The organism is Burkholderia sp. AU45251 (assembly GCF_030482905.1).
GTDB classification, from domain to species: Bacteria; Pseudomonadota; Gammaproteobacteria; order Burkholderiales; family Burkholderiaceae; genus Burkholderia; species Burkholderia aenigmatica.
In genome coordinates this window covers 1-57671 of the sequence record NZ_JAUJQH010000033.1, presented here as the reverse complement: position 1 = coordinate 57671, position 57671 = coordinate 1, and the positions used below count along the sequence as shown (strand labels likewise).

Sequence of the window (57671 nt, the reverse complement as noted above, 5' to 3'; positions counted from 1 at the left end):
AGCTGCGCTACTGGGTCAGTAACACGATCAAGAGCGGCCACTATGCGGATCTCGACGCGCTGATCGTCGCGCGCGCGGAAGCCGACTGGCTGCCCGCGGGGCGCCTCGTCGGCAGCATCATGGCCGACGCCGACCGCGGCGGGCTGTTCGTCAGCGACTCGATCGCCTGGTGGCGCTGCCGCGAGCTCGCGGCAGCCGGCCGACTCGAGCTGCAGGACGACGCGCCCGACGCCCTCTCTTCCACGCAGGTGCGCGCGGCCCGCGCGGCCACCCCGCACCGCTAATCTTCCGTATTCGACCATGGCCCGTACCCGAGCGCCCGACCACGAATCCCAGCGCGAGCAGATCCTCGATCTGGCCGCCGAGAAATTCGCTCAGACGAGCTACCCGAGCACGTCGATGTCCGATCTCGCGACCGCGAGCGGCACGTCGAAGGCACGCCTCTATCACTATTACGAGAGCAAGGAAGCGATCCTGTTCGACCTGCTCGACCGCTACACGAAACGGCTGATGCTGATCATCGCCGAGGTCGAAGGGGCGAGCCAGCGGCGCGGCCTCAGCGAGCGCGATGCGTTCGCGGAGCTCGTGCGCGCGTTCCTCGGCGAGTACGAGACATCGCACAGCCGCCACGTCGCGCTGCTCAACGACGTGAAGTATCTCGAGGACGCGCAGCGCGAAATCGTGCTCGACCGCCAGCGCGACATCGTCGCGGCGTTCACGCGGCAGCTCGCACGTGCGTACCCGGACCGCATCTCGAAGGAAAACCAGACGTCCGTGACGATGATGGTGTTCGGGATGATCAACTGGACGTTCACCTGGCTGAAGCCCGGCGGCCGCCTCGGCTACCGCGACTTCGCCGAGCAGGTGATCGACCTGATCGAACGCGGGCTGTCGACGGCCGCCTGATTGCCGCGCAGCAGCAAACGTTGCGCGACGGGCACACTGCGACCGCCCGCCGCGCATTTCATATGACGAATTTTAAACTCCTTAAAAATCAAATAGATAGCCAATTAACTAAGCAGATTTAGAATTCATCCTCCAGCTTAAACATCGTTAAATACGGGTTTTCCCCAATCCGGGGGCTGACGGTCGGGTAAAATGCTGTTGCATTGCACAACCCGCTGTACGGTCACACATTGAGGAACCCACGATGAACACGCAATTCAACGGCACTGCCGATGTCGTCGGCAACGCCGGTAGTGCGCCGGTTCTCGTCAGGGAACTGGCTTCCAAAGACCGTGAGCAAATGCTCACCCACTTTCTCTCGCTCGACGAAGAGGACCGCCTGCTGCGCTTCGGCCAGATGGTGCCCGACCACGTGATCGAGAACTATGTCCGCACGATCGACTTCGGCCGCGACACCGTGTTCGGCGTGTTCGACCACGACCTCGAACTGATCGGCGTCGGCCACCTGGCCTACCTGCCGGCCGAGGGCGACAAGCGCACGGCCGAATTCGGCGTGTCGGTGCTCGAAAGCGCACGCGGCCGCGGCGTCGGCTCGAAGCTGTTCGAGCGCGCGGCGATCCGCAGCCGCAACACGCACGTGACGATGCTGTACATGCACTGCCTGTCGCGTAACGCGACGATGATGCACATCGCGAAGAAATCCGGGATGCGGATCGAGTATGCGTACGGCGAAGCCGATGCGTACCTGTCGCTGCCGCCGGCCGACCACTCGACGATCATCGCCGAGATGCTGCAGGAGCAGGCCGCGGTGTTCGACTACGCGATGAAGCGCCAGGCGCGCCGCACCACAAAGTTCATCGAATCGCTGATGCCCGCCGCGCTGACGGCGTAACTTCAGCCAGCCGGGCCGCGCCTGCTGCGCGCCCGGCCTCCCCCTTCCCCGCCGCGCACTAGCGCACCGAACGAATCGGCAACGCCGTCGTTTCCTTGAAGCATTCGAGCGAAAAGCTCGTCTTCACGTCGATCACCGACGGGTGATGCAGCAAATGCTCCTGCACGAAGCGGGAGAAATGCGCCATGTCCTCGACCTGCACACGCAGCAGGTAATCCATATCCCCCGTCATCGCGTGGCACGCGACCACTTCCGGCCAGGTCTGCACGGCCGCGCGAAACAGCTCCGCATGGGTCGCGCCCGCGCGCGCCGACGTTTCGTCGGCCCGGACCGGCGCCAGGCCGCCGCGCTTCTCGAGCCGTACGCTCACGTACGCGAGCAGGTCGAGCCCGAGCTTCTGCGGATTCAGCAGCGCGACATAGCCGGTAATCACGCCGATCTCCTCGAGCCGCCGGATCCGCCGCAGACACGGACTCGGCGACAGGTTCACGCGCTCGGCGATCTCCTGATTCGACAGGCGCCCGTTCTCCTGAAGAATCGCGAGAATCCGCCGGTCGATGGCATCCAATTCGGCTTGCGCCATCTTCTGCCCTCCAATGAATGGTTTGAGACTGGAAATTGCGCCATCGTAAGTTCAGGCAATTAAGTTCGCAAGTTTACGCTCGCGGCTGCCCGCTACACTCTGTCGCACGTACCGAGTCGTCGCGCACGCCGCCGCGTGTGCCACGTTCGACATCGAACCACGCCGGGTATGCGCACACCGCCCCGGCCGATCGCCCCCACAGGAGACACGCCATGCAGATCCCGAACTGGGACAACCCCGTCGGCACCGACGGCTTCGAATTCATCGAATACACGGCACCGGACCCGAAAGCGCTCGGACAACTGTTCGAACGGATGGGTTTCACCGCGATCGCGCGCCACCGCCACAAGGACGTGACGGTGTACCGCCAGGGCGACATCAACTTCATCATCAACGCCGAACCCGATTCGTTCGCGCAACGCTTCGCACGCCTGCATGGCCCGTCGATCTGCGCAATCGCGTTCCGCGTGCAGGACGCCGCGAAGGCGTACAAGCACGCGCTGGAACTCGGCGCCTGGGGCTTCGACAACAAGACGGGCCCGATGGAGCTGAATATCCCGGCGATCAAGGGCATCGGCGATTCGCTGATCTACTTCGTCGACCGCTGGCGCGGCAAGAACGGCGCGCAGCCGGGCGCAATCGGCGACATCAGCATCTACGACGTCGATTTCGAGCCGATCGCCGGCGCGACCCCGAACCCGGTCGGCCACGGCCTCACCTATATCGACCACCTGACGCACAACGTGCATCGCGGCCGCATGCAGGAATGGGCCGAGTTCTACGAGCGCCTGTTCAACTTCCGCGAAGTGCGCTACTTCGACATCGAAGGCAAGGTGACGGGCGTGAAGTCGAAGGCGATGACGTCGCCGTGCGGCAAGATCCGCATCCCGATCAACGAGGAAGGCTCGGATACGGCCGGCCAGATCCAGGAATACCTCGACGCGTACCACGGCGAAGGCATCCAGCACATCGCGCTCGGCGCGAGCGACATCTACCAGGCGGTCGACGGCCTGCGCAGCAAGGAAGTGAAGCTGCTCGACACGATCGACACGTATTACGAACTGGTCGATCGCCGCGTACCGGACCACGGCGAATCGCTGGAAGAACTGAAGAAGCGCAAGATCCTGATCGACGGCGCGCGCGACGACCTGCTGCTGCAGATCTTCACCGAGAACCAGATCGGGCCGATCTTCTTCGAGATCATCCAGCGCAAGGGCAACCAGGGCTTCGGTGAAGGCAACTTCAAGGCGCTGTTCGAATCGATCGAACTCGACCAGATCCGTCGCGGCGTCGTGCAGGACAAGGCCTGACGCATCCGGCGGGCGGCTGCCCGGGGCAACCCGGCAGCCCGCACGATCCGGCGGCACAAAGAAAAAGGGCGGGAATCCTTGGATTCCCGCCCTTTTTGCATTCCGGCGCGGCCCGCAGGCCGCGCGACCGGATCAACGCGCGTTCGCCTTCGACGCGACGGCGCGCTCGGCCGACGGCTGCGCGACGGCGTCCTGGGCCGGCACGATCTGCTGCATCTGCGCGCCGGCTGCCGCCAGTGCGCTCGCGCCTCGCGCGTGCGCCGGGCCCGTCATCGAGAAAAACGCGGCGGACACGATCAGGAAACTCTGGATATGACGTGTGTTCATTGCACCTCCTGTAAAACTGCCGGCGCCTCCCCGATTGCGTGGAAACAAGCCAACGCGACCGGGCACCTCCGGCAGGCCGACAAGATTAACGGCATTTGCCCGCAGATGAACCCGGCTTTACATGCTTTTACATGATGTAACGCATGGTTCCGCCCTGTTTTTCTGATGCGCCGCCGCAATTCCCCCGCGTTCCAACCGATGGGCGGCGGGTTTGCCCCAGTGCTACCATCGCTCAAAACCGGCCAATATGCCGGCCACTGCCGACGCGTCCACAAGATGCCCGAAGCAGTCGAGTTTTGGTGATCCCAAACTGGGTGGAGGAGACTGTTAATGAATGCCCCGCTAGACGCAGGCCAACGCGCGTCCCTGGAAGCCGCGCTGAAGTCCGTCACGCTTGATGACAAATACACACTGGAACGCGGTCGCGCGTACATGAGCGGCATCCAGGCCCTCGTGCGCCTGCCGATGCTCCAGCAGGAACGCGACCGTGCCGCCGGTCTCAATACCGCCGGTTTCATCTCCGGCTATCGCGGTTCGCCGCTCGGCGGCCTCGATCTGTCGCTCTGGAAAGCCAAGCAGCACCTGGCAGCCCACCAGATCGTCTTCCAGCCCGGCCTCAACGAAGATCTCGCCGCCACCGCCGTGTGGGGCTCGCAGCAAGTCAACCTGTACCCCGGCGCGAAGCACGACGGCGTGTTCGGCATGTGGTACGGCAAGGGCCCGGGCGTCGACCGCACGGGCGACGTATTCAAGCACGCGAACTCGGCCGGCTCGTCGCAGCACGGCGGCGTGCTGGTGCTCGCCGGTGACGACCACGCGGCGAAATCGTCGACGCTCGCGCACCAGTCCGAGCACATCTTCAAGGCCTGCGGGCTGCCGGTGCTGTTCCCGTCCAACGTGCAGGAATATCTCGATTTTGGCCTGCACGGCTGGGCAATGAGCCGCTACTCGGGCCTGTGGGTCGCGCTCAAGTGCGTGACGGACGTGGTCGAATCGTCGGCATCGGTCGACATCGACCCGCATCGTACCGAGATCGTGCTGCCGACCGACTTCATCCTGCCGGACGGCGGGCTGAACATCCGCTGGCCCGACCCGCCGCTCGTGCAGGAAGCACGGCTGCTCGACTACAAGTGGTACGCGGCGCTCGCCTATGTGCGCGCGAACAAGCTCGACCGCATCGAGATCGATTCGCCGCACGCGCGCTTCGGGATCATGACCGGCGGCAAGGCGTACCTCGACGTGCGCCAGGCGCTGACCGACCTCGGCCTCGACGATGAAACCTGCGCGCGGATCGGCATCCGGCTCTACAAGGTCGGCTGCGTGTGGCCGCTCGAAGCGCAGGGCGCGCAGGCGTTCGCGCGCGGCCTCGACGAAATCCTGGTGGTCGAGGAAAAGCGCCAGATCCTCGAATACGCGATCAAGGAAGAGCTGTACAACTGGCCCGATGGCCAGCGGCCGCGCGTGTTCGGCAAGTTCGACGAAAAGGACGGCGCCGGCGGCGAATGGTCAGTGCCGATGGGCAACTGGCTGCTGCCCGCGCACTACGAGCTGTCGCCCGCGATCATCGCGAAGGCGATCGCGACGCGCCTCGAGAAGTTCGAGCTGCCGTCCGACGTGCGCGCACGCATCGCCGCGCGGCTCGCGGTGATCACCGCGAAGGAAATGGCGCTCGCGAAGCCGCACGTGCAGACCGAGCGCAAGCCGTGGTTCTGCTCGGGCTGCCCGCACAACACGTCGACCAACGTGCCGGAAGGCTCGCGCGCGATCGCCGGCATCGGCTGCCACTACATGACCGTGTGGATGGACCGCAGCACGAGCACCTTCAGCCAGATGGGCGGCGAAGGCGTGCCGTGGATCGGCCAGGCGCCGTTCACGGACGAGAAGCACGTGTTCGCGAACCTCGGCGACGGCACCTATTTCCACTCGGGCCTGCTGGCGGTGCGCGCGGCGATCTCGTCGAAGGCGAACATCACCTACAAGATCCTCTACAACGACGCCGTCGCGATGACGGGCGGCCAGCCGGTCGACGGCGTGCTGACGGTGCCGCAGATCACGCACCAGCTCGCGTCGGAAGGCGCGAAGAAGATCGTGATCGTCACCGACGAGCCGGAGAAGTACGACAGCCAGAAGACGCTGCTCGCGCCGGGCGTGACGATCCATCACCGCGACCAGCTCGACGACGTGCAGCGCGAGCTGCGCGAGATCGAAGGCACGACGATCCTGATCTACGACCAGACCTGCGCGACCGAGAAACGCCGCCGCCGCAAACGCGGCACGTATCCGGACCCGGCGAAGCGCGTCGTGATCAACGAAGCAGTGTGCGAAGGCTGCGGCGACTGCTCGGTGCAGTCGAACTGCCTGTCGGTCGAGCCGCTGGAAACCGAATTCGGCACGAAGCGCCAGATCAACCAGTCGAGCTGCAACAAGGACTTCTCGTGCGTGAAGGGCTTCTGCCCGAGCTTCGTCACGGTCGAGGGCGGTCAGTTGAAGAAGCCGAAGGCCGTGTCGGTCGACGGCAACGCACTGCCACCGATCCCTGAACCGACGCTGCCGGACATCGACCGCGCATACGGCGTGCTCGTCACGGGCGTTGGCGGTACGGGCGTCGTCACGATCGGCGCGCTGCTCGGGATGGCCGCGCACCTCGAGAACAAGGGCGTGACCGTGCTCGACGTCACCGGCCTCGCGCAGAAGGGCGGCGCCGTGATGAGCCACGTGCAGATCTCGCACGCGCCGACCGACATCCACGCAACCCGGATCGCGATGGGCGAAGCCGACCTCGTGATCGGCTGCGACGCGATCGTCACGGCCGGCGACGAGTGCACGTCGCGGATGCGGCACGACACGACGCGCGTGGTCGTCAACAGCGCGCAGACGCCGACCGCCGAGTTCATCAAGAACCCGAACTGGGCGTTCCCGGGCCTGTCCGCCGAAAACGACATCCGCGCAGCAGCCGGCGAAGCCGTCGATTTCATCGACGCGAACCGCTTCGCGGTCGCGCTGCTCGGCGATGCGATCTACACGAACCCGTTCGTGCTCGGCTACGCGTGGCAGAAAGGCTGGCTGCCGCTCACGCTCGCGTCGCTCGTCCGCGCGATCGAGCTGAATGCGGTATCGGTCGAGAAGAACCGTGCGGCCTTCGACTGGGGCCGCCGCGCCGCGCACGACCTGGCGAGCGTGAAGCAGGCCGCGGCCGGCGACGCGCGCCCCGCGCAAGGCGCCACGGTGATCGCGCTGCACACGAAGAAGGCGGTCGATGCCCTGATCGCGAAGCGTGTGGAATTCCTCACCGCGTACCAGAATGCCGCGTACGCATCGCGCTATGCGGCATTCGTCGACAAGGTGCGCGCGGCCGAGCGCGCACTGGCAGACGGCGACACGGTGCAGGAGCAGTTGACCGAAGCGGTCGCGCGCAACCTGTTCAAGCTGATGGCGTACAAGGACGAATACGAGGTCGCACGGCTGCAGTCCGACCCGGCGTTCCTCGCGCGCCTGACCGCGCAGTTCGAAGGCGACTGGAAGCTGAAATTCCACCTCGCGCCGCCGCTGTTCGCAAAGACGGATGCACACGGCCATCTCGTGAAGAAGGCGTACGGCCCGTGGATGATGTCGGCGTTCCGGCTGCTCGCGAAGGCGAAGTTCCTGCGCGGCACCGGGCTCGACCCGTTCGGCCGTACCGAGGAGCGTCGCACCGAGCGCGCGCTGATCGGCGAGTACGAAGCGCTGATCGGCGAGGTGCTCGGAAAGCTGAACGCGGCCAACCGCCCGCTCGCCCTCGAGCTCGCGGCGCTGCCGGACGGCATTCGCGGCTATGGCCACGTGAAGGAGAACAACCTGCGCGCGGTACGCCAGAAGTGGAACACGCTGCTCGCGAAGTGGCGTGCGCCGGCCGGCGGCCAGTCGCACCAGCAGGTCGCGTAACGGCACGCGGCGGGCATTCGCGGTCAGGATGCCCGCCGGCGAGCGGCTACCGGCTCACGTCACAATAAAAAAACGCCACGGAACGCAGGTTCCGTGGCGTTTTTCATTGCGCCGCGCGTGAAGCGCGGCACACGCGGGCGTGGACTTACTTCGTGTTCACGTTCGCGGCGGCAACCGCCGTCATGTTGATGATCCGGCGCACGGTCGCGGCCGGCGTCAGGATGTGAGCCGGCTTCGCTGCGCCGAGCAGGAACGGGCCAACCGTCACGCCTTCGCCGCCGACCATCTTCAGCAGGTTGTACGCGATGTTTGCCGCTTCGACGTTCGGCATGATCAGCAGGTTCGCTTCGCCCGACAGGGTCGTGCCAGGGAAGGCCTGCTTGCGGATCATTTCCGACAGCGCCGCGTCGCCGTGCATTTCGCCGTCGACTTCGAGGTTCGGTGCGCGTTCGACGATCAGCTTGCGGGCCTCGCCCATCCGGCGCGACGACGACGACGGCGCGCTGCCGAAGTTCGAGTTCGACAACAGTGCAGCCTTCGGCGCGATGCCGAAGCGCTCGATCTCGGCCGCGGCCTGGATCGTCATGTCGGCGAGCTGTTCGGCGCTCGGCAGCTCGTTCACGTACGTATCGCACACGAACAGGTTGCGGCCCGGCAGCATCAGCAGGTTCATCGCTGCAAAGTGCTCGGCGCCCTTCGCGCGGCCCAGCACCTGCTCGATGAACTTCAGGTGGCTGTGGAACGTGTCGATCATCCCGCAGATCATCCCGTCCGCGTCGCCCAGGTGCACGAGCATCGCGCCGATCAGCGTGTTGAACTTGCGCATCGCGGCCTTCGCGACTTCCGGCGTCACGCCGTCACGCGCGCCGATCTCCTGATACGCCTGCCAGTAGCGGTGGTAGCGCGCATCGTCTTCCGGATCGACGATTTCGAAATCGGTGCCGGCCTTCAGCTTCGAGCCGATCTTCGCGAGGCGCATGTCGATGACCGACGGACGGCCGACGAGGATCGGCTTCGCGATCTTTTCCTGCAGCACGAACTGCGCGGCGCGCAGCACGCGCTCGTCTTCACCCTCGGCGAACACGATGCGGGCCTGCTTCTGCTTCGCGGTCGCGAACACCGGGCGCATCACCATGCCGGTGCGGTAGACGGTCGCACCGAGCTGCTCGCGGTATGCGTCCATGTCCTGGATCGGACGGGTGGCGACGCCCGAATCCATTGCGGCTTGCGCGACGGCCGGCGCGATCTTGATGATCAGGCGCGGGTCGAACGGCTTCGGAATCAGGTAGTCCGGCCCGAATTCGAGCGAGTGGCCTTCATACGCCTTCGCGACTTCTTCGCTCTGGTCGGTTTCCTGCGCCAGCTCGGCGATCGCGCGCACGCATGCGAGCTTCATTTCTTCCGTGATCGTCGTCGCGCCGACGTCGAGCGCGCCGCGGAAGATGAACGGGAAGCACAGCACGTTGTTGACCTGGTTCGGGTAGTCCGAACGGCCGGTCGCGACGATCGCGTCCGGGCGCACGGCCTTCGCGTCTTCCGGGCGGATTTCCGGCTCCGGGTTCGCGAGCGCCAGGATCAGCGGGCGATCGCCCATCGTCTTGACCATGTCCTGCTTCAGCACGCCCGCGCTCGAGCAGCCGAGGAACACGTCCGCACCGACGATCGCGTCGGCGAGCGTGCGTGCGTCGGTGGTCGCCGCATAGCGCTGCTTCGACGGGTCGAGGTTGCCGCGCCCTTCGTAGATCACGCCCTTCGAATCGGCGACGAGGATGTTCGCCTTGGTCAGGCCGAGGTTCACCAGCAGGTCCAGACACGCGATCGCCGCAGCGCCCGCGCCCGAACACACGAGCTTCACTTCGGACAGCTTCTTGCCGACGACCTTCAGGCCGTTCAGGATCGCAGCCGACGCGATGATCGCGGTGCCGTGCTGGTCATCGTGGAAGACGGGGATCTTCATGCGCTCGCGCAGCTTCTGCTCGATGTAGAAACATTCCGGCGCCTTGATGTCCTCGAGGTTGATGCCGCCGAGCGTCGGCTCGAGCATCGCGATCGCCTCGACGAGCTTGTCGGGGTCGGACTCCGACAGTTCGATGTCGAACACGTCGATGCCCGCGAATTTCTTGAAGAGGCAGCCCTTGCCTTCCATCACCGGCTTCGCGGCGAGCGGGCCGATGTTGCCGAGGCCGAGCACGGCGGTGCCGTTCGTGATGACGCCGACGAGGTTGCCGCGCGACGTGTACTTCTGCGCGTCGAGCGGATCGGCGTGGATCGCTTCGCACGCAGCGGCGACGCCCGGCGAATACGCGAGCGACAGATCCAGCTGGTTCGACAGCGGCTTGGTCGGGGTGACCGAAATCTTGCCGGGTTTCGGGTTCAGGTGATAAGCCAGTGCGGCCTGCTTCAGTTGTTCGTCCATGATTGACCTGCGAGAGACATGCGAAATATTGACGGTTCAGTACGCTGCACCTTCGGCCGCGTCTGCTTGAATCGAGAGGGTGATCGACTGCGAGACGGCACGCGACGCGCCGGGTCGGCACGCCATCGAACCTTGGCGGGTGGCAAGAGAAAAGTACAAAGTACTGAACGATTTCTAAGGGTCGCCTAGTGTACACCCCCTAAATGACGCATGTTGGTGCAGCGCCGCATCCTCCGCATCAGCGCGCGAGCGGTCAGACCCCAGTTGTTTCGCCGGTGGTGAGCCGCGGGGTGAACCCGCGCGAATTCCGCCGAAATCCGGCCTGAATCGGGTAAAATAGCGGGCTACGCGCGCAGCGATGCGATTGGCCCTCCGATCGCGCCCCGGCCCCCTGGGCAGGTTCCCCTTGCTGCGCCACCGGGCCCGCGCCCGCTCTTCGCTCATCACCCAAGGAATGCCCATGACAGGCTACGATCGTCAGTCGATCTCGGATACGACCGCCAAAATCCTGCTCGAAGTACAGGCAGTGCACTTCAATGCAGAAAAACCGTTCATCTTCACGTCCGGCTGGGCAAGCCCCGTCTATATCGACTGCCGCAAGCTGATTTCGTATCCGCGTGTGCGCCGCGCGCTGATGGAAATGGCGGAAACGACGATCATGCGCGACGTCGGCTTCGAGCAGATCGACTCGGTGGCCGGCGGCGAAACGGCCGGTATCCCGTTCGCGGCATGGCTGGCCGACCGGATGATGGTGCCGATGCAGTACGTGCGCAAAAAGCCGAAGGGTTTCGGCCGTAACGCGCAGATCGAAGGCCATCTGGAAGAAGGCTCGCGCGTGCTGCTCGTGGAAGACCTGACGACCGACAGCCGCAGCAAGATCAACTTCGTCAACGCGCTGCGTACCGCGGGCGCGACGGTGAACCACTGCTTCGTGCTGTTCCACTACAACATCTTCAAGGAAAGCGTGTCGGTCCTGAAGGACATCGACGTCGACCTGCACGCGCTCGCCACGTGGTGGGACGTGCTGCGCGTCGCGAAGGCGTCGGGCTACTTCGAGACGAAGACGCTCGACGAAGTCGAGAAATTCCTGCACGCACCGGCCGAGTGGTCGGCTGCGCACGGCGGCGCGACGGCCCCGAAGGAATGACGCCGCGCCGGCCCCCAGGCCGGTGTCCTGGCTGAACAAGCCGCCCGCTTCATCGCGGGCGGCTTTTTTTTCGTCCGTCGATTCGTGCAGAAAGCGATCGCGACCACGGGTCGCGGCGTGCATCGCTCATCGAACCCTAATGCTAGACTTGATCCATCGCTGCCATCAGCTGCGCGGGCAACGCACAACGCCAACAACGCCGGAAGCATCGGTCCGGCCTACGTGACGGGAGAAGCGCCATATGCGTGTGGATCGCCGGATCACTCCGCCTGCGCCAGCGGGTCGCCCGTCGCCGCTCCTCGCCGCCCTCCTTTACGCCGCCCTCCTCACTGCCCTGCCCGCGCATGCGGAAGGCGCGTTCACCGTGACGAGCGACGACCTGACGCCGGGCGGGCGCGTCCGCGCCGCGAACGTGTTCGACCGCGGCGACTGCAAGGGCGGCAATCACTCGCCGCAGCTCGCCTGGCACAACCCGCCGCCCGGCACACGCGGCTACGCGGTCACGCTCTTCGATCCCGACGCGCCGGGGCACGGCTGGTGGCACTGGGCCGTGGCAGGCATTCCGGCAACCGTCACGAGCCTGCCCGCCGACGCGAGCGCGTCCGGCTTCCTGCGGCGCATCGGCGCGAGCGAGGCGCGCAACGACTTCGGGATCGACGGCTACGGCGGCCCGTGCCCGCCGCCCGGCAAGCCGCACCGCTATGTGATCACCGTCTACGCGCTCAAGGGCGACGACCTGCGCGTCGCGCAGGGCCGCCCCGCGCCGATGTTCGAGCACGAGATCGGCACGCTGGCGATCGGCACCGCGCAACTCACGGTCAACTACGGGCAATAGCGAGCGCCGGGCGTCGTGCCTTGCGCGTCGCCGCACTGCGATTGCCTGCCGCCGCGAAATTCCGTCCGCCGCACCCGCTCGTTTTCCCGTCATTTCGGCTTGCTAGACTCGTCGTCACCGGTCGCGGCGCCACGCCGCGCATCCGTCGCGCCGCCCGCCGGCGACGCGTGACGCGGCGCACCTGCGGTCCGCCGTCCCCGTTCCTTTCCGGAGAACGCCTCATGTCGAACATCGTCATCGTCTATCACAGCGGCTACGGTCACACGCAGAAACTGGCCGAGGCCGTTCACACGGGCGCGCAGGACGCCGGCGCGACCGTGCGCCTGCTCGCCGTCGGCGACGTCGACGACGCGGGCTGGGCCGCGCTCGACGCAGCCGACGCGATCGTGTTCGGCGCGCCGACCTACATGGGCGGCCCGTCGGCGCAGTTCAAGCAGTTTGCCGATGCGACGTCGAAAGCGTGGTTCACGCAGAAATGGAAAGACAAGATCGCCGCGGGCTTCACGAACTCCGCGACGATGAACGGCGACAAGTTCTCGACGATTCAATATTTCGTCACGCTGGCGATGCAGCATGGGATGGTGTGGGTCGGCACGAGCCTGATGCCGGCCAACTCGAAGGCGGCCACGCGCAACGACATCAACTACCTGGGCGGCTCGACGGGCCTGCTCGCGCAGTCGCCGGCGGACGCGACGCCCGACGAGGGCCCGCTGCCGGGCGACCTCGAGACCGGGAAGGCGTTCGGCCGGCGGGTCGCCGAAGCGACGGCCCGCTGGGTCGCCGGCCGCAGCTGAGCACGCCCCGGCGCCCGCGCCGCCGGGCGCCAAAGGGACACAAGACGGCCCGCCGGCCGTCTTTTTTTCGCCCCGCGCGGTGCAGGCCCGCCAGATGACGTCTTAAAATGGCGGTTTCAGGGCGCGGGCCCCCGTTTCATTCAGTGAGAGCGAAATGAGCACCAAAGTTTTTGTCGACGGCCAGGAAGGCACGACCGGCCTCAAGATCTTCGAATACCTGTCGGCACGCAGCGACATCGAGATCCTGCGCATCGATGAAGCGAAGCGCAAGGACGTCGAAGAGCGCCGTCGCCTGATCAACGCGTCGGACGTCACGTTCCTGTGCCTGCCGGACGTCGCATCGCGCGAATCGGCCTCGCTCGTCGAGAACCCGAACACGACGCTGATCGACGCGAGCACCGCGTTCCGCACCAGCGCCGACTGGGCATATGGCCTGCCGGAACTGACCCGCTCGCAGCGCGAGAAGATTCGCACGTCGAAGCGCATCGCCGTGCCGGGCTGCCACGCGTCGGCCTTCGTGCTCGCGATGCGTCCGCTCGTCGATGCGGGCATCGTCGCGCCGACGTTCGCCGCGCACAGCTACTCGATCACCGGCTACAGCGGCGGCGGCAAGTCGATGATCGCCGACTACGAAAACGCGGCGCCGGGCGGCAAGCTCGCGAGCCCGCGCCCGTACGCGCTCGGCCTCACGCACAAGCACCTGCCGGAAATGGCCGCGCACACGGGCCTCGCGAACCCGCCGATCTTCACGCCGATCGTCGGCCCGTTCCTGAAGGGTCTCGCGGTGACGACCTACTTCACGCCCGAGCAGCTCGCGAAGCGTGCGACGCCGCAGGACGTGCAGCGCGTGTTCGCCGAGTACTACGCGGACGAAGCATTCGTGCGCGTCGCGCCGTTCGATGCGGACGCGAACCTCGACGGCGGCTTCTTCGATGTGCAGGCGAACAACGACACGAACCGGGTCGACCTGTTCGTGTTCGGCAACGAAGAGCGCTTCGTCACGGTCGCGCGCCTCGACAACCTCGGCAAGGGCGCGTCGGGCGCCGCGATCCAGTGCATGAACCTGAACATCGGCGCGGCCGAGGACGCCGGTCTCAAACGCTGATTCAGCACCGCATGCAATGCAAAGCCGGCCACTGGCCGGCTTTTTATTTACCCGTATCGGGCAATATATAAAAAATTCCGGATCGCGCATTTACAATTATTTACAAGCTTTCCATTGCACGATTACCAGTGAATTAATTCCGCCTCTTCTTTATCCAGTCAATCCCGAATAGGGATATACCGGATACCGCCGCTTTAAACGCTGCCGTTATACGCAGGAAGGCTCTCCGACGGCCTGCCCGGCGTCGCACATCCCCCACTCCGGCAGCTTCCGGCGGCCCGTCTCACGTTTAAATTCTTACCGAATGCCGTGTCAGACAAGGGCGCAAAACACGATACCCGTTTCAATCGCCTTTTTTAGACGGGTTCATCAATTGACAGCAAAAATCAAGGCGGCGACATTAGCTCGCACAATTAAACGATTGGAGACAGCGGCATGTCGCACACCTTATCGAAGGGGGTGGCAACGGCCTTTGCCATTGCCCCTTTCCTGGTTGCATGTGGAGGGGGAGATTCCGGCGGCGCGGTCGCGCCGATCAACGCGCCCCAATGTTCCGGTTCCAGCTGCGGCACGCAAGGGCCGCCGCCGTCGCAGCCCGTCAACGGCTCGCTGTGCCCGGCCGACGCCGACATCGTGAAGAGCACGTATCTCGGCGGCGCCGGTAGCGGCGAGATCGTCAGCGTCAACATCGACGCCGTGGCGATGACCTACACGCTCAAGTGGCTCGAATCGCCGATTCCGCTCGCGACCGGCACGGTCACGCCGAGCCGCGCCGGCACGACGATCACCGGCGCGGTCATGCACCCGCCGGCCGGCACGCTGCCGACCGCCGAGCAGACGCGCTGCGCATTCGTCCTCACGCCGGGCACGGGCAAGGCGCCGAGCGGCGCCACGTACTCGACGGCCGCCGACTTCAACCAGGCGAACCCGCCGATGCTGCTGGTCGGCATGGGCGTCGCGGGCGGCGGCATTCCGGGTGCGACGGTCCAGTACGACGGGCTGACGATCGCGCTCGGCCCGGTCGTGCTCTACCAGAACGTCGGCCAGGTGCCGAAGCGCCACTTCGACTTCTATCCGTTCCTCGGCTTCGCGAACACGACGACCGACATCACGAAGCTGCCGGGCACGTACAACGCGCTGATCTACCACCTCGTGCCGTCGGGCAACTACGCGACGAAGGGCACGAACTCGAGCGAGACGTTCGACGGGAACGGCGCCTGCACGTCGACGAGTTCGGGCGGCTGCCAGACGACCGGCAACCCGTGGACCGCGAACACCGCGAACGGCGGCTACTTCGACAGCACGAAGGCGCCGCAGACGCTGCCGCAAACGCAGTTGCCGCTCATCGGCGCGACCGGCAAGTCGGCGACCGCGCACATGGTGATCGGCCAGCTCAACGGTGCGACGGTGCCGGTGATCGTGCGTACGGGCAACGTGAACCTCGGCACGGCGCCGCTGCATACCGATGCGCAGGTCGACGACGAATCGGGCATCGCGGTGCTCGGCGCGGCGACGGCAATCACGTCGGGCACGATCGACGGCGGCTACGCGGGTGCGGACTCGAACTTCAAGTACACGGCGGCCCTGATCCGCGGCGGCAACGCGTCGTTCATCAACCCGAGTACGCAGGTCGAGGAAGACGGCTTCACGCTCGACTACGGGCAGACGACGCCGGGCCTGCTGAACGCGGCGACGACGCCGCCGAGCGGCGCGAACTACCCGTCCGCATCGGGCGTGGTGATCGCGACGGGCGGGCTGTACGCGGCGCTGATCCAGGGCACGGTGAACGGCGGCGTCACGTCGACGTCGGCGAACTCGACCACGTCGTCGACACCGTACTTCGGCGTGGGCGCGCAGATCAGCAAGTAGAGCGAACGAGGACGCGACGGCGGGCTGGCCGCCGTCGCGGAACGCACGAGCGCGCGCGGCACGGCGCAGGCAGGACGAGCACAACCAACAGAAGCGGCCGACAGGGAGCTGGCCGCCGCACAAGACAAATCTGGAGGAGCAACATGAAGCGCAACCTCATTCTGGCGGCGGCCCTTGCCGCCCCCCTTCTTTCCGCCTGCGGCGGCGGCAGCGACAATCCGCCCCCGCTCGTCGAAGACCGGCTCTGTCCTGCCACGCTCGACTACAGCACCGTGTTTACGGGTGGCGCAGGCAGCGGCGAACTCGCGAAGGTCCAGCTCGACACGACCAAGATGACCTGGCAGGTCACCTATGTCGAATCACCGGTGCCGCAAACGACCGGCACCGTCGTGCCGACCCGCGCGGGCACCGTCGACAGCGGCACGCTCACGCAGGAAACGCTGCTGCCGACCAACAAGCTGAACCAGTGCGCATTCCGCCTGAACGGCGCGAGCCTCGATCCGTCGCGCCCGGCGCGCATCTTCGTCGGCATGGGCGTCGCGGGCGGCACGATTCCCGGCAAGGAAATCCAGTTCAACGGCGTGCTCGGCCAGGCCGCGGTGCCCGACACGAAATTCCCGTACTACCCGTTCATCGGCTTCTCGTCGATCGAGACCGACATCACGAAGGTGGCGGGCACATACAGTCATACGGGCTTCGGTGAGGTGCCGTCGCAGAAATTCGCGCCGGCATCGATCGACGCGAAGGTGACGATCAACGCCGACGGCAGCTGGACCAAGTGCGACACGACCGGCCAGTTCGCCGGCGGCGCGTGCACGCAGCAAGGCACGAACTTCGTGCAGTCGGCGGACGGCAGCGGTGCGTTCCAGTCGAACAACTACCGGAGCCAATTGAAGCCGACGCTGTCGGCAACGCCGCAGGGCAAGGGCTTCATGATCGTCGGCAAGCTGCGCAACCAGCTCGTGCCGATCCTCGTACGCACGGGCGTCGCGAACCCGAACCCGACGCCGGACAGCAACGGCGTGCCGGGCCTCACCGCCGACGACGAATCGAGCATCTCGATCCTCGCACCGCAGACGACGATCGCGGTCGGCTCGCAGAACGGCGAGTACATCGGCGTCGACAGCCAGTTCGACTACCGCACCACCGCGCTGACCGACAAGCAGGCCACGCTGCTCGATCCGTTCAACGCGTCGCAGGCGTCGCTCGCGACCGCGCTCGATCTCGACTACACGCAGACGGTGCCGGGCACGGTCACGACGATCCATACGGGTGCCAGCAGCACGACGCCGACCGGCAAGTTCATCTTCACGGGTGGCGTGTTCGGGTTCCTCGACAACGCCGGATCGACGCCGTATTTCACGATCGGCGCGTTCGTCCAGTAAGCGGAGGGGGAAGCCGTGATGAAGAAAACCCTTCTCTGCGCGGCGGCCGCCGCCGCCGTGCTGGCGCCGCTCGCGGCGCACGCGCAGAGCGCCGGCAGCAACGTCGTCACGCTGGGCTGGTTCCACGTGATGCCGCAGCAGAGCAGCACGCCGATGACGACCAACGTCGCGCCGACGCCGATCAACACGCCGCTGCGGCTGCCGCCGTCGTTCACGTCGCCGGGCACCGGACTGCGCACGAGCGGCGCCGACACGGTCGGCCTGACGGTCAGCCACTTCCTCACCGACCACATCGCGGTGACGTCGGTGGCCGGCGTGCCGCCGGTGTTCAAGGTGTCGGGCCAGGGCACGATCAGGCCGCCCGGCCCCGCCGGCGCGCTCGGCACGCAGAACATCGGGCTGGCGTCGGTCAACCCGATCGTGAAGAGCGTGCGGCAGTGGAGCCCGGCGATGCTGCTGCAGTACTACTTCGGCGCGGCGACCGCGAAGTTCCGGCCGTTCCTCGGCCTCGGCGTGTCGTACAACTGGTTCAGCGACCTGCAGCTCAACTCGAACTTCATCAAGCAGACGCAGGACAACCTCGGCGCGATTCTCGCGGCGGGCGCGGGCAAGCCGGGTACGACATCGGTGGAAGCGAAGGCGTCGTCGTCATGGCAGCCGGTGTTCAACGCAGGCCTGCAGTACAACATGACCGAGCACTTCGGGCTGATCGCGTCGGTGACGTACATTCCGCTGAAGACGACGTCGACGGTGACGATCAAGGCGGCCGACGGCACGGTGCTCTCGGAGTCGAAATCGGACCTGAAGGCGGACCCGATCATCAGCTACGTCGGGATGACATACAAGTTCTGAGCGCCGCGACGGACGACGAATGGAAGGCCGCGACAAAATCGCAGGCAAAAAAAAGCCCGCCTAAGAGGCGGGCTGAATCCATATCAGAGGAGACATGGAGGAGACAGGTGCAACTATAGCGAATCGGTTTCCGCATTGCAACATTTCCGTAGAGAAAATAAGGATTTTCCCTCGAATGCCGCCTCTAGACGGCGTTCATTGCATCTGACCCCGCCCTGTTTACCTGGTCGAGCACCTCGCCCAGCGCATCGCGCAGCAGCGCGACAGGCCGCACCAGACGGCCCGGCAGCGCGCCGTGCACGATCCACACGTTGATCCGCGTCTCCAGCCCCACCGTTTCCACCACCCTCAGCGCATCGCGATGCGCGCTGCGCGCCAGCGCATTCGGCGCGGCAATGCCGATGCCCGCGCCGCGCGCGACGAGCGACAGCTGCAGCTCGGAGCCGAACGCCTCGACCGCGACATCGAACGGCAGCCCGGCCGCGCCGAGCGAGCGGCTCAGCGCCGAACGCATCCCGCAGCCGTCCTGGCTCAGCACCCACGGATAACCCGACAGCGTATCGATCGACAGCGGACCGTCCGGCAGCGGATAGTCGCGCGCGGCAACGAGCACCGTCGGCTGCGTGCCGAGCAGCGTCGACGTGAACGCATCGGGCAGCGCCGCGCTGGCCGGCACCATCACGGCCGCGACGTCGAGCGCGCCGCGCTCGACGCCCTGCATCAGCGCCGGCGACCAGCCGGCCGTCACCCGCAGCGTCAGGCGCGGAAACGCGTCGCGCAGCCGGTCGATCGGCTGCTCGAGCGCCAGCTCGGACAGGAACGGCGGCACGCCGATGCGCAGTTCGCCCGACGGCTCGCTGTCGGGCGCACCCGACGCCATCAGTTCGTCGACCGCGCCCAGCACGTTGCGCGCGAGCGCGTAGACGTCGCGCCCGGCGGCGGTCGGCTTCAGCGGCTTGCTTTGCCGGTCGAGCAGCGGCATGCCGAGCAGCGTTTCGAGGTTCTGCACGCGCCGCGTCAGGCCCGGCTGCGTCAGGTGGAGCTTCGCGGCCGCGGCGACCATCGACCCGCTGTCGACCACCGCGACGAATGCCTGGAGATCACGCGTATTCAAAACAAACTCGCATAATCATGTTAGAGATATTTCAATTGTCGCATAAACATCGGACACCTACGATGGGTACTCCTACGACCCACTCGCCAGGTTTCCGATGAACTGCCCCGCCAATCCTTGCCCCGCCGCCGTTCGCACGTCCGCCGGCGCGCCGCCCGCGCTGAGCGCGGGCATGACGCTGTTCTTCGCCGCGACGGTCGGCGTGATCGTGATGGACCTGTTCGCCGCGCAACCGCTGACGGGCCCGATCAGCGCCGACCTGCACCTGCCGCCCGGCCTGACCGGCCTCGTCGCGATGCTGCCGCAGCTCGGCTACGCGGCCGGGCTCGTGCTGCTCGTCCCGCTGGTCGACCTGCTCGAGAACCGCCGCCTGATCGTCGTGACGCTGGCCGCCTGCGCGGCCGCGCTCGCGCTGCCCGCGTTCACGCGGTCGGGCACCGTGTTCCTGTTGGCGACGCTCGTGGCCGGCGCCGCGTCGAGCGTGATCCAGATGCTCGTGCCGATGGCCGCGTCGATGGCACCCGAGGCGCAGCGCGGTCGCGCGGTCGGCAACGTGATGAGCGGACTGATGCTCGGCATCCTGCTGTCGCGGCCGCTCGCGAGCCTGATTGCGGGCTCGGCCGGCTGGCGCGGGTTCTACGTGCTGGCCGCGCTCGCGAACGCCGCGATCGCCGTCGTGCTCGCGCTACGCCTGCCGACGCGCACGCCGTCCGTCACGGCCGGCTATCGCGCGCTGCTCGCATCGATGGGGCGCCTGCTGGCCGACGAGCCGGTGCTGCGCCGGCATGCGCTGTCGGCGGCGCTCGCGATGGCCGCATTCAGTGCGTTCTGGACCGCGGTCGGGCTGCGGCTCGCGCAGCCGCCGTTCGGCCTCGATCTGCATGGGATCGCGCTGTTCGCATTCGCCGGCGCCAGCGGCGCGATCGTCACACCGCTCGCGGGCCGTGCCGGCGACCATGGCCACGGCCCGGCCGCGCAGCGGATCGCACACGGCACAATGCTCGCGGCGCTCGTCGTGCTCGGCATCGCGGGCGCCGGCTGGTTCGGCTTCGACGCACATGCGCATCGCGGCGTCGCGCTCGCGCTGCTGGCCGGTGGCGCGGCGCTGCTGGACGCGGGCGTCATCGTCGACCAGACGATCGGCCGCCGCGAGATCAACCTGCTGAACCCGGCCGCACGCGGCCGCCTGAACGGGCTGTTCGTCGGGTTGTTCTTCATCGGCGGCGCGCTCGGTGCGGTGCTCGCAGGCGGTGCGTGGGCCTGGGGCGGATGGAGCGCGGTGTGCGGCGTCGGGTTCGCGTTCGCCGGCACGGCCGCCGTCTTCGGGCTCTCGGCCGGACGCGGGGCCGGCGCAGCGGCGTTGACGCGCCCGCGGACGTGAACCCGGCCCGAAAAGCCGAACGCCCCGCCCTCTTGCGAGGGACGGGGCGTTCGGCGCGCCGGTGTCAGTTCGAAATCAGTGACGGACCAGCGCCATCATCGCGCCGAAGCCGACGAACAACCCGCCCGTCAGCCGGTTGAAGATCTTCGCGACGCTCTGGCTCTTCAGCGTCGCGCCGATGCGCGTGCCGAACGACGCGTAGACGAGATACCAGCTCACCTCGATCACCGCGAACGTGACGACGAGGACGCCGAACTGCGGCAGCGTCGGTTCGGCCGCGTTGATGAACTGCGGCAGCAGCGCGGCCGCGAACAGGATCGCCTTCGGGTTGCTGCCCGCGACCAGGAAGCCGTTGCGGAACAGCGTCCCGCGCGATGCCGGCGCGGCCTGGCGCGACACGGTTTCGACGTCGGCGGCAGGCGCATCGTCGTCGACGCGTGCGCGCCACGCCTTCACACCGAGGTAGACGAGGTAGGCCGCGCCCGCGTAGCGCAGCGTGTTGAACATCGCCGGCCAGGCTTCGAGCACCGCGCCGAGGCCCGCCGCCGACACCGACAGCATCAGCACCAGCGCGCTGAGACAGCCGGCCATCGTCCACGTCGAACGCCGCAGCCCGTGCCGCGCGCCGTGCGTCATCACCAGCAGCATGTTCGGGCCCGGAATCGCCGACACGACGAACACCGTCGCCACGAAAAGCCACCACGTATGCAAGTTCATGCTCGCCTCTGCCTGGATGAAAGGGAAAACGAAACGTCGATTATGCCAATGCGCCGGACTTCTGTCGCGCGACGGATCAGCGGCCCGCGCGGCGCAGCGCGACTTCGCCGAGCACCGCGAAATCCTGCTCGCCGCCGCCGTGCGCGAGCGCGTCGAGCAGGTTGTCGCGCACGACGCTCGCCACCGGCAACGGCACCGACACGGCGTCGCCGGCCTCAAGCGCGAGGCGAACATCCTTCAGCCCGAGGCGCGCCTTGAAGCGCGCGGGCTCGTAGTGCCGCTCGGCGATCATCGAGCCGTAGCCTTCGTAGACGGGGCCCGGAAACACGCTGCCGGTGATCACGTCGAGGAAGTCGCGCATCGCGACGCCGTGCGCGCCCAGCAGCGCGGACGCCTCGCCGAGCGTCTCGATCGCCGACGCGAGCGTGAAGTTCGCGGCGATCTTCGCGACGTTCGCGTGCTGCGGCAGCGAACCGAACCGCCAGGTCTTCTGGCCGATCGCGTCGAACAGCGGCTGCACGCGGTCGATCGCCTCGGCCGGGCCGCCCGCCATGATCGTCAGGCGCGCGGCCGCCGCGACATCGGGCCGCCCCATCACCGGCGCGGCGACGTAATGGATGCCGCGCGACGCATGCGCGTGCGCGAGCGATTCGGCCAGCGCGACCGACACCGTCGCCATGTTGACGTGGATCAGGCCGCGTGGCGCCTGCGCGAGCAGCGCATCGTCGAAGATCGCGCGCGCCGCGGCGTCGTCGGCCAGCATCGAGAACACCGCGTCGCCGCGAAACGCGTCGGCCGGCGTGTCGACGATCTGCGCGCCGAGCGCGGCGAGCGGCTCGGCGCGCTCGCGCGACCGGTTCCAGACCCGCACCGTGTGCCCGGCCTTCAGCAGGTTCGTCGCGATTGCCTGCCCCATTTCACCCAGCCCGATAAATCCGAGATCCATTTCCCGCTCCTTCGCTCCGTGAAGCGGGGAGTTAACCACAGATGCGTGGCATCTGCAGGGCACGCGGCCACCCGTGCGCGGTGCCATACTGCGCGCATGGCGACCGCGACCTTCCGCTTCCACGACGAACTGAACGCCTTTCTCCCGCGCGCGCAGCGCGACCGCGCGTTCGGGCACGCGTGCGCGCGCGATGCGACGGTGAAGCATGCGATCGAGGCGCTCGGCGTCCCGCATACCGAAATCGGCCGGCTCCGCGTGAACGACGCGCCGGCCGCGCTCGACCGGCCGCTCGGCGACGGCGACCGGGTCGAAGCCTTTCCGGAACGCGCGCAATCCACGGTGAACGGGGCTACCGCGCCGCAACCGGCGCAATGGTGCTTCGTCGCCGACGCGCATCTCGGCGGCCTCGCGCAACTGTTGCGCCTCGCGGGCTTCGACACCTGCTACGACAACCACTACCGCGACGACGAGCTCGCGGCGCTCGCCGCGCGAGAGGGCCGGATCGTGCTGACCCGCGACCGCGAGCTGCTCAAGCGGCGCGCGGTCGAGCGCGGCTGCTACCTGCACGCGCTGCAGCCGTCCGACCAGCTGCGTGAACTGTTCGAGCGGCTCGATCTCGCACCGCACATGCGGCCGTTCCGGCTGTGCCTGCGCTGCAATGCCCCGCTGCATCCGCTCGACGCGGCCGCCGCCGCGCCGCGCGTGCCGGCCGGCGTCCGGCAGCGGCACCGGCGCTTCGCCGCGTGCGACGTATGCCGGCGCGTGTTCTGGGAAGGCTCGCACTGGCGGCGCATGCGCACGGTGGTCGACGCGATGCGCGCGTCGCCACCGCCGCCGGCCGGCGAACGCGACGCCTGAAAAAACAAAACCCCGCATGCGTGAACATGCGGGGTCTCGCGACTGGCGGCCGGCGGTGCCGGCCCCGGGCGAAGCGCTTAGTTTGCTGCGCCTGCGTCGTTCGTGCCGGCTGCCGATGCGGCGGCGGCCTTCGCCTTGCCCTTGGCCGAACCGTGGTGCTTCAGCTGGTGCTTCGGCTTGCTGTGATCCTTCTTGGCCGGTGCCGGCGCTGCTGCCGACGTGTCGGCTGCCGGCGCGGACGCCTGTGCGAATGCCGAAACCGATGCGAGTGCGAATGCTGCGGCGATGATCGAAGCGAGCGTCTTCTTCATTGTTCTTCCTTTAGCGGAGAAAAAATCAAACGTACCGGTCAGTAAAGATGCGAGGCATTCGCATCGGAGCCCCAGGCCGCGAGGCCGGCTTTCGCCGTTCCGTCGCGACAAAACCTGACGCACTGGTTCCATAACGCACCGCGTTCGCGGCAAGTTGACACGTTGCTTGCGCCCCTCGGGTTTCCCCGGGGGCGCACGCGTGTTCCCGTGCCGGCGACCGGTCCGGCCGCCGCCGCGGCGGCGCCGCAAACCTGCTCGCACGCCATCGGGGCGGCGCTTATACTGGCGTCCATCCGTCCCTTTCCCCGGAAACCGGATCGCGGCCGGTCACCACACCGCCGCCGTCTCGAGGCGCTCAAATTGCCCGATCACAATCTGGACAAACTGAAGATCGACCGGCGTCCGCTCGCACCGGCGCCCCGCCGGCGCCGGTGGCTGCGCTATGCGGTCGCCGCCGCGGTCGTCATCGTCGCGATCGCCGCCGGCCTCGCGCTGACCGGCCGGCCGGCGGTCGAAACCACGACCGTCACGTCCGCCTACCCGTACCAGAACGACACGCAACTCAATGCGACCGGCTACGTCGTGCCGCAGCGCAAGGCCGCGGTCGCGTCGAAGGGCCAGGGGCGCGTCGAATGGCTCGGCGTGCTCGAAGGCACGCGCGTGAAGAAGGACGAGATCATCGCGCGCCTCGAAAGCCGCGACGTCGAGGCCTCGCTGGCGCAGGCGCTCGCGCAGGTGAAGGTCGCCCGTGCCAACCTCGGCGTCGAGCAGGCCGAACTGAAGGACGCCGAGATCGCGTTACGCCGCACCTCGGTACTCGCGCCGAAGGGCGCCGTGCCGGCCGCGCAGCTCGACACCGACACGGCCCGCGTGAACAAGGCGCGCGCGTCGGTCAACAGCGACCAGGCCGCGATCGCGTCCGCCGAGGCCAACGCGCAGGCCGCGCAGGTCGCGGTCGACCAGACGGTGATCCGCGCGCCGTTCGACGGCATCGTGCTCGCGAAGCACGCGAACGTCGGCGACAACATCACGCCATTCTCGTCCGCGTCGGACAGCAAGGGCGCCGTCGTGACGATCGCCGACATGGACACGCTCGAGGTCGAGGCCGACGTCGCCGAATCGAATATCGCGAAGATCCGCGCCGAGCAGCCGTGCGAGATCCAGCTCGACGCACTGCCCGACACGCGCTTCGCGGGCCGCGTGTCGCGCATCGTGCCGACCGTCGATCGCTCGAAGGCCACCGTGCTCGTGAAGGTGCGCTTCGTCGACCGCGACGACCGCGTGCTGCCCGACATGAGCGCGAAGATCGCGTTCCTGTCGAAGCCCGTGTCCGTGCAGGACCGGCAGCCCGTGACGGCCGTGCAGGCGAGCGCGGTCGTCGAGCGCGACGGCCGGCCGGTCGTGTTCGTCGTGAAGGACGACACCGTGCACGCGACGGCCGTGACGGCCGGCCTGCGGATCGGCGAACTCGTCGCGATCCGCGGCGTGAAGCCCGGCGACTCGGTCGTGCTCGCGCCGGGCGCGAAGCTGAAGGACGGCGCGAAAGTGACCGTCGCGAAGAAGTAGCGCACGCGTGAACGACGCTCCGCCGCCCCTCGTCGAGCTCAGCCACGTCGCGAAGTCGTACCGGCGCGGCAACCAGATCGTGCCCGTGCTGACCGACATCACGCTCGACATCGGCGAAGGCGACTTCGTCGCACTGATGGGGCCGTCCGGCTCCGGCAAGAGCACGCTGCTCAACCTGGTGGCCGGCATCGACCGGCCCGACAGCGGCGAGCTGCGCGTGGGCGGACTCGACATCTCGCTGCTCGCGGAGGCGCAGTTGGCCGAATGGCGCGCGGCGAACGTCGGCTTCATCTTCCAGTTCTACAACCTGATGCCGGTGCTCACCGCGTTCGAGAACGTCGAGCTGCCGCTGATGCTCACGCACCTGTCGCGCCGCGAGCGGCGCGAGCGCGTCGAACTCGTGCTGGACATGGTGAACCTCGGCGACCGGACGAGCCACTACCCGTCCGAGCTGTCGGGCGGCCAGCAGCAGCGCGTCGCGATCGCGCGCGCGCTGATCACCGATCCGGTGCTGATCGTCGCCGACGAGCCGACCGGCGACCTCGACCGCGCGTCGGCCACCGACGTGCTCGCGATGCTGCAGCGGATGAACGCCGAGCTCGGCAAGACGATCATCATGGTGACCCACGACGCGCACGCGGCCGGCGCCGCGCGCGCGCTCGTGCATCTGGAAAAAGGGGAACTGATCGATGGGCACGCCGGCTGACCGGCTGCGGGAGCGCGCGCGATGTACGTGCTGAAGCTGATCGCGCGCAATGCGCTGCGGCACCGGCTGCGCACGCTGCTGACCGTGCTCGGGCTGACCATCGCGGTACTGGCGTTCGGGCTGCTGCACACCGTGGTCGACGCGTGGTACGCGGGCGCGGCAGCCGCGTCCAGCGGGCGGCTCGTCACGCGCAACGCGATCTCGCTCGTGTTTCCGCTGCCCGTGAGCTACGAGAACCGGATCCGAGGCGTCGACGGCGTGACGGCCGTGGTCCGCTCGAACTGGTTCGGCGGCATCTACCGCGACCCGAAGAACTTCTTCGCGAGCTTCGCGGTGTCGGACAACTATCTCGACCTGTATCCGGAATTCATCATCCCGGCGCAGCAGCGCGCCGACTACAACCGCGACCGCCGCGGCTGCCTCGTCGGCCGCCAGCTCGCCACGCAATTCGGCTTCAAGATCGGCGACGTGATCCCGCTCAAGGGCACGATCTATCCCGGCACGTGGGATTTCGTCGTGCGCGGGATCCTCGACGGTCGCGACGACTCGACGATCACACGCCAGCTGGTGTTCCACTGGGACTACCTGAACGAGACGGTGCGCCAGCGCACGCCGAAGCAGGCCGACCAGGTCGGCGTATTCGTGCTCGGCGTCGCGAACCCCGACGACGGCGCATCGATCGCGCGCAACGTCGACGCGGTGTTCAAGAACTCGCTCGCCGAAACGCTGACCGAGACCGAGCAGGCGTTCCAGCTCGGCTTCGTTGCGATGTCGAACCAGATCATCGCGGCGATCCGTCTCGTGTCGTACGTCGTGATCCTGATCATCATGGCCGTGATGGCCAACGCGATGGCGATGAGCGCGCGCGAACGCACGGCCGAATACGCAACGCTGAAGGCGCTCGGCTTCGGCCCCGGGTTCCTCGCGCTGATCGTGTTCGGCGAATCGGTCGTGATCGCAGTGGCCGGCGGCGGGCTCGGGATCCTCGCGACGCCGCCCGCCGCCAGCCTGTTCAAGCAGGCGGCCGGCGGCATCTTCCCGGTGTTCAAGGTGTCGACCGAAACGGTCATGCTGCAGGCCGCGTGCTCGGTCGCGGTCGGCTTCGCGGCGGCGATCGTGCCGGCGTGGCAGGCGGCGCGCGTGCGGGTCGTCGAAGGCCTGCGGGCGATCGGCTAGACCATGGCGATCCCGCTCAACTACATCGCGCGCAACCTGTGGACCCGGCGGCTCACCACCGCGCTGACCGCCGGCGGGATGGCGCTCGTGATCTTCGTGTTCGCGACGGTGCAGATGCTCGACGCGGGGCTCACGAAGACGCTCGTGTCGACCGGCGAACCCGACAACGCGGTGGTGATCCGCAAGGGCGCCGAAACCGAGATCCAGAGTTCGATCGACCACCAGCAGGCCAACGCGCTCGAGATGCATCCGGCCGTCGCGCTCGGCCCCGACGGCCGGCCGCTCGTGTCGAAGGAAGCGGTCGTGCTGATCTCGCTGGTGAAGACGTCGACCGGCAAGCCGTCGAACGTCGTGATCCGCGGCGTATCGCCGGCCGGCCTCGCGCTGCGTCCGCACGTGAAACTCACCGCCGGCCGCCTGTTCACGCCCGGCTCGTCGGAAATCATCGTCGGCAGCGCGATCGCGAAAGGGTTCAGCGGCACGCAGCTCGGCGACAGCCTGCATTTCGCGCAGCGCGACTGGACCATCGTCGGCATCTTCGACGCGGGCGGCAGCGGCTTCGATTCGGAGATCTGGGGCGACGTCGACCAACTGATGCAGTCGTTCCGGCGCACCAGCTATTCGTCGATGGTGCTGCGTATCCCGAGCGCCGACGGCTTCGCACGCTTCAAGGCCGACATCGACGTCGATCCGCGCCTCACCGACGAGGCGAAACGCGAACAGACCTTCTACGGCGACCAGTCGAAAGCGCTGTCGAAGTTCATCAACATCCTCGGCATCACGCTGTCGACGATCTTCTCGATCGCCGCGATGATCGGCGCGATGATCACGATGTATGCGTCGGTCGCGAACCGCGTCGCCGAGATCGGCACGCTGCGCGCGCTCGGCTTCAAGCGCACGAACGTGCTCGCCGCGTTCCTGCTGGAAGCGCTGCTGCTCGGCTTCGTCGGCGGCGTCGCGGGGCTCGCGTGCGCGTCGCTGATGCAGTTCGCATCGTTCTCGACGACCAACTTCCAGACCTTCTCGGACCTGTCGTTCCGCTTCGTGCTGACGCCCGCGATCGTCGTGAAGACGCTGCTGTTCTCGCTCGTGATGGGGCTCGTCGGCGGGTTCCTACCGGCAATGCGCGCCGCGCGCCTGAAGATTGTCGACGCGCTGCGCGCGCAGTGACGCGCGGCCCCGCCGTTCAGCGTTCGCGCGGCACCCATGCGCCGTGGAACCCGGCCGGCACACGGCGCGGCAGGTGCACGGTCGCGACCGGCCCCGCGTCGATCGCGCGCGCATCGAGGATCACCACGTCGCTCATATCCGTCGCCGCGCGGTAGACCATCACCAGCAGCCAGCCGTCGTCCTCGTCGACGCCGCCCGGGCGCGGCACGAACACCGGCTCGCTGTTCTGGTCGCCGGGCGGCACCGCGTAGCGCGTCGTCGTGCCGCTCGCGTGGTCGAAGCGCATCACGCCGCGCATTTCCGCGTTGTTCGGCTGCTCGAGCGCATACAGGTAGCGGTAGCCGCGCCCCGTCCGGCTTTCGTTGATGCGCGGCATCTCGATGCCGCCGTCGGCGAGCGGCCCTTCGTCGATCAGCCCGTTCGCCGTATCGATCACGTAGCGCCACAGCTCGCCGACCGGGTTGTCCGCGAAGCGGCCCGTGGCTGCATCGAGCCGCAGGAACGACGGATAGCGCACCGCATCGAGCACGATGCAGGACGCATCGCAGTCGTACGCGTTCACGACGTGCAAGATGAAGCACGGCTCGACACCGAACCAGCGCACCGCGCCGCCGTGGCGCGGGAGCACGCCGATACGCGCGGGCCGGTCGTCGTGCCAGCGCAGCGGCATCCGGTGGCCCTGCTTCAGCAGCGAGAAGTCGTAGCCGACGTTCAGGTCGAGCAGCAGGCTACGGGTTTCGGTGATCGCGAGGTCGTGCATCATCGACGGCGCACTCAGCTCGATCTCGATATCGACGCGCTGCACGCCCTGCGCGTCAGCCACGCCGTAGCGCAGCCACGGTGCGCGCCAGTCCGCGCGGAACGCGATCAGCTCGCCCGTGACCGGATCGACCTTCGGATGCGCGGTCATCCCGCCACCGAAGCCAGCGTGCCGCGCCGGCACGCCGAGCGAATCGAGCGCGGCCGTGATCGCAAACGGCGCGCCGCCCTCCGACAGCGCGAGCAATTCGCCCGCATGCTGCAGCACGCTCACGTTCGGATTGGTGTCGGGCAGTTGCGGCGCCGCTGCGGGCGCATGCACGGCGGCCCAGCGCTGCGTACGTGCCCAGCGGTTCCGGTAGCCGGTCGCGCGGCCGTTGTCGAACGCGATCGCATGCAGCATCGCCGCTTCCGGCCACCACGACAGCACGTCGTTCCCTTCGAAGCGGCCGCCCGGCGGATTCGGGCCGTTGCGCAGCAGCGTGCCGGCAAGTTCGTGCGGGATGGCGCCGGTCACGCGCAGGTCGACGAGATCGACCTCGTCGGCGACCGGCGCGATCGCGCCACTGTTCAGATCGAATACGGTCATTGCGTCAAATACTCCGTTCAGCAGTCTTCGGTGGACGGCGGCAGCTCGCCGCGCGCCAGTGCGAGCGCGTGGTCGCGCACATCGTCCGGCCAGCCGGCGATCAGCTCGGCGAGCCGCGCCGGGTCGTTTGCATACAGCGCGCGCGCGGCCTCCTCGAAACCGGGCAGGTCGCCCGCCATCGCCGACATGAAGTGGTACGCGCGCGCCTGCGCATCGCGGAGACGATCGGCCGCCGCATGCGTGCGCCGTGCGTCCTCGACGAGCTTGCGCAACGCGACGGACGCACCGCCCGGCTGCGCGGCCAGCCAATCCCAGTGACGCGGCAGCAGCGTGACCTCGCGCGACACGACGCCGAGCTTCGGCCGGCCGCGGCCGCGCTGTTCGCCCGCGCCGGCCGGCTCGCCGGCGCCGCCGGGGGCATCGCCCGACGGCGGCGCGTAGCGCGCGCGGATCTCGTCCGCCGTGCCGCGCAGGTCGAGGTCGATCGAGCGGCCCGTCGCATCGTCGAAGATCAGGATCGTGCCGGTCATCGCATCGCCGGCCGCCTGCCGGACCGCAAGCGCGACCGTCGCGAGCGGGCCCGACGCGAGCCGCCGGTGGCCGTCGAACGCCGTATAGGAAGGAAGCAGTGTGGTGGTGGTCATCATGGTCGCCCGCAGGCTGGAATCGGAATGACGCTATTTTTATCCGGGTATAAATTGGATGTCAATATTATCCGGGTAAAAATTGTCATCGGGGCGATCCATCCTTCGGGCGAGCACGACGCCGGTCAGATCGCCCTGGCCGGCATCGCGATGCCGCGTGCGCTTGCCAGCGCGTCGTCGAGCGACACATGCCCATCGAACGACGACGACGCCGGCAGCGGCAGGTTTTCCTCGATCGCCTGCGCGAACCGCACGCCTGCATCGTCGGCGAGCCGCGCGCGCAGTGCGGCGATGCGCGGGAACGCTTCGGGCTCGAACACCGCGTGATAGTCGGCCCAGCGCGCAATCCCGGCGAAGTACGCGTCGGCCAGCGTGCGCTGTGCGCCCAGCAGCCACGGGCCGTCACCGCGCTCGAGCATCGCCTCGAGCTGCCGGTGCGCCTTCAGCACCTTGCCGCGGCCGTACGCCTGCAACGCCGCTTTCTCGGCGCCCGCGGAGTCGTGTTCGTACACGTACCAGAGCGCACCGAACGCGTTGAAGAACGTCGTGTTCAGCCACGCGAGCATCCGGTTCAGCCGGTCGAAATCCGCGCTGCCCTGGCGGAACGCGAGGCCGCTGTCGAGCGCCTGCGCACCGATGTGGCCGAGGATCGCGAGGCTTTCGGTCAGCACGTCGCCGTTCGCGGTCACGAACGCCGGGGTCTCGGCGACGGGGTTCAGCGCGAGGAACGCGTCGCTCGTCACGGCGCCCGGCATCGAGATGCGCGACAGCCGGTACGGGCGGCCGATCCATTCGAGCGCAACGATCGAACCGAACGAGCAGCCGGCGGGAATGCCGTAGAGAAGGATGGGAGACATCGGGAGATTCCGCAGAAGTTGAACGAGCGGTCATGCTCCCACGGCGAACGATGGCGCAGTAGCCGCTAAAATCGAAACCCGTCGTTTCTCCATATGGACGCTGGAAGTGAACCTGAACGACCTATACCTGTTCGTGCAGGCGGTCGACGCCGGCAGCATGTCGGCCGCCGCGCGCCGGCTCGACCTGCCGAAATCGACGGTCAGCAAACGCGTTGCCGAGCTCGAGCGCACGCTCGGCGCGCGGCTCGTGCATCGCACGTCGCGCAGCTTCCGGCTCACGCCGGTCGGCACCGAATTCTTCGAGCATGCCCGCGCGGCCGTGATCGAGGCCGAAAGCGCGCGCGACGCGGTGCTGCGGCAAGCCGCCGAGCCGGCCGGCGTCGTGCGGATCACGAGCTCGGTGCCGGTCGCGCAGCACATCCTCGCGCCCTGCCTGCCGGCGCTGGCGATCGCGCACCCGAAGCTGCTGCTGCAGATTCACGCGAGCGACCGCCTCGTCGACATCGCGCAGGAAGGCTTCGACATCGCGGTGCGCAGCCATTTCGCGCCGCTGCCCGATTCCGCGCTCGTGCAACGGCCGCTCGCGGCATCGCCGATTATCGCCGTGGCGTCACCGGCCTATCTCGCGCGTGCCGGCACGCCGGACGCGCCGGCCGATCTCGCGCAGCATGACGGGCTGCAACCGGGCCAGCAGCCGTGGCGGCTGCAACGCGGCGGCGACACCGTCGACGTGACGCCGCGCCTGCGCCTGCAGGCCGACGAATCGACGCTGCTGCTACAGGCGGCGACGGCCGGCCTCGGCATCGCGTGCCTGCCCGACTGGATCGCCGGCGCCGCGCTCGCGTCCGGCGCCCTCGTACGTGTGTTGCCCGGCTGGTGCGCCGGCACCGTCACGACGACGCTGCTGATGCCGCACCGGCGCGGCCAGTTGCCCGGCGTGCGCGCCGCCGTCGAGTTTCTCGCGCAGCACGTGGCGCGCCATCACGGCACCCCTGCGGACGACGCACGTGCCTGAGCGATCGCCCGACCGATCGATTCAAATCATGAATCGATCAAGTCAGCAATTGGCATGAAGGCGCAAATTTCGACATGACAGAATGGCCCGGACGCCCTGCCCTCCAGCAGCGGCGTCCGGCCTCCGGCCGGGAGCACCCACACGAATGGCGCGCACTGACGCGCCTGCCGCACGACGGCACCTTCCGCCCTTCGGAGGAGACAGTCATGAATCCGCTTCAAGCGCTGCCGGCGTCCGCTTCGGCAACGGCCCGGCGCACGCGCGTGCGCTGGCTGGTGCTGACCGTCCTGTTCGCGGTCACGACGATCAACTATGCAGATCGCGCGGCAATCGCGATCGCGGGTCCGAGCCTTGCCCGCGCACTGCACCTGAGCCACGTGCAGATCGGCTTCATCTTCTCCGCGTTCGGCTGGTCGTACGTGGTCGCCCAACTGCCGGGCGGCTGGCTGCTCGACCGCTACGGGTCACGCATCGTCTACGCGTTCAGCATCTTCTTCTGGTCGCTGTTCACACTGCTGCAGGGCTCGATCGGCTTCTTCGGCGGCGCGGCCGCGTTCGCGCTGCTGTTCGGGCTGCGGTTCCTGGTCGGCGCGGCCGAGGCGCCGTCGTTCCCGGCCAACAGCCGGATCGTGTCCGCGTGGTTCCCGGCCGCCGAGCGCGGCACCGCGTCGGCGATCTTCAACGCCGCGCAGTACGCGGCGACCGTCTTGTTCGCGCCGTTGATGGGCTGGCTCGTGCATGCGTTCGGCTGGCAGTCGGTGTTCGTGGTGATGGGCGTGCTTGGCTTCGCGTTCGTCCTGGTGTGGAACCGCACGATGTACGACCCGAAAGACCACCCGAACATCAACCGCGCGGAACTCGACTATCTCGCCGAAGGCGGCGCGCTCGTCAACATCGACCAGGCGACGGGTGGACGCGACGGCGGCCCGTCGATGCGCCACGTGAAGGCGCTGCTGAAGAGCCGGATGCTGATCGGCGTGTACGTCGCGCAGTACTGCATCAACGCGCTCACCTATTTCTTCATCACGTGGTTTCCCGTCTATCTCGTGCAGGCGCGCGGGATGTCGATCCTCAACGCGGGGCTCGTCGCGTCGATCCCGGCCGTGTGCGGGTTCCTCGGCGGGATTCTCGGCGGCATCGTGTCCGACGGGCTGCTCAAGCAGGGCCGCTCGCTGTCGGTCGCGCGCAAGGTGCCGATCGTGTTCGGCATGCTGCTGTCGATGTCGATGATCGTCTGCAACTACACCGATTCGCACGTGCTCGTCGTGCTGTTCATGGCGCTGTCGTTCTTCGGCAAGGGGCTCGGCGCACTCGGCTGGGCCGTCAACGCCGACACCGCGCCGCGCCAGATTGCGGGCCTGAGCGGTGCGCTGCTCAACACGTGCGGCAACCTCTCCAGCATCACGACGCCGATCGCGATCGGCTACATCGTCGACCGCAGCGGCTCGTTCAACGGCGCGCTGGTCTATGTCGTCGCGCACGCGCTCGTCGCCGTGATCTGCTACCTGTTCGTCGTCGGCGAGATCCGCCGCGTCGAGCTTCAATGACCGGCGCGGGCCGCTCCGGCCTGGCCGGCGGCCCGCGCGTACTACCGGAACCAGGAGCGAACCGATGTCCGAATCAAGCCGTGCCGGCACCCCGCGCGTCACGCGCATGCAGGTGATCCCCGTCGCCGGCCGCGACAGCATGCTGCTCAACCTGTGCGGCGCGCACGCGCCGTACTTCACGCGCAACCTCGTGATCCTCGACGACAGCAGCGGACACACGGGCGTCGGTGAAGTGCCGGGCGGCGAAGGGATCCGCCACGCGCTCGAGCGCATGACGGATCGCGTGGTTGGCCAGTCGATCGGACGCTATCAGGCGACGCTCAACGCGGTGCGCGCGGCGTTGTCCGGCGCGGACGCGGGTGCGGGCCGCACGATCCGGCACGAGGTGACGTCGGCCGGCGAAGCGGCCGTGCTGCGCCAGCCACACGAGATCAACCTGCGGCTCGACAACGTGATCACCGCGATCGAGGCGGCGCTGCTCGACCTGCTCGGCCAGCATCTCGACGTGCCGGTCGCGGCGCTGCTTGGCGAAGGCCAGCAGCGCGACGCGGTGCCGATGCTCGCTTATCTGTTCTACGTCGGCGACCGGCGCCGCACCGACCTGCCGTATCGCGACGAGACGCACGCGTCGGACGCGTGGTTCCGGCTGCGCAACGAGGAAGCGCTCACGCCGGCCGCGATCGCGCGGCAGGCCGAAGCCGCGGTCGAGCGCTACGGTTTCGCCGATTTCAAGCTGAAGGGCGGCGTGATGGCCGGCGCCGACGAGATGGAGGCGATCGCCGCGATCAAGGCGCGCTTCCCCGACGCGCGCGCCACGCTCGACCCGAACGGCGCGTGGTCGCTCGACGAGGCCGTCGCGCTGTGCCGTGGGCAAGGCCACCTGCTCGCGTATGCGGAAGATCCGTGCGGGCCGGAAGGCGGCTATTCGGGCCGCGAGGTGATGGCCGAATTCCGCCGCGCGACGGGAATCCCGACCGCAACCAACATGATCGCGACCGACTGGCGGCAGATGGATCACGCGGTGCGGCTGCAGGCGGTCGACATCCCGCTCGCCGACCCGCATTTCTGGACGATGCAGGGCTCGGTGCGGCTCGCGCAGCTGTGCCGCGACTGGGGGCTCACGTGGGGCTCGCACTCGAACAACCACTTCGACGTGTCGCTCGCGATGTTCACGCATGCGGCGGCGGCCGCGCCCGGCGCGATCACGGCAATCGACACGCACTGGATCTGGCAGGAAGGCGATGCGCGGCTCACGCGCGAGCCACTGAAGATCGTCGGTGGCAAGGTGGCCGTGCCGGAGCGGCCGGGGCTCGGGATCGACCTCGACATGGCGCAGGTCGAGGCTGCGCATGCGCTGTACCGGCAGGTTGGCGGCACCGCGCGCGACGATGCGGCCGCGATGCGCTATCTCGTGCCGGGGTGGACGTACGATCCGAAGCGGCCGAGTTTCGGGCGCGGGTGACGACGACAGGGACGTTGCCGTTCGTTCATCGCCGCACCCGAATGCGGTCGAGCGACGGCCCGGCCCCGCTCGCCGCCGCCTTCAGCCGCACCGTGAGGGCAGCGCGGCAGCGCAGCGCTCGACGCTGCGCGTGATGCGATCCGCATGCACGTGACCGGGGTCGAGCCCGGGGTCATAGATGGTGAAGTCGATCCCCGCCACGCGCCCCGACGCAACGAGCGGGCCGAGCAGCGCGTCGAGCCCGTCGAAGTCCAGCCCCGGCGAACCGGGAGAATCGACGGCCGGCAGTTGCGACTGATCGAGTACGTCGAGATCCACGTGCAGCCACGCCTGCCCGAGCGCCCGCGCACCGAGCCAGTCGACCAGCTCAACCGCGACGGCGGCGGGCCCGCGCGCCAGCAGCTGCTGGATCGTGATGCGCGAGATCGCCGTGCGGGCGATATCGCCATACGTGGCCTCGAAGTCGCCGGATTCGGATTCACGCTCGCCCACCTGGCATGCGTCGAGATCGTCGACGAGCGGGCCGTCGAGTGCCGGCCAGTCGGTCAGCAGCGGCTCCCCTCGCCCGGTCGACAGCGCGAGATCCATCCCCGCCACGGAACCGAGCCGCGTCGAGGTATCGTAATTGCCGGGGTGGAAGAAGTCGCTGTGCCCGTCGACATGCACGAGCCCGTTGCCACCCGCGCGACGATTGCCCAGCAGGCACCCGAGCAGGACGCTGCAATCGCCACCGAGCACGATCGGAAAGGCCTGCCGCCTGCGCGCGTCGGCAACGCGCGCGGCAAGGTCGAGCGAGAACTCGCGGATCGCCAAGCCGTTGCGGATACGGGTTCCGGGCTGCGGCGCAACGGCATAGGCGGGATGCGCAAGCCGCGACACGCGCGCGCCGACGCGCGCGGCGAGGCCGGTCGCCAGCAGCACGTCCGGGGCGCGCCAGGTCTCCGGCTCGAGACCGGCCGTGTTCGGCCGCAGGCCGAGGCTGCTGGGCGCGGCGATGAGCTCTATCGGCCGGGCGCCGCCGGGTTGCAAAGGGTCGACCCGCAGGCCGGGTGATGCCGTCGACGTCGCCATGCGCTCTCCTCGCACAAGCACCGGTTACCGGATGTACTAACCTTTTAAATAATGATCAAAGGTTAGCATCAATTCAGCCCATGTCCCACATTTCACCGGTTTTGGAAGCGCACGTGTTCGAGGCCCGCGATTTCGTCGGCGGCCATCCCGTCCTCGATTTCATCAACACGGTGACCGGCCGCGATCAGACCCCGCGCGACTGGCTGCCGGATTACGACGCGTGGCTCGCGTGGCTCGCGCGATCGTCGGTTTGCTCCGCACCCGACGTGGAACAGCTCGCGGCTCGCGCGGCTGAGGCGCCGGGCACCGCCGAGCGCGCACTGCGCGACGCGAAGCGCCTGCGTGAAGCGTTGTTCGGCATCGTCGGTGCGCGCTCGCACGGCGCACCGGTGGCCGCGGCGGATCTGGAAACGCTGGAGCGGGCATGGAAGCGCGCGATGAACGGCCGACGGCTGATCGCAACAGCCGGGCGTATCGGATTCGACGATCCCGCTGATCCGACGGACGTGCACCTGCCCGTCCACCGGCTCGCGCTCGATGCGGTGAAGCTGCTTGAAGCATCGCCCGACGGACGGCTACGGATGTGTGCGGGCTCGAATTGCGCGTGGCTGTTCATCGACCGCTCGAAGACGGGGCGCCGCAAGTGGTGCGACATGGCGACTTGCGGCAATGTGGCGAAGGCGCGGCGGCACTATCGCGCGGTGCGGCGCGCGCCGGACGGATCGGCGAGCCACGACACGCCCGACTAACGGCGGACGGCCGTTGCCAAACACCGAAAACGCCCGCATCCTGCCGGCTACGCGAATCCGGCGGTCCCGCTCACACGACGACCTGTTCCTCGCCGCCGTCCATCAGAATCCGAACCGCTTGCCATGACGTCTCCCGATCCGAACCTGCGACAGATCATCGTCCTCGTTCCCTACTCGCTGCTGTGCCTGCCTGCGAGCATCACCGTCGCGGGCTACGCCGCGCTCGTGAAGACGCGCGACATTTCGCACTTCGAGGGCGGCGCCGGCTACGCATGGCTCTGGCTCACGATCGTGCTGACGCTGGTGTTCTATCCGGCAGGAATCGGGATTGGCGTGCTGCTGCGGAAAAGGCTCGCGATTCTGGTGGCCATCATGGTGGCGTTCGCCGCATTGTCGGTGCCAACGTTCAAGGCCGCCTACGGGTTGCTGAGCTAGCTGTCGCGAAGAACATGAGCCTTGCCGCCGTCGCGGGCAGGCCCTGAAACAAAACAGGCCCGATCGTGCGATCGGGCCTGTCTGGCATCAGCGGGAACGCAAGGCAGGCGCGACGAGGCTTCGTCGCGCGGCTCCTCCGCTGCCAACCCGCGCCAACCGGGACGGGCCGGTGCGCCCCATACCCCGCGCGTTATGCCACCGCGCCGTCGGCTTTGGGCGATGCACCGCCGACCGAGTGAACGGTGACCGGTGCCGGTGCATATGCCGAAGCGTGTGCCGGTGCCGGTGCCGGTGCCGGTGTCGATGCGGGCGCCGGTGCCGATGCGTGTGCCGGTGCCGACACATTCGTCGGGACACCCGGCACGAGCCCTTGCAGCGAGCCGCCGGACAATCCGATTTCACCGAGCAGCGAATCGATCAACGGCGCATGTGCGCGATAGGACAGCGCCGCGGACATCGCCTGCTCGGCCAGATTGCCGCCGTTCGCGGCAGGCGCGACGCCATCCGCGGCAGCACCGCCACGGTTGAGACCGTCGACCTGGATGATCTTGATGCCATCGATCGCCTTCATCGGCTCGACCGTCTGCTGGATCACGGCCGGCAGCGCCTGCAGCAACGCCAGCTTGAACTTGAGGCTCGTCTGGTCCGACGACAGCGCGTTGATCGCGTCGTTCAGCGCACGCTGCGCTTCAGCCTCGGCGAGCCCCTTCTTGCGCGCCGCCTCGGCCAGCTCGACCATCGCGGCCGCCTGCATCTGGGCCGCATCGCGTTCCGCGCGTGCCTGCGTCGTGATGTGAACGGCCTGCGTTTCCGCCTCCTGCGCCGCCTCGATCAGCGCGACCTGCTTGGCCCGGTCGGCCTCCGCAGTCCGACGCGTCGTCTCGACCTGCTGCTCGGCCCGCACCGCACCCGCGAGCGACTCGCTCGCGCGCGCCTGCGCCAGGGACTGCGCCTCGGACTTCTCCGCGATCACGATGGCCTTTTCCTGCTGCGCGATTTCGGTCACCTTCGCCTGCTCGATCGCCGCCATCTGCGTGACGCGCGCCTGCTCGATCTCCTTCACGCGCACTTCGCGCTCCGCTTCCACCTTGCGGGTGCGCAGCGCCTGCTCGCGCTGGATCTCCGATTCCTGAATCTGCCGCTCGGCGCCGATCCGGCTCTGCTCGGCCTCCTGATGACGCTCGGCCTCGAACGTGGCGATCCGCGCGTTCTGCTCGGCCGTGCGCGTCTTGACCTGCTGCTCCTGCTCGAGCTTCATGAACGATTCCTGCTGATCGATCTCGAGCTTACGGGACAGCGCGTCGCGGTTCTTCTCGCGCACAGCCACCTCGGTATCCTGCTCGACCTCGTTACGCTCCTTGCGGCGCCGTTCGGTTTCCTGCGTGAGCTTGGTCAGGCCTTCGGCGTCGAACGCGTTGTTCGGATCGAAGTATTCCTTCGACGTCTGGTTGAAGTTGGTCAGCGACACGCTTTCCAGTTCCAGCCCGTTCTTCGTCAGGTCTTCCGCGACCGTGTTCTGCACGCCCTGCACGAATTTCTCGCGGGCGTCCTGGAGATCCTGCATCGTCATCTGCGCGGCGGTCGAGCGCAGCGCATCGACGAACTTGTCGTCGACGAGCGCGCGCAGGTTTTCCGGCGCCAGCGTGCGCTGGCCGAGCGTCTGTGCGGCAGTCGACACGCCCTCTTCGGTCGGCGCGACCCGCACGAAGAACGCCACGACCACGTCGACGCGCATCCGGTCCTTCGTGATCAGGCTGTCGCGCGTCGCGCGGCTCACTTCGAGCTTCAGCGTGTTCATGTTGATCGGGATCACCTCGTGAAACACCGGCAACACGACCGCGCCGCCACTCATGATCACCTTCTGCCCGCCGAGCCCGGTGCGGACGAAGGCGCGTTCCGCCGACGCCCGCACGTAAAGACGCGCGAAGATCATGCCGATCACGCAGATACCCACCACCACTGCCAATGCGACAGCGCCCCAGAATGAGAGTGCATTCATCATGATGTTTGTTCGACTCCTGTGTACGGATGGTGACAGCAAGGTGCGCCAGTCCACGCCGCTCTCAAAGGCAGTGGGCTGGTAAAACGGAATTCAGAGCAATTCGGGCCTGGGATTCTCGATGGCGTGGTAACGCGAACCCGAAATGCGCGACACGAGCAGGACCGTCGTGCCTTTCGCGAATGTGCGGCCGGCCTCGTCCGGTTCGACGCGGACGTAGTGCTGCTGGCCGTGCTCGTCGACGAGCCGCGCTTCGGCCGGATTGCCGAGCGACGCTTCGCCGGTGACGATCCGTGCGGTGCGGCCGATGAAATCGGCTTCGGATACCGCCGTGGTCTCGGTCTGCGGGAGAAAGCGCGCGAAGAATTTGCCGGTGTGACGCACGAACGGCAATGCCGCGAGCACGGCCAATACGACGGCCAGCCCGGTGGGCATCGTGACGCCTGCGACGGCCTGCATCGACGTCTGCAACGCGAGCCCGACCACCGAGAAACCGAGCAGGAAGAGGATCAGCAGGATCAGCAGCGGCACCCGGCCCACGTGCAGCCAGCCGAGAAACTGGCCGACGACGCCGGCGTCGGGCCCGCCATCCGCGTGATCGAGACCGAAGTGCAGGACCAGCAGGTTGCCCGCATGCTCGGTCAGGCTGAGCCCCATCAGCATCGACAGGCACTCCAGCACGCCGATCACGATCATCAGCCCGATCGCGGCGACGAACGGCGCATTGCCCGGCAGCATCAGTGAAGAAGTCATTGTTGTTTTGCTCTCAGGTTCGGGGGCGAATCATCAAGACATGTCGTCCGCCAGCTTGCCAGATTGCAACTTCAAGCGGGCGACGCGCTCCTCGATTCGCTGTTCCTTGTGCAGGGTTTCCAGACGATGCAACAGCGATGGATCGGCCGACGATGAACCGGTGCCCAACCCGACCGCCCCGGTCGCACCGGCCATCGTCCGGTTGAACCCCTGTTCGAGCTGCTCGGCTCTCGGGTCGACGCCCGCGCCCGCCGGCCCTTCCGTCCGGCGCGCGCCGTCGCCGGGCGCGCGCGCCGCGATCAGTTCGCGAAGCCCCGCTTCCATCTCCGCGCGTTTCGCGCGCAGTCCGAGCAGGTCCGCCTCGGCGGCCTGCGCGCACTCGCTCGCGTCGTGAAGCGACTGCTGGAGCACGCCGAGTTGATCCTCAAGCTCGATCTGACGCTCCGCGCCGGCACGCACGGCCGCATCGTCGTTGCGGGCCAGCGCGGTGCCCAGCAAGTCGTTCAGTCGCTCGATCTCGTTGTTGATGCGCGCGATCGCCTTGGCCGCCTGGTACCGCGCCGCTTCGTGCCGGCCCAGCGCCACCCGCGACTGCGCGATCACGTCGTCGAATTCGCGCAGGTATTGCTCGAGGATCGCTTGCGGCATGCGGTTTTCCAGCGAACCGATCAACGCATGCACGTTCGCGGTCATCAACCGTTTGACTCGGATACCGAAATGTTCTGTCGTCACGACTTGTCACTCCTTCTGGGATTCAAGCGAGCCAGCCGGCCGCCTGACGCCGGGTTCGCAGGCAGTTCACGAATGGGCCTGAGCCGGTTGAATGAGGCTCGCCAGCTCCTTGACCTCGTGCACGTACGGATCGAGCACGTCAGGATGATAGGCGGGAGGGTTGCCGGTCACGGCCAGGCGCAGCAGGCCGAGCAGCACGCGCATGCTCTTCGCGGTCAGCCGCGCCTCGAGTTCGCCAGCCGCCTCGCCGATCGGTTTGCCCGGCGGCGCCGCCGTCACGAGGCTGGCCATGAGTTCGGGGAGTTGCGCGGCGAGCAGCGTCACGATTTCCGAGCGGTGATGCGTCGCGTGTTCGTACGCGTCGATCGCGTCGAGCACCGGCCGCACCTGCTCCCTGAACAGCGCGGCGCAGCGCACGAAGTCATGCGCGCCCTTGACGCGGCGGCGCGCATCGGCGATCAGCGCGCGGATCTTGTCGCTCGGACTCGTCGCGTCGGGCAATTGCAGCTCGACCAGCCACGCGAGGTCGTCTTCCGGAATTCGTACCGATACGGTTTGCATGACATCCATCCCTTCGAATCGATGACTCAAAGCATAGTGCGTTCGTATGCAAATGTATACGTTTGTATTTCGAGATAGATGCGCGGCTTCCGGGCGCCAAAAACAAAAAGGGCTCGACCTTGCGATCGAGCCCTTCGAATCCCGTTGGTGGAGCGGAGGAGGATCGAACTCCCGACCTTCGCATTGCGAATGAGGTTTCGCGATGAAACGTCTTCCCGATCAAACCGCCTGATTTGAAAAGCCTTTTGGTCGACGGGAAAATTTCATTAAGAATCAAAAACTTGCCTAGTCTTTCGATCACGGGCAATTTTTGGTAGATCCCGGGATTGAGCCATTCCAGTCCCACGACCTGAGCGAGAAATGGTTTCTCCTGGACGGACGCCAGCGATGTCGACGTAGCAACAGGCTGCGCAGCATCAGCAGTTGACGACGAACATGCAGTCGCAAAAGCGAAAACTGCAATTCCCGCCAAGGCTTGCAGTCCTGTCCATCGTGTCATTTTTTTACCGGTATCTGGCCCAACTCAGGCAGCCATTTGCATCGAATGTTGCTTCACGTAGAACACCGACCTGCTCGATAGCGGGCGGGTGAGTGGAATAGCCACGCGACCAGGTTGAGCACCATCCGATGCCTGCACTCCCGCGATCATGTCTCTTTGCTTGGGAACGCCCTGTGACTGGACGTGTCGAGCAGAACGCCCCACATCTCCCATCCGCTCCACTCGGAGGAGAAGCGCGGGTCAAACGATGCGGTTCTACGACATTCCGGGGAATTGGTATGCGTCATCACACCCAGATCAGGAAAGACCGGAGGTGGCGACTGATGAAATGAGCACCGCGCCGCACGAGGTTTTATGACCATCGAACGACGCGGGTGCGCCCTCCACATCGAAACCGGCTTCGCCATCGATGATCACGACCTCGCCATGCAGCGGGCACGTGCAGCGATCGCCCTGACGGGCGACCGCTCGCCCCATGACTTCACTGTTCGAGGCGCCGGTCTCTACACGGCCGCCATGGCTATGCACGTCCCCTACCCGAATAATGCCGCGCATGGATGCTCCTCAGTACGAGTAACCCTGGATGCCGTAGTTCGTGTCGTGTCGACGCCCCCACCACGGTAGATACGCATTGTTTTCGCCGCGTGCGCGGAACCAGTCGGCGTTCGAATTGATCGGCGTGAGCTTCGACGGCGGTAGCACGACGACTGCAGTCGGGTGGCCGGCATCCGTTGTACCAGCAACCAGTGCGTTGCCGCCGAAATGGTTGATCCGACCGATCGCGAGCGCGATGTCCGTCAGCGCCGTACCCGCACCCATGTCGCCAAGCAGCGCCGACGTATTGAAGACTTGCTTCGTGTAGTCGAATTCCGGCAGAGTTTCCGTGAGCGTCTGCGACAGCGAGGCAAGACGTGACGATGCGGCGTCACTGCCCTTGCCTGCGTCGTGCACGACGAACTGGACGCTTGCAGGCTCGACGTTTGCGTTTTGAGCTGCCTGCGTGATCGTCGCCTTCCATGCCTGGACCGCACGCGTGGTGCCGGCCTTCGCCTCGTAGTCACTCACCTTGCCGGTCGCCGCCTTGCCGATCCATGCGAGTGGCTCACGGTCGGTCTTCAGATCCGGGCCCGCGAGGAACAGCACGGTAAGGTTCTCGTTCATCTGCTCGTCTTTGGGCGGAAAACTCGGCGCGTCCCAGTTCATCACCCATACGCTCTCCTGCGGATGCTTCTGCAGATAGTCGAGCGCGGCGTTCAGTGACGTGAAGCCGGCATTTGCGCCGCCGACGTGGATCTGAATGTCCGGTGGCGTGTCCTTGCTCCATAGGTCGGTAAACTCCTTGTTTCCGATAGCAAACGCCGTGGTCATTTCCTTGCGTAGGTATGCGCGTGCTTCTTGCGGCGACAGTCGCGGGGGGATCGCGAATTCAATTCGGATACCAGCCAACTCCCGCCAGTGTCGCTTGTCGGATGGCTGGACCGTATAGAAATAGTGGCCATTCATCGCGTACTTGTCATGAAACAGAACGAGGAGTTTGGAGACGTATTTTTCATAGAATCCGTCGAAACTTTCATCCCCATCGTTACCATCGGCAACAATCGCAACAGGTTTAACGGATGTAAAACTCTTTGGATCCGTTCTGACCATATCGTCGTTCTTATTCGGCTTGACAAGCCCCATGGTCCACAGCAACTGCCATTCCGTCGGATAGTCGCGACGCTGCAAAGGATTGAGCCACTCCAACCCTACGACTTGTGCGAGAAATGGTTTCTCCTGGACCGGCATCGAGGGAGTCGGTGCCGAAGTGGGCTGTGCAGCCTCCGCGCTCGACGATGACCATGCTGTAGCGAATGCAAATACAGCAATCCCCGCCAAGGCCGGCAATCCTATCCATCGTGTCATTTCCTCTCCCATGCTTCGCGTCTGCGCGTCATGACCAAACGTCTCTATTGCCACGACACCCATCACAAGTAAAACCGCAGCAAATGCCAGCGCAAACCGTAGTGACCGGGAGGTAAGCAGCGATCTCATACTCACCCCCCGATACCGAGCAATGCGCCACCCTGACGCGTGTCATCTATCGTGTCGGGAAGTGTTGCGTCCCCATCGTTAGCTCCCCAATGAACAAGCGATTTCTCATTCATCGTGCCAAATTTAAAGTATTCCGAAAAAGCCTTATTCGGATTGTCCTTTTCCAGATCTTCGCCGAACCGCCAGTCCGCCTCGACCCGAAACTTGTTCAACTGTTTTGACGAAATTCGACAGATACCAATCGCGACATCATATGCCAACGCCTTCTCCGCGTGCATCGGATTGGTCATGATCGTCGAATGGTTCGTAGGGTTATTCACTTTCGCATCGAGAATGTGCACGATCTGCTTGTTTCGCCATTTCTGATAGCCATCGGGCATCTGTGCATCGGGGCCGGCCTCACCAACGACCTCGCCACCCTTGACCCATTCCGGGTTGTCTTTGTGGCGCGCCTCCATGCGTGCGATCGCGCGATCTTCGTAACGCTGTGATGCTTCGGTGCTCGCATCTCCGTGCGGGGCCATCTCGGCTGCATGCTTGCCCTTGGCGTTGTAAGTGTCGTATGGATCTGCCGTGTTTATTGTTGTCTTGTTCTTGTTACGCTGAGCCGCCACCGGATCGTTGTCCTCGTTGAAATCGCTCTCTGCATCGCCATCCCTCACCCGCACGACCGCCCCAAAGCGGAGCGCCTGCGGGAAGAAGGGTTCCGGCAAGCCCGGCGCATCACACAGCACATGCCAGCCCTTCGGTGGATCGGCGTTGGTGCGAAACATACCGAACGCCGATGTAGCCGCCGTCACGATATACAGCACTGGAGCAAACGTGAAAGTTCCGACCTTGCCATACCAGTTCGGATTACCTCGCAGCGCCTTGACAAGGCTGAATTTCGCAGGGGGCGATGTCGGATAGAAAAACAGCTTTGACGACCCTCGTTCGTAGCGCCAGTCATCCTCCCATGTCCGGTAGACGACCGGCGACTCCTGGCCAACCTGAAAGTTGGTGGCAAATACGCGCTGCGTGAACAGGCTCGAGCCCTTCACGAGTTCAACCTCTTTAGGATGCAACCCACGCCAGCCCATCCCCTGTACCGGGGCGGCGGAAATCACCTGATCGTGCGGGCACGAATACAGGGTCACGCGGCCGTAGGTGTGGTTCTGGACGCCATACTGCTTTCTATCGTTGTCGGGATCGTAGGCGGGCTTGCCGTCTTCGCCCGGCTTCATGTTTGCCATCGTCATCCGATAGTCGAGCGGGTCGCGCTGGTCCTCCGCATCCTTGCTCTGCGCGATCAGCTCGAAGAACGCCTTCAAAGTCTTCACCCGCGCCTGAGATTCAACCCGACCGCGATTACCGTGCGAATCCTTGTCGGTGCGCTCCGTCCAGTTTTCCATGAACGGTGAGTTGTCGCCCTCGATGGAACCGACAACGCCGTACGGCGGGTTGGCCAGCACATAGGTGTCGGCTACGCATCTCACGCCAGCCGTCGCCGACAGCCGGTCGCCGAGGAACGCAGAGGCGATACCGACCATGTTGCCCTGGCTATGGCACACCACCGTGATCGGGACATCCTTCTGAACCTTCCGGATCGAACCAATGAGTTTCGCCAGGCGCAGTGCGCCCAGCACGTTGTACATGCGCGGCGGCGTCTCGAAGATCGGGCGCTGCGTGGGGTTAATGCCCTGCACATTGATGAACCCGAAGATGCGTGGATCGACACCCGCGTTCCACAGGTCCGGCAGGCTGCCGCAACCGTTCGCGAATGGACCGCCCCCCCAGTAGTTCTTTTCATTCAGGAAGATCGACTCGCCGTAGCGTTTCAGTTCCGCCGCGTTCGCTTTATAGCCCCAACGGAAATGAATGACCGGCGAGTAAGTATTTTCGTCCGGCTGGAGGTAGCTTTTCGACGTGAGCTTCGGATTAATGAACCCATCGTCGGTCAGGCTTGTCGTGTAATGCATCGGGCCCATCTGGCCGCCCTGCGGCCCGCGGTGCGTCAGATGATCGTCTTCGCGCCCAAGGCGTTTGTTCAAGCCCGCACAAAGCCCCTCTTCACCCGGCTCGAACCACTCCCCTTCCGAGTTGACCCCGTGCACGAAAATCACGATGCCCGGCAACGGCATTTGCATCACGCACAGGTAGTCGGATTGGTTGAGTGTCACCACGCCATTACCGTTGGCGATCAGGTAGCGATTCTGCGAATCGTCACCGCCCCCCGACGCGCCGCCGCCCGCAGGCGTGCGCGGATCGAGACCGCCACCGTCGCTCGCTGCGGCCTGTGCCGACGGATTGCTTTCAGATGCACCCGGACTAGCCGGTGCAGTATCGGCTGTGTCTGCCATCATTATTTTTATCCCCGGTCAGATCTTGTTCTTGAAGAAATTCACGACGAACGGTTCGAACTGGTTGCTCTGGATCGGAGCAAGCTTGCCCGCGGCATCGGACTGCCCCTTGATCACTTCGCCCGACGCTTTCGTGATTTCCGCCTGCATGCCCTCGACGGCCTGCCCATCGGTCGCCCGCACGAGCTTCGGCACGCGCCCGAGCGGCGCGTGATCGAACTTCGGCATGTCCGTGCTCATGCTCGCCGGCCCCTGCCACGAGTGCCCGGCCGACTTCACCGTGAAACTGCCCGGGCACCCCAACTCGATATCGCTGCCGTGCAGTTTCAGGTACGCGCCGCCGGAGGTCGTGAAGACCACCTCTTCGCTCGCCATGCCCGCGAGCTTGCCGCCAGCCGCCGTGAACTGAATGTTCTTCGCGGAATCGATCTGCGTGTCGTCGTTCTGGCTCTGTAGCGTCACCTTGCCCTGATTCGCGATCGCCGACACGCCATCGCTGTGGGCGAACATCGCGACGCCGCGCCCGCCGTGCAGCGTGATGCGCTGCCCGCTGGTCAACTGGACATGTTGTTGCGCGACCTGGTCGATGTTCTCGCCGGCGTAGGTCACGTGCGTCTTCGGCGTGATCGCAACCGAACCGGCTTGCGCGCCGAACGCCATCAGCGCCTGCGACCCGGCAGCGTCGTTGCCGGAACCCGACGCACCGCTGCCGGGTGTCCAGCCCTTGAACGCAGCCGCGACCGCCTGCTGGCCCGCCGTATCGGCGGCCTGACCGCCATGCTGACCCGCATAGTCGCCTAGCGACTTGAACAACTCGGTGCACTCGCCGAGCAGTCGCAGCAACTCGTCACGATCGAGCTGCCCGCCGCTCGCCTGCGAGCGTGCATAGGTCGTCAGCAGAATCCCCTGCGCGGCCCGCAGCGCGGCGGCCGCGTCGGTGCGCAATTCCGCGCCCTCTCCACGGTCGTGGCCCCGGCCGTCCTGGCGAGGCTGCGTCAGGTACCCCAGATTCAGTTGAGAATGCGCGTGCTCGCTCGCAAGCTGACTGGAAATCTGTCCCGGCGTATCGTCGAGGCGCAGCTGGTTATACCGGCTCCCCTTGATTTCCTTGGTCTTGATCCCCGACACATAGCGGTTGCCGGGGAGATTGCCGATGTGGGTGAAGGCCGCCGGCGGATTCACGCCGTTGCTCAGCACGTTGATGATGACCAGCCGATCCGGATCGCCGCCGAGACTGCCGATCAGGACTTCCATGCCGACACGCGGCAGAAAGAGCGCGCCGAAGCTTCCGCCGGCGAGACTCGCCCCGACACGGATCGGCGCGCTGTCGCCGGCGTTGTCGTTCGTGCCCGCGCCCTGCGCATGTGCATGATCCGCCGGATCGAGACCGTGGATCCGCACGCGTACGCGGCCGTCGGCATCGCAGAACACTTCCTCGCCCTGCTGGCCGACGATCGTGCCGGTCAGCAGATGCACGGGCGGCAAGTCGATCTTCGGGTCGTATGCGGGCGCAAGCGGTACGCCACGCCGCACGCAGGTAAAATGATTCTCGTAGCGCGTGTCGGGCTCGGTCGCTGCGGCTGGCTGCTGCAATGGCGACGGATAAGCCAGATGCCGGCTCGCGGCAAACAGCGCCTGCACGCGGTCGGTCAGCCCTTTCGGCAGATTGTTCCAGACATCGTGGTCGATCGACGTAATCACGAACTGCCGCTGGTCGGAGGGCTGCATGTCCCGTTCGGGATCGCCGGTCAGCGTGATCCATGCGCCGACGGCAAGGTCGCGTACGCTGCTCACGCCGTCGTAACGCTCGGCTTCGAACTGATGCGCGAGCATCCGGGCACGCGTGAGGCGCTCGTGATCGTTCCACGAATCGCCCGCATGCGGGATGTCGATCGCGACATCGGTCAGCAATTGCGCCAGGTCGTTGCCGGCCGCGCCCTGATCGAGGCTCGTCGCGACCGTCGACTCGTCGATACGCGCTTTCTTGTAGTCCCATGACGGGCGGCCGACCTGCCCGGGCGTCAGGCGCTGATGCAGGGCGAACAGCGTGACGGTGTCGCGCTCTTCGGTGGCGGCGTCGCGCGGATGCAGCCGTACCGTACCGGCCGGTGCCTGGGGCAGCGACATCGGATCGTCGCAGCACACGAGCGTGTGCGCGGGCGTGTCGTCGTGACTGTTGCCCTCGCCCGCGCCGGCCTTGGCGAACACCGTAATGCCCTCGCGTCGCAGCAGGCGGCGCACGAACTCCGCATCCGATTCGTTGACCTGGCGAGTCAGTTCACGCGCCGGATATCGGTCGCGACTCAAGCCTGACAGGTCGAACTCGAAGGCCGCCGCCAGCGCCGGGCTGCGCTGACGCCATTCGGTAAACAGTGTCGAGAGGATGTCGACGACGCTACTCTGACGGAATACGCGGGAATTCGTGCGCTTGTCCATCAACGACAGGGCATCGCACACCGCCAGCTGGTACACGCACAGCTCGCCGTCGCTCTGGCCGATCTGCACGTCCTGGATGATCGCGTTGACGAAGTGCAGCTGCCCCCGATCGGTGACGAGCCGGATCGAGACAGGGACGCCGAGGAACAGCCGCGGCGGCAGGTTGTGGCGCGCCGACACGCAGGTCAGATGCCCGCGAATGCCGGTCATCAATCCCTCGTGCACGTGCGCGTGCTGCAGCGCAAGCAAGTGCCCCAGTGCTTCTTGCGCCTTGCCGAAATTCAAGGCGACCGGTCGACGGTTCCAGTCGACCACCCCCGATGCAAAGCTGCTTATTGTCTCGTTTATCGACACAGCCGTTCTCTCAATATTGTTGTCGACCCGTTGGCTTCGGCTTTGCGACGCGCGTCTTGGCACGGTCACACTACCGATTTGTGACAGCGAGCATATCAAATTCACGGAAATATTTCGGCACCCTACGGGTATCCATGCCGGTTGCCGACACAATCTGACTAAAAATGACGGATTCCGGCATCACGCGGGGAGGCGCCGGCCGTAGCCCGAGGGGATCGAGCGATTCGCGCGGAAAAACAAGCGGCTGAAGAGGAAGTCGACGAAGCAACGTGCGCGCACGCCGATGTCGAGCAGAAAAGCAAAAAGCCGGCACGAGGCCGGCTTTTTGTTTGCGATGCATAAGGCTGTACGCCCGGGCGGAAACACAACGCTGCACTCGGTGCAGCATTACCCTTCCTGTCCCAAAACGATCGAGCCCTTCGAATTCCGTTGGTGGAGCGGAGGAGGATCGAACTCCCGACCTTCGCATTGCGAACGCGACGCTCTCCCAGCTGAGCTACCGCCCCAACAGTCAATCATCATACACACGCATTTCTGCGCTTGGCAATAGGGGTTAAGTCACCCCTGAAACGTTACTTTGACGGCGCGCCAGCCAGCACCCATTCGACCACCGAACGCACGTCGGCGTCGCTCATGCGCGGATGCGCGGGCATCGGAATGGCGCCCCAGACGCCGGAGCCGCCCTCCTTCACCTTCTTCGACAGCTTTGCCACGGCCTGCGGATCGACCTTGTAGCGGGCGGCGACATCCTTGAACGACGGGCCGACGAGCTTGCGGTCGACCGCGTGGCAGCCCATGCACGCGTTGCCGCGCGCCACCTTCAAGCCGTCGCCGACATCCGCGTGCGCGACCGCACCGAACGTACCCGCCAGCAGCGCCACGGCCGCGGCGCCCTGCACCATCCATTGTTTCATCTGCTTCATCTGCCTGCTCTTCATTGCGACGGTGCCTTCGGATTGCCCGGGTGCACGCTCGACGAATTCGAAATCGGCGCGGGCGACTGCAGCGGCGTGGACTGCACCGACGCGTCGGGCACGGCGCCGACCGTCGCGCTATCCGCCGGTGCGGCGGAAGCCTGTGCGCCGGATGCGCCGCTCGCGGGCGATGCGTCCTGCAGCGCCTGCGCGTCCTGCGGCTTCACGTACTGGAACACCTTCACGACCTTCTCGACGCCCGGCACCTGGCTGGCGGCTTCTGCACCGCGATTGCCCTCGTCAACCGTCACGAGCCCCATCAGGTACAGGTTGCCACGTTCGCTGACGACCTTGTAGTAGTTCGCCGAGATGCCCTTCGTCGCGATCAGCTCGGATTTCACGCGCCCTTCGAGGTACGAGTCGTTCGCGCGCGACGACAGCGACGACGCCGGCTCGACCGACAGCTCGTTGACGATGCCGTTCACGTTGTTGATGCTGCGCACGATCTCCTCGGCGCGCTGCTTCGACGCATCGTTCGGCACTTCGCCCGTCAGCAGCACGCGGCGGTTGAACACCGTCACGTTCACGTGCGACTGGTCGGGCAGCCCGTTGTTGATCTGCGTGAGCGACTTAACCTGGATCTCGCGATCTTCCGTCTGCGCGCCGAGCGTACGGCGATCGGTCGCGATCAGCGCACCGCCACCGGCCGCTGCGCCCACGACCCCGAGCACACACCCCTGCAGCGACACGGCGAGGCCCGCCGTCAGCGCAGCAAGCAGCGTGGTTCTGACGAGCGTCTGTTTGACGCGGCTTTGATTCATCGACGGCTCTCCTTCGTTCAATCCTCACCCAGCAGCATCGCGTCGATGCCGTCGCACAGGCAGTGGATGGTCAGCAGATGGACTTCGTGGATGCGCGCCGCGCGAACGGCGGGCACGCTGATCGGAATATCGGTATCGGACAGCGCCGCGGCGACCGCATGGCCAGCGCCGCCCGTCAGCGCGACGACGGTCATCTCGCGCTCGTGCGCTTCGTCGATCGCCGCCAGCACGCGCGGCGATGCGCCGCTCGGATCGAGCACCAACAGGATGTCGCCGGTCTGGCCGAGCACGCGCACCTGCTGCGCGAACAGTTGCTCGGCGGACACCGCGCCCGCGAGGCCGCCCTGCGACGCGTCGGTTGCCAGCGCGATCGCGGGCAAGCCCGGGCGCTCGCGCTCGAAGCCGCCGACGAGCGACACCGCGAGGTAGTGCGCGGCGGCGGCCGACAGGCCGTCACCGCAGGCGACGATCTTGTTGCCGTTCGCCAGCGCGGCGAACATCGCGTCGACCGCGGCTGCGATCGGCAACGACAGTGCGTCGGCCGCTTCGGCGAGAAGCGCGACGCTGTCATGGAAATGTTGCTGAATACGTTCGACTGACATCGATTCCTGGTGAACTGGGCGCGTGGCACGCATCGCGCGACATCGTGGGTGCGGCGAGTTTACCGTACTCCGGCACCCTCTCCGGGGGTCCGGCAAGAACTCTTTACATCTCGTCACAGCTCGCGGCTACGCATCGTCGGCACGAAATGCGTCGCGCAGCCACGCGAGCCGGCCGGCCTCGAACGCGACGACGTCGAAGCGGCACGCGGCACCGGCGCCGTGCCGCGCCCAGAACTGGAGCGCGGCCGCAACCAGGCGCCGCTGCTTGCGCCAGCCGACGCTCGCAGCCGCGCCGCCATGCCGGACGCTGCGCCGCGCGCGCACCTCGACGAACACGAGCATGCCATCGGGTTCGCGCATCACGAGATCGAGCTCGCCGCCGCGCATCGTCACGTTCGCCGCGACGAACACGAGGCCGCGGCGCTCGAGAAACTGCCGCGCGCGCTGCTCGAACGCCGCGCCGACCGGTTTGGATCGCGCCGCGCCGGAAAAGTTGTCGCCCGCGCGCGGCAAACCGTGCCCGTTGCCCGGCCGGGCCGGCGCCGCGTGGCACAATGCCGTCCTTGTTCCGCTTGCGCCGCGATTGCGCGCATTGCCTGCCATGACTGCCCTCCTCGAACTCGCGCAAACGCAGCACTACCCGGACGCCGCGCTCTACGTGGTCGCCACGCCGATCGGCAACACCGCCGACATCACGCTGCGCGCGCTGCACGTGCTCGGCCTCGCCGACCGCATCGCGGCCGAAGACACCCGCAACACGGGCCAGCTGCTCGCCCGCTACGGGATCTCGAAACCGCTCATCGCCGTGCACGAGCACAACGAACGCGAAGCCGCCCAGCGCGTGATCGAACTGCTGCGCGGCGGCGAACGCGTGGCCTACGTATCGGACGCCGGCACGCCCGGCATCTCGGACCCCGGCGCGCGGCTCGTCGACGCGGTGCGCGCCGCCGGCTTCGCGGTGATCCCGCTGCCGGGCGCTAGCGCGGCCGTGACCGCGCTGAGCGTGGCCGGCGACTGGGCCGGCGCGTTCACGTTCGCGGGCTTCCTGCCGCCGAAGGCGAAGCAGCGCGCGACCGCGCTGCAGGCGCTGGTGTCGCACCCGTATGCGCTGGTGTTCTACGAGGCACCGCACCGGATCGCCGAAACCGTCGCCGCGCTCGTCGATGCGTTCGGCCCCGCGCGCCGGCTGCTGATCGCGCGCGAACTCACCAAGCTACACGAGCAGTTGTTCCAGGGCACCCTGGCCGAAGGACAGACCTGGCTCGCCGGCGATGCGAACCGGCAGCGCGGCGAATTCGTGCTGGTCGTCGAAGGCGCGCCGGAGACGAACGGCGAAGCCGACGACACCGCGCACGACGCGCTGCTCAAGCTGTTGCTGGAAGAGGTACCGGTGAAGAGCGCGGCCAAGCTCGCGGCCGCGCTGACGGGCGCGTCGCGCAACACGCTGTACGCGCGAGCGCTCGCACTGAAGGATGAAGGCTGACGCGCGAGCCGGCCGGCACCGGGAACCCGGCGCCGGCGTCGCGCGGTGCAGAAAAGACAAAGGGCTGCCCGAGGGCAGCCCTTTTGCATGAGCGGTCGACCGCTGCGTGTTACTTCGCCGAGATCGACGCGAACATTTCGTCGCGTGCCTCGCGCGCTTCCTGCGGCGACAACCCTTCGATCTTCACGCGGCCCGTGCCGGCGTGCACGAGGCCGATCAGCTTCGCGGCCGCATACGACAGGTCGAGCACGCGGCCGCGCTTGTACGGCCCGCGATCGTTGACCTTCACGACGACCCACTTGCCGGTCGACGCGTTCGTCACCTTGATGTACGACGACAGCGGCAGCGTGCGGTGCGCGGCGGTGAGCGCGTTCATGTTGAAGCGCTCGCCGTTCGCGGTGCGGCGGCCGTGGAAATCCCGCCCGTACCACGATGCGCGGCCCGTCTGGCGGAAATCGGACACATCCTTGCCGTCGATCGGCTCGGCGTCCGCCAGCGACGACTTCTTCGCGTCCTTGCTGTCGGCAGCCGGCATCGACGCCAGCGCGGAATCAAAATTCAGCTGCTTGTCGCTATCCGCTTTCGCGGCGGCGGCCGTCTTGTCGACGGCGTTCTTCTGGTTCGCGCTACCGGTGGTCTGGCTGGGTGGCACCGCACAGCCCGTCAGCGCAAAAAACAATGCAATGGTTCCGAATCGACTCGGAAAACGTAAATTCATCGACGTGTCGCCTTCTGGTTCGGGCCGCTCCCTCACAACGCTGCTTCACAACGCAGACACGCGGCCCGGACGGCAAATGCGTGCACGCCCCGCTCGGATGCGAGCAGGCGGCTAGCATGGGCGCGGCTTTCGTCTATGCCGCAACCGTCCTGATTAGTTTTCACGTCTGGCGCAACCTGTCCCCAACAGCCTGACCAGACCCCACATGCCGCCATCGAACATGGCTTCACGTTCGCGCGCGTCGAAACGACCGACTCACAGGAACGGCGGCACAGGCCTCATCCGGCGGCGCGGCAGCAGGGCCGCAGGCGGGCGCGCAGCACCCGGCCGGACAAGACGTGAGCACCGAAATCTCGGTGCTGGATACACCGCCGGACTCCCCGGCGGCTGATGCTTGACGGTGCTTCCGACGCCCCTTTTTAACGGGGCCGAAACACCAGCGAATTGCGTGAAATTCACGTGCAATGGAGCGCATTATACATAAACCAAAAGGTCAACCCGAAAAGCACCCCCTGCGGACCATTGATTCTCACTATGGCCGTAACAATCGACATGCTCCGGGAATGCCCGGAGGCGTCCGCCGCGACGCGCGTCGCGCGACCGGCAAGCGGCCCGCGCGACCGGTACAATCGCTCCTTTTAGCCGCCGGTGCCTCCATGAAAGTCACGCTCATTCCGGTCACGCCGTTCCAGCAAAACTGCTCGCTGCTCGTCTGCGAAAAGACGGGCCGCGCCGCCGTCGTCGATCCGGGCGGCGATCTCGACCGGATCGAACAGGAAGTCGCGCGACAGAACGTGCAGGTCGAGAAGGTGCTGCTCACGCACGGGCACATCGATCACTGCGCGGGCGCGAAAACGCTCGCGACGCACTACGGCGTGCCGATCGAGGGACCGCAAGAAGAAGAGCGCTTCTGGATCGAGAAGCTGCCGATGCAGAGCGAGCGCTTCGGCTTTCCGGCCGCCGAAACCTTCGAGCCGGACCACTGGCTGACCGACGGCGACACCGTGCAGTTCGGCGACGAGACGCTCGAGGTCTATCACTGCCCGGGCCACACGCCCGGCCACGTCGTGTTCTTCAGCCGCGCGCATCGCGTCGCGATCGTCGGCGACGTGCTGTTCGCGGGCTCGATCGGCCGCACCGATTTCCCGCGCGGCAATCACGAGGATCTCGTCCGGTCGATCAAGGAGAAGCTGTGGCCGCTTGGCGACGACGTGACGTTCGTACCGGGCCACGGCCCCGTGTCGACGTTCGGCGACGAGCGCCGCACGAACCCGTTCGTGTCCGACAAGGTATTCGGATGAACCAGACCGCCATCCCGGAAATCTACGTCAGCACCGACGTCGAGGCCGACGGCCCGATTCCCGGCCCGCACTCGATGCTGAGCTTCGCGTCGGCCGCCTATACCGAGGACAAGCAGCTGATCGCGACGTTCTCGGCCAACCTCGAAACGCTGCCGGGTGCGCAAGCGCACCCGGTGCAGGAAGCGTGGTGGAAGACCGAGCCCGAAGCATGGGCCGCGTGCCGGAAGGATCTGCAGGCGCCCGAAGCCGCGCTCGTCGCATACGTCGACTGGGTCGAGGCGCTGCCCGGCAAGCCGGTGTTCGTCGCGATGCCGGCCGGCTTCGACTTCACGTTCATGTTCTGGTACATGATGCGCTTCGCCGGGCGCTGCCCGTTCTCGTGGTCGGCGCTCGACATCAAGACGCTCGCGTTCGCGATGACGGGCCTGCCGTACCGCAAGGCGATCAAGCCGCGCTTTCCGAAGCACTGGTTCGACGACCATCCGCACACGCACGTCGCGCTCGACGACGCGATCGAGCAAGGCGCGCTGTTCTGCAACATGCTCGCCGACCTGCGCCGCCAGCAGGCCGCGCTCGCGGGTCTCGCGGTGTCGGACACCGATCGGTCGGAAAACGCAGGGGCGGGACAAATCCCCACGGATCCACGAGCAAATTAGCGAATCTCGCTCAACAACGCGACGCCAGATTGCCTTTCCTTTCCCGGCCCTCTAACATTCAGCGTGTTGTAGCTGCCGCATGGAGGCGCAGGTGACGCTCGATTCCTTTTCGCAAAAAATCCTTCGCCTGTTGCAACTCGACGCGCGCCGTTCGGTCCAGGAAATTTCCGACCAGGTCGGCCTGTCGAGCACGCCGTGCTGGCGCCGCATCAAGGACATGGAACAGTCGGGCGTGATCCAGCGCTACACGGCGCTGCTCGATCGCGAGAAGCTCGGCCTGCACGTGTGCGCGCTCGCGCATGTGCACCTGACCCGCCACAACGAGGGCGGCGTCGAGCAGTTCGAACGCGAGATCGCGACCTGCCCGGAAGTCACCGAGTGCTACAGCACGACCGGCGAAGCCGATTACATCCTCAAGATCGTCGCGCCGGACATCAAGGCCTACGACGTGTTCCTGCACGAACGCATCTTCAAGATTCCCGCCGTGTCGCAGGTGCGCACGAGCGTCGTGCTGCGCGAGATCAAGTTCGACACGCAACTGCCGCTGTAACACGCCTGCATGCGCCGGCGGCCTGCCGGCGCGGTGGCCGGCGGCGGGTCACGCCTGCGCGGGCATCGTGCGCGTGAAGCCGATCCGGCGCGCGCCGAACTCGCGCTTCAGCGCGTCGGCATCGAGCCGGCCGGCCAGCGCCGCATCGGTGTCGTGCGGATCGCAGGCCAGCGTCACGTCGATCTCGAGCCCCGTACTCAGGTAATGCAGGTTGATCGCCGCCGCGTGCAGCCCGCGCTGCGCGAGTGCGGCCTCGAGCCGTGCCGCGATCTCGCCGCGCGGCGGCAACGCGAGCGCCGGACGGCGCGCCGCGTCGTTCTCGGGGTCGACGTGGATCAATGCGTCGAGCACGCGCGGGTCGGTCAGCACGCGCGCACGCGCGGTCTCGGCGATGTAGTGCCCTTCGGAGACGGAGATTTTCGGATCGACGAGGATGTGCGCATCGACGAGCGCGGCATCGCCCATCTTGCGCGTGCGCAGGTCGTGCACGTCGCGTACGCCGGGCGTCGCCGCGAGCAGCGCGCGGATCTCGTCCGTATCTGTCGTGTCGAGCGCGCGGTCGGAGAGGTCCTGCAGCGCGTCATAGCCGAACGTCCAGCCCATGCGCGCGACCATGAAGCCGACGATCGCCGCCGCGATCGGGTCGAGCAGCTTCACGCCGGCCAGGCTGCCGACGATGCCGATCGCGACGACGAGCGACGACGCGGCATCCGAACGCGCATGCCATGCGTTTGCGACGAGCATCGCCGAGCGAACGCGCCGCGCCTCGCGCAGCATGTAGCGAAACAGCGCTTCTTTCGATACGAGCACCGTCAGCGCGACGATCAGCGCGGAAAAATGTACCGCCGGAATGTTTTCGAGATTAACGAGACGATCGCCGGCCCGCCAGAGCATGCCGACGCCGACCGCGATCAGGATCGCGCCGAGAAACAGCGATGCGACGGTCTCGTAGCGGCTGTGTCCGTAATTGTGGTCGGCATCCGGCGATGCGCCGCTATGCCGATTCGCAACCAGCACGACAAAATCCGAGATCAAATCGGAAATCGAATGCACCCCGTCAGCAATCAATGCCTGCGAATGCGCAATCGTGCCGACGACGATCTGAAATGTCGCAAGCACGACATTCAGCACAATACTGACGAACGTACTCTTGCGCGCAACCGCGTGCTTATCTGCGCTCTGCGCGTCGCCGGAAAACGTGGACATGAAATATGAGATATCGGTGAGCGATGCCCAATTCTATCAAGGGCGCCCCCTGAATCCTGCCAATACCCACAAATTTCTTATTTAAATCAACCGCTTATGCGAACAGGTCGTATTACCATTCACACCGGATTATTACATTTTCATGACAACACAATGGGCGTAGCGGCCGCCGGAAACAAAAAAGTGCCGGTGTCAAGTCTTTCGCGCAAATCACGCAGGGCTTGAAACCGTATATGGGACAGTAGGTTAGCTCTTTTCGGGGCCGCTTTGCAGAACCGCGGCTTCGTCGGCTAGGAGCCAC

The 57671-nt window shown here is 66.5% G+C and carries 52 protein-coding genes and 1 tRNA gene (1 of these 53 running past the window's edge); 27 read left to right on the top strand and 26 right to left on the bottom strand.

Translation table 11 applies throughout. The features are described from left to right. The 3 genes from QZM67_RS35815 to QZM67_RS35805 all read left to right on the top strand — a co-directional run. Positions 1–284, top strand: the final stretch of a protein-coding gene (locus QZM67_RS35815) for a DUF1835 domain-containing protein (RefSeq protein ID WP_043191883.1). Its footprint begins 541 nt before the window's first position; 284 of the gene's 825 nt are visible here — the last part of the coding sequence; the start codon falls outside the window, past its left edge; its stop codon occupies positions 282–284. Positions 285–300: 16 nt separating this feature from the next. Continuing rightward, positions 301–906, top strand: coding sequence for a TetR/AcrR family transcriptional regulator (locus QZM67_RS35810; protein ID WP_175024259.1), 606 nt, complete (start codon positions 301–303; stop codon positions 904–906). Positions 907–1150: 244 nt separating this feature from the next. Then, a complete protein-coding gene (locus tag QZM67_RS35805; protein ID WP_164462503.1) occupies positions 1151–1798 on the top strand; it encodes a GNAT family N-acetyltransferase in 648 nt (215 codons plus the stop codon). Between the two features lie 58 nt (positions 1799–1856). Here QZM67_RS35805 and QZM67_RS35800 read toward each other — a convergent pair whose 3' ends face one another. Further along, positions 1857–2381, bottom strand: coding sequence for an Lrp/AsnC family transcriptional regulator (locus tag QZM67_RS35800; RefSeq protein WP_011350656.1), 525 nt, complete (start codon positions 2379–2381; stop codon positions 1857–1859). A 212-nt stretch (positions 2382–2593) separates the two neighbouring features. On the opposite strand from QZM67_RS35800, the gene hppD reads away from it, so the two are divergent. Next, a complete protein-coding gene (gene hppD, locus QZM67_RS35795) occupies positions 2594–3691 on the top strand; it encodes a 4-hydroxyphenylpyruvate dioxygenase (RefSeq protein ID WP_301810724.1) in 1098 nt (365 codons plus the stop codon). Positions 3692–3823: 132 nt separating this feature from the next. On the opposite strand, the gene QZM67_RS35790 is transcribed toward hppD, so the two are convergent. Then, positions 3824–4018 (bottom strand): hypothetical protein, encoded by a 195-nt coding sequence (locus tag QZM67_RS35790; protein WP_301810722.1) that lies wholly within the window; start codon positions 4016–4018, stop codon positions 3824–3826. 330 nt (positions 4019–4348) lie between these two features. Here QZM67_RS35790 and QZM67_RS35785 point away from each other — a divergent pair, with 330 nt between their 5' ends. Next, positions 4349–7939 (top strand): indolepyruvate ferredoxin oxidoreductase family protein, encoded by a 3591-nt coding sequence (locus QZM67_RS35785; protein WP_301810720.1) that lies wholly within the window; start codon positions 4349–4351, stop codon positions 7937–7939. Positions 7940–8084: 145 nt separating this feature from the next. Here the strand turns inward: QZM67_RS35785 and QZM67_RS35780 are convergent, their stop codons facing one another. Next, the gene (locus tag QZM67_RS35780; RefSeq protein ID WP_175024256.1) at positions 8085–10355 is read right to left on the bottom strand and encodes an NADP-dependent malic enzyme; all 2271 of its coding nucleotides are present in this window, start codon (positions 10353–10355) and stop codon (positions 8085–8087) included. A gap of 460 nt (positions 10356–10815) precedes the next feature. Here QZM67_RS35780 and QZM67_RS35775 point away from each other — a divergent pair, with 460 nt between their 5' ends. From QZM67_RS35775 to QZM67_RS35745, 7 genes are all read left to right on the top strand, one after another. Continuing rightward, entirely contained in the window at positions 10816–11502 is a 687-nt protein-coding gene (locus QZM67_RS35775) for an orotate phosphoribosyltransferase (RefSeq protein ID WP_006752465.1), read from the top strand. 241 nt (positions 11503–11743) lie between these two features. Further along, complete coding sequence (locus QZM67_RS35770; protein ID WP_175024255.1) at positions 11744–12337, top strand: YbhB/YbcL family Raf kinase inhibitor-like protein; 594 nt, start codon at positions 11744–11746, stop codon at positions 12335–12337. 221 nt (positions 12338–12558) lie between these two features. Further along, a complete protein-coding gene (locus tag QZM67_RS35765; RefSeq protein WP_089449728.1) occupies positions 12559–13131 on the top strand; it encodes a flavodoxin family protein in 573 nt (190 codons plus the stop codon). A 154-nt stretch (positions 13132–13285) separates the two neighbouring features. Further along, positions 13286–14236, top strand: a complete 951-nt coding sequence (gene argC, locus QZM67_RS35760) for an N-acetyl-gamma-glutamyl-phosphate reductase (RefSeq protein WP_301810718.1) — start codon at positions 13286–13288, stop codon at positions 14234–14236. Positions 14237–14671: 435 nt separating this feature from the next. Further along, positions 14672–16105 (top strand): DUF2957 domain-containing protein, encoded by a 1434-nt coding sequence (locus tag QZM67_RS35755; protein ID WP_301810717.1) that lies wholly within the window; start codon positions 14672–14674, stop codon positions 16103–16105. 143 nt (positions 16106–16248) lie between these two features. Next, the gene (locus tag QZM67_RS35750; RefSeq protein WP_301810715.1) at positions 16249–17490 is read left to right on the top strand and encodes a DUF2957 domain-containing protein; all 1242 of its coding nucleotides are present in this window, start codon (positions 16249–16251) and stop codon (positions 17488–17490) included. A gap of 18 nt (positions 17491–17508) precedes the next feature. Then, complete coding sequence (locus tag QZM67_RS35745) at positions 17509–18342, top strand: OmpW family protein (protein WP_301810713.1); 834 nt, start codon at positions 17509–17511, stop codon at positions 18340–18342. Positions 18343–18526: 184 nt separating this feature from the next. Here QZM67_RS35745 and QZM67_RS35740 read toward each other — a convergent pair whose 3' ends face one another. Beyond that, on the bottom strand, positions 18527–19456 hold the full coding sequence (locus QZM67_RS35740; protein ID WP_301810712.1) for a LysR family transcriptional regulator: 930 nt from the start codon (positions 19454–19456) through the stop codon (positions 18527–18529). A 97-nt stretch (positions 19457–19553) separates the two neighbouring features. Between QZM67_RS35740 and QZM67_RS35735 the strand changes: the two genes are divergently transcribed. Further along, positions 19554–20837, top strand: coding sequence for an MFS transporter (locus QZM67_RS35735; RefSeq protein ID WP_301810711.1), 1284 nt, complete (start codon positions 19554–19556; stop codon positions 20835–20837). Positions 20838–20912: 75 nt separating this feature from the next. Here the strand turns inward: QZM67_RS35735 and QZM67_RS35730 are convergent, their stop codons facing one another. Both QZM67_RS35730 and QZM67_RS35725 read right to left on the bottom strand, forming a co-directional pair. After that, positions 20913–21554: a LysE family translocator gene (locus QZM67_RS35730; RefSeq protein WP_043185141.1), complete on the bottom strand. Its 642-nt coding sequence runs from the start codon at positions 21552–21554 to the stop codon at positions 20913–20915. Positions 21555–21630: 76 nt separating this feature from the next. After that, on the bottom strand, positions 21631–22587 hold the full coding sequence (locus QZM67_RS35725) for an NAD(P)-dependent oxidoreductase (RefSeq protein WP_260865424.1): 957 nt from the start codon (positions 22585–22587) through the stop codon (positions 21631–21633). A gap of 9 nt (positions 22588–22596) precedes the next feature. Between QZM67_RS35725 and QZM67_RS35720 the strand changes: the two genes are divergently transcribed. Beyond that, positions 22597–23358, top strand: coding sequence for a Mut7-C RNAse domain-containing protein (locus tag QZM67_RS35720; protein ID WP_301810705.1), 762 nt, complete (start codon positions 22597–22599; stop codon positions 23356–23358). 77 nt (positions 23359–23435) lie between these two features. Here QZM67_RS35720 and QZM67_RS35715 read toward each other — a convergent pair whose 3' ends face one another. Then, on the bottom strand, positions 23436–23669 hold the full coding sequence (locus QZM67_RS35715) for a hypothetical protein (protein ID WP_043185133.1): 234 nt from the start codon (positions 23667–23669) through the stop codon (positions 23436–23438). 360 nt (positions 23670–24029) lie between these two features. On the opposite strand from QZM67_RS35715, the gene QZM67_RS35710 reads away from it, so the two are divergent. The 4 genes from QZM67_RS35710 to QZM67_RS35695 are packed head-to-tail and all read left to right on the top strand — an operon-like array spanning position 24030 to position 28287. Further along, on the top strand, positions 24030–25235 hold the full coding sequence (locus QZM67_RS35710) for an efflux RND transporter periplasmic adaptor subunit (RefSeq protein WP_301810703.1): 1206 nt from the start codon (positions 24030–24032) through the stop codon (positions 25233–25235). Positions 25236–25242: 7 nt separating this feature from the next. Next, a complete protein-coding gene (locus tag QZM67_RS35705) occupies positions 25243–25941 on the top strand; it encodes an ABC transporter ATP-binding protein (protein ID WP_301810701.1) in 699 nt (232 codons plus the stop codon). A gap of 21 nt (positions 25942–25962) precedes the next feature. Further along, positions 25963–27117, top strand: coding sequence for an ABC transporter permease (locus QZM67_RS35700; RefSeq protein ID WP_175024244.1), 1155 nt, complete (start codon positions 25963–25965; stop codon positions 27115–27117). A gap of 3 nt (positions 27118–27120) precedes the next feature. Next, positions 27121–28287 carry an ABC transporter permease gene (locus QZM67_RS35695; RefSeq protein ID WP_043185127.1) on the top strand — a complete coding sequence of 389 codons (1167 nt, stop codon included), beginning with the start codon at positions 27121–27123 and terminating at the stop codon, positions 28285–28287. Between the two features lie 16 nt (positions 28288–28303). Here QZM67_RS35695 and QZM67_RS35690 read toward each other — a convergent pair whose 3' ends face one another. The 3 genes from QZM67_RS35690 to QZM67_RS35680 form a co-directional block, all read right to left on the bottom strand. Continuing rightward, on the bottom strand, positions 28304–29635 hold the full coding sequence (locus tag QZM67_RS35690; protein ID WP_301810699.1) for a carotenoid oxygenase family protein: 1332 nt from the start codon (positions 29633–29635) through the stop codon (positions 28304–28306). A 17-nt stretch (positions 29636–29652) separates the two neighbouring features. After that, positions 29653–30279, bottom strand: coding sequence for a DUF2239 family protein (locus QZM67_RS35685; RefSeq protein ID WP_301810697.1), 627 nt, complete (start codon positions 30277–30279; stop codon positions 29653–29655). 125 nt (positions 30280–30404) lie between these two features. Next, positions 30405–31136: a glutathione S-transferase family protein gene (locus QZM67_RS35680; protein WP_301810695.1), complete on the bottom strand. Its 732-nt coding sequence runs from the start codon at positions 31134–31136 to the stop codon at positions 30405–30407. 100 nt (positions 31137–31236) lie between these two features. On the opposite strand from QZM67_RS35680, the gene QZM67_RS35675 reads away from it, so the two are divergent. The 3 genes from QZM67_RS35675 to QZM67_RS35665 all read left to right on the top strand — a co-directional run bounded on the left by QZM67_RS35675 (position 31237) and on the right by QZM67_RS35665 (position 35160). Beyond that, positions 31237–32151 (top strand): LysR substrate-binding domain-containing protein, encoded by a 915-nt coding sequence (locus tag QZM67_RS35675; protein WP_301810734.1) that lies wholly within the window; start codon positions 31237–31239, stop codon positions 32149–32151. Positions 32152–32357: 206 nt separating this feature from the next. After that, positions 32358–33698 (top strand): MFS transporter, encoded by a 1341-nt coding sequence (locus QZM67_RS35670; RefSeq protein ID WP_301810692.1) that lies wholly within the window; start codon positions 32358–32360, stop codon positions 33696–33698. Between the two features lie 64 nt (positions 33699–33762). Then, a complete protein-coding gene (locus tag QZM67_RS35665; RefSeq protein ID WP_301810690.1) occupies positions 33763–35160 on the top strand; it encodes an enolase C-terminal domain-like protein in 1398 nt (465 codons plus the stop codon). An 81-nt stretch (positions 35161–35241) separates the two neighbouring features. On the opposite strand, the gene QZM67_RS35660 is transcribed toward QZM67_RS35665, so the two are convergent. Then, positions 35242–36231 carry an arginase family protein gene (locus QZM67_RS35660; protein ID WP_301810688.1) on the bottom strand — a complete coding sequence of 330 codons (990 nt, stop codon included), beginning with the start codon at positions 36229–36231 and terminating at the stop codon, positions 35242–35244. A gap of 80 nt (positions 36232–36311) precedes the next feature. On the opposite strand from QZM67_RS35660, the gene QZM67_RS35655 reads away from it, so the two are divergent. Together QZM67_RS35655 and QZM67_RS35650 are read left to right on the top strand one after the other, a co-directional pair. Continuing rightward, positions 36312–36980 carry an ABATE domain-containing protein gene (locus tag QZM67_RS35655; RefSeq protein WP_301810685.1) on the top strand — a complete coding sequence of 223 codons (669 nt, stop codon included), beginning with the start codon at positions 36312–36314 and terminating at the stop codon, positions 36978–36980. A gap of 123 nt (positions 36981–37103) precedes the next feature. Next, positions 37104–37415 (top strand): hypothetical protein, encoded by a 312-nt coding sequence (locus tag QZM67_RS35650; protein WP_043185114.1) that lies wholly within the window; start codon positions 37104–37106, stop codon positions 37413–37415. Between the two features lie 190 nt (positions 37416–37605). Here the strand turns inward: QZM67_RS35650 and QZM67_RS35645 are convergent, their stop codons facing one another. The 13 genes from QZM67_RS35645 to QZM67_RS35585 all read right to left on the bottom strand — a co-directional run bounded on the left by QZM67_RS35645 (position 37606) and on the right by QZM67_RS35585 (position 52011). Continuing rightward, complete coding sequence (locus QZM67_RS35645) at positions 37606–39414, bottom strand: flotillin family protein (protein WP_301810683.1); 1809 nt, start codon at positions 39412–39414, stop codon at positions 37606–37608. 93 nt (positions 39415–39507) lie between these two features. Then, complete coding sequence (locus QZM67_RS35640; RefSeq protein WP_043185112.1) at positions 39508–40167, bottom strand: OB-fold-containig protein; 660 nt, start codon at positions 40165–40167, stop codon at positions 39508–39510. Positions 40168–40200: 33 nt separating this feature from the next. Beyond that, positions 40201–40899 (bottom strand): PspA/IM30 family protein, encoded by a 699-nt coding sequence (locus tag QZM67_RS35635; RefSeq protein ID WP_301810681.1) that lies wholly within the window; start codon positions 40897–40899, stop codon positions 40201–40203. Between the two features lie 66 nt (positions 40900–40965). Beyond that, positions 40966–41469, bottom strand: a complete 504-nt coding sequence (locus QZM67_RS35630; RefSeq protein ID WP_089449711.1) for a hypothetical protein — start codon at positions 41467–41469, stop codon at positions 40966–40968. A gap of 787 nt (positions 41470–42256) precedes the next feature. Next, positions 42257–42514, bottom strand: a complete 258-nt coding sequence (locus QZM67_RS35625) for a PAAR domain-containing protein (protein ID WP_080741671.1) — start codon at positions 42512–42514, stop codon at positions 42257–42259. A gap of 9 nt (positions 42515–42523) precedes the next feature. Beyond that, positions 42524–43990: a virulence factor gene (locus QZM67_RS35620; RefSeq protein WP_301810677.1), complete on the bottom strand. Its 1467-nt coding sequence runs from the start codon at positions 43988–43990 to the stop codon at positions 42524–42526. Positions 43991–43992: 2 nt separating this feature from the next. Then, positions 43993–46329, bottom strand: a complete 2337-nt coding sequence (locus QZM67_RS35615; RefSeq protein ID WP_301810675.1) for a hypothetical protein — start codon at positions 46327–46329, stop codon at positions 43993–43995. A gap of 18 nt (positions 46330–46347) precedes the next feature. Further along, positions 46348–49119, bottom strand: coding sequence for a type VI secretion system Vgr family protein (locus QZM67_RS35610; protein ID WP_175024233.1), 2772 nt, complete (start codon positions 49117–49119; stop codon positions 46348–46350). 430 nt (positions 49120–49549) lie between these two features. Continuing rightward, a tRNA-Ala gene (locus QZM67_RS35605) sits at positions 49550–49625 on the bottom strand. A 66-nt stretch (positions 49626–49691) separates the two neighbouring features. Further along, positions 49692–50057 carry a c-type cytochrome gene (locus tag QZM67_RS35600; protein ID WP_301810672.1) on the bottom strand — a complete coding sequence of 122 codons (366 nt, stop codon included), beginning with the start codon at positions 50055–50057 and terminating at the stop codon, positions 49692–49694. Further along, positions 50054–50854, bottom strand: a complete 801-nt coding sequence (locus QZM67_RS35595) for a BON domain-containing protein (RefSeq protein WP_301810670.1) — start codon at positions 50852–50854, stop codon at positions 50054–50056. The genes QZM67_RS35600 and QZM67_RS35595 overlap by 4 nt, the downstream gene beginning before the upstream one ends. 17 nt (positions 50855–50871) lie before the next feature. After that, positions 50872–51456 (bottom strand): SIS domain-containing protein, encoded by a 585-nt coding sequence (locus QZM67_RS35590; RefSeq protein ID WP_089449709.1) that lies wholly within the window; start codon positions 51454–51456, stop codon positions 50872–50874. Between the two features lie 126 nt (positions 51457–51582). Then, positions 51583–52011 carry a YraN family protein gene (locus QZM67_RS35585; protein WP_175024266.1) on the bottom strand — a complete coding sequence of 143 codons (429 nt, stop codon included), beginning with the start codon at positions 52009–52011 and terminating at the stop codon, positions 51583–51585. Between the two features lie 46 nt (positions 52012–52057). Between QZM67_RS35585 and rsmI the strand changes: the two genes are divergently transcribed. Then, positions 52058–52939 (top strand): 16S rRNA (cytidine(1402)-2'-O)-methyltransferase, encoded by an 882-nt coding sequence (gene rsmI / locus QZM67_RS35580; protein WP_301810667.1) that lies wholly within the window; start codon positions 52058–52060, stop codon positions 52937–52939. Between the two features lie 109 nt (positions 52940–53048). Here rsmI and QZM67_RS35575 read toward each other — a convergent pair whose 3' ends face one another. Beyond that, entirely contained in the window at positions 53049–53657 is a 609-nt protein-coding gene (locus QZM67_RS35575; protein WP_041492997.1) for a septal ring lytic transglycosylase RlpA family protein, read from the bottom strand. Positions 53658–54313: 656 nt separating this feature from the next. On the opposite strand from QZM67_RS35575, the gene QZM67_RS35570 reads away from it, so the two are divergent. The 3 genes from QZM67_RS35570 to QZM67_RS35560 all read left to right on the top strand — a co-directional run bounded on the left by QZM67_RS35570 (position 54314) and on the right by QZM67_RS35560 (position 56164). Beyond that, positions 54314–54958 (top strand): MBL fold metallo-hydrolase, encoded by a 645-nt coding sequence (locus QZM67_RS35570; RefSeq protein ID WP_301810664.1) that lies wholly within the window; start codon positions 54314–54316, stop codon positions 54956–54958. After that, positions 54955–55614 carry an exonuclease gene (locus QZM67_RS35565; protein ID WP_174954877.1) on the top strand — a complete coding sequence of 220 codons (660 nt, stop codon included), beginning with the start codon at positions 54955–54957 and terminating at the stop codon, positions 55612–55614. The genes QZM67_RS35570 and QZM67_RS35565 overlap by 4 nt, the downstream gene beginning before the upstream one ends. A gap of 79 nt (positions 55615–55693) precedes the next feature. Further along, entirely contained in the window at positions 55694–56164 is a 471-nt protein-coding gene (locus QZM67_RS35560) for an Lrp/AsnC family transcriptional regulator (RefSeq protein WP_006477376.1), read from the top strand. Positions 56165–56212: 48 nt separating this feature from the next. Here QZM67_RS35560 and QZM67_RS35555 read toward each other — a convergent pair whose 3' ends face one another. Further along, positions 56213–57370 carry a cation diffusion facilitator family transporter gene (locus tag QZM67_RS35555; RefSeq protein WP_043185092.1) on the bottom strand — a complete coding sequence of 386 codons (1158 nt, stop codon included), beginning with the start codon at positions 57368–57370 and terminating at the stop codon, positions 56213–56215. Positions 57371–57671 lie beyond the last annotated feature (301 nt).

Bases quoted from the DNA above. Each gene is read 5' to 3' on its own strand.
- QZM67_RS35735 (WP_301810711.1), top strand. From the start codon at position 19,554: ATGAACTGCCCCGCCAATCCTTGCCCCGCCGCCGTTCGCACGTCCGCC.
- QZM67_RS35620 (WP_301810677.1), bottom strand. From the start codon at position 43,990: ATGAGATCGCTGCTTACCTCCCGGTCACTACGGTTTGCGCTGGCATTT.
- QZM67_RS35560 (WP_006477376.1), top strand. From the start codon at position 55,694: ATGGAGGCGCAGGTGACGCTCGATTCCTTTTCGCAAAAAATCCTTCGC.
- rsmI (WP_301810667.1), top strand. From the start codon at position 52,058: ATGACTGCCCTCCTCGAACTCGCGCAAACGCAGCACTACCCGGACGCC.
- QZM67_RS35785 (WP_301810720.1), top strand. From the start codon at position 4,349: ATGAATGCCCCGCTAGACGCAGGCCAACGCGCGTCCCTGGAAGCCGCG.
- QZM67_RS35555 (WP_043185092.1), bottom strand. From the start codon at position 57,370: ATGTCCACGTTTTCCGGCGACGCGCAGAGCGCAGATAAGCACGCGGTT.
- QZM67_RS35595 (WP_301810670.1), bottom strand. From the start codon at position 50,854: ATGAATCAAAGCCGCGTCAAACAGACGCTCGTCAGAACCACGCTGCTT.
- QZM67_RS35750 (WP_301810715.1), top strand. From the start codon at position 16,249: ATGAAGCGCAACCTCATTCTGGCGGCGGCCCTTGCCGCCCCCCTTCTT.
- QZM67_RS35655 (WP_301810685.1), top strand. From the start codon at position 36,312: ATGTCCCACATTTCACCGGTTTTGGAAGCGCACGTGTTCGAGGCCCGC.
- QZM67_RS35690 (WP_301810699.1), bottom strand. From the start codon at position 29,635: ATGACCGTATTCGATCTGAACAGTGGCGCGATCGCGCCGGTCGCCGAC.
- QZM67_RS35670 (WP_301810692.1), top strand. From the start codon at position 32,358: ATGAATCCGCTTCAAGCGCTGCCGGCGTCCGCTTCGGCAACGGCCCGG.
- QZM67_RS35765 (WP_089449728.1), top strand. From the start codon at position 12,559: ATGTCGAACATCGTCATCGTCTATCACAGCGGCTACGGTCACACGCAG.
- QZM67_RS35650 (WP_043185114.1), top strand. From the start codon at position 37,104: ATGACGTCTCCCGATCCGAACCTGCGACAGATCATCGTCCTCGTTCCC.
- QZM67_RS35575 (WP_041492997.1), bottom strand. From the start codon at position 53,657: ATGAATTTACGTTTTCCGAGTCGATTCGGAACCATTGCATTGTTTTTT.
- QZM67_RS35715 (WP_043185133.1), bottom strand. From the start codon at position 23,669: ATGAAGAAGACGCTCGCTTCGATCATCGCCGCAGCATTCGCACTCGCA.
- QZM67_RS35805 (WP_164462503.1), top strand. From the start codon at position 1,151: ATGAACACGCAATTCAACGGCACTGCCGATGTCGTCGGCAACGCCGGT.
- QZM67_RS35680 (WP_301810695.1), bottom strand. From the start codon at position 31,136: ATGTCTCCCATCCTTCTCTACGGCATTCCCGCCGGCTGCTCGTTCGGT.
- QZM67_RS35640 (WP_043185112.1), bottom strand. From the start codon at position 40,167: ATGACTTCTTCACTGATGCTGCCGGGCAATGCGCCGTTCGTCGCCGCG.
- QZM67_RS35685 (WP_301810697.1), bottom strand. From the start codon at position 30,279: ATGACCACCACCACACTGCTTCCTTCCTATACGGCGTTCGACGGCCAC.
- QZM67_RS35590 (WP_089449709.1), bottom strand. From the start codon at position 51,456: ATGTCAGTCGAACGTATTCAGCAACATTTCCATGACAGCGTCGCGCTT.
- QZM67_RS35800 (WP_011350656.1), bottom strand. From the start codon at position 2,381: ATGGCGCAAGCCGAATTGGATGCCATCGACCGGCGGATTCTCGCGATT.
- QZM67_RS35780 (WP_175024256.1), bottom strand. From the start codon at position 10,355: ATGGACGAACAACTGAAGCAGGCCGCACTGGCTTATCACCTGAACCCG.
- QZM67_RS35630 (WP_089449711.1), bottom strand. From the start codon at position 41,469: ATGGATGTCATGCAAACCGTATCGGTACGAATTCCGGAAGACGACCTC.
- QZM67_RS35565 (WP_174954877.1), top strand. From the start codon at position 54,955: ATGAACCAGACCGCCATCCCGGAAATCTACGTCAGCACCGACGTCGAG.
- QZM67_RS35570 (WP_301810664.1), top strand. From the start codon at position 54,314: ATGAAAGTCACGCTCATTCCGGTCACGCCGTTCCAGCAAAACTGCTCG.
- QZM67_RS35615 (WP_301810675.1), bottom strand. From the start codon at position 46,329: ATGGCAGACACAGCCGATACTGCACCGGCTAGTCCGGGTGCATCTGAA.
- QZM67_RS35660 (WP_301810688.1), bottom strand. From the start codon at position 36,231: ATGGCGACGTCGACGGCATCACCCGGCCTGCGGGTCGACCCTTTGCAA.
- QZM67_RS35720 (WP_301810705.1), top strand. From the start codon at position 22,597: ATGGCGACCGCGACCTTCCGCTTCCACGACGAACTGAACGCCTTTCTC.
- QZM67_RS35665 (WP_301810690.1), top strand. From the start codon at position 33,763: ATGTCCGAATCAAGCCGTGCCGGCACCCCGCGCGTCACGCGCATGCAG.
- QZM67_RS35810 (WP_175024259.1), top strand. From the start codon at position 301: ATGGCCCGTACCCGAGCGCCCGACCACGAATCCCAGCGCGAGCAGATC.
- QZM67_RS35695 (WP_043185127.1), top strand. From the start codon at position 27,121: ATGGCGATCCCGCTCAACTACATCGCGCGCAACCTGTGGACCCGGCGG.
- QZM67_RS35645 (WP_301810683.1), bottom strand. From the start codon at position 39,414: ATGAATGCACTCTCATTCTGGGGCGCTGTCGCATTGGCAGTGGTGGTG.
- QZM67_RS35725 (WP_260865424.1), bottom strand. From the start codon at position 22,587: ATGGCACCGCGCACGGGTGGCCGCGTGCCCTGCAGATGCCACGCATCT.
- QZM67_RS35730 (WP_043185141.1), bottom strand. From the start codon at position 21,554: ATGAACTTGCATACGTGGTGGCTTTTCGTGGCGACGGTGTTCGTCGTG.
- hppD (WP_301810724.1), top strand. From the start codon at position 2,594: ATGCAGATCCCGAACTGGGACAACCCCGTCGGCACCGACGGCTTCGAA.
- QZM67_RS35745 (WP_301810713.1), top strand. From the start codon at position 17,509: ATGAAGAAAACCCTTCTCTGCGCGGCGGCCGCCGCCGCCGTGCTGGCG.
- QZM67_RS35755 (WP_301810717.1), top strand. From the start codon at position 14,672: ATGTCGCACACCTTATCGAAGGGGGTGGCAACGGCCTTTGCCATTGCC.
- QZM67_RS35775 (WP_006752465.1), top strand. From the start codon at position 10,816: ATGACAGGCTACGATCGTCAGTCGATCTCGGATACGACCGCCAAAATC.
- QZM67_RS35600 (WP_301810672.1), bottom strand. From the start codon at position 50,057: ATGAAGAGCAGGCAGATGAAGCAGATGAAACAATGGATGGTGCAGGGC.
- QZM67_RS35625 (WP_080741671.1), bottom strand. From the start codon at position 42,514: ATGCGCGGCATTATTCGGGTAGGGGACGTGCATAGCCATGGCGGCCGT.
- QZM67_RS35770 (WP_175024255.1), top strand. From the start codon at position 11,744: ATGCGTGTGGATCGCCGGATCACTCCGCCTGCGCCAGCGGGTCGCCCG.
- QZM67_RS35790 (WP_301810722.1), bottom strand. From the start codon at position 4,018: ATGAACACACGTCATATCCAGAGTTTCCTGATCGTGTCCGCCGCGTTT.
- argC (WP_301810718.1), top strand. From the start codon at position 13,286: ATGAGCACCAAAGTTTTTGTCGACGGCCAGGAAGGCACGACCGGCCTC.
- QZM67_RS35700 (WP_175024244.1), top strand. From the start codon at position 25,963: ATGTACGTGCTGAAGCTGATCGCGCGCAATGCGCTGCGGCACCGGCTG.